Source organism: Pseudoalteromonas sp. S327, from assembly GCF_005886415.1.
In the GTDB taxonomy this organism is placed as follows: Bacteria; Pseudomonadota; Gammaproteobacteria; order Enterobacterales; family Alteromonadaceae; genus Pseudoalteromonas; species Pseudoalteromonas atlantica.
On record NZ_PNDP01000037.1, the window covers coordinates 1 to 57,671 of the forward strand.

Annotated in this window: 43 protein-coding genes, 1 pseudogene and 1 riboswitch (1 of these 45 running past the window's edge); of the genes and pseudogenes, 25 read left to right on the plus strand and 19 right to left on the minus strand. The window is 42.1% G+C overall.

Annotated elements, in window-relative coordinates:
* Nucleotides 1–153 precede the first annotated feature (153 nt).
* Nucleotides 154–987 carry an alpha/beta hydrolase gene (locus CWB60_RS12315; RefSeq protein ID WP_138577333.1) on the plus strand — a complete coding sequence of 278 codons (834 nt, stop codon included), beginning with the start codon at nucleotides 154–156 and terminating at the stop codon, nucleotides 985–987.
* A gap of 65 nt (nucleotides 988–1,052) precedes the next feature.
* Nucleotides 1,053–2,528, plus strand: a complete 1,476-nt coding sequence (locus tag CWB60_RS12320) for a KAP family P-loop NTPase fold protein (protein WP_138577335.1) — start codon at nucleotides 1,053–1,055, stop codon at nucleotides 2,526–2,528.
* Nucleotides 2,529–2,654: 126 nt separating this feature from the next.
* Here CWB60_RS12320 and CWB60_RS12325 read toward each other — a convergent pair whose 3' ends face one another.
* The 6 genes from CWB60_RS12325 to CWB60_RS12350 form a co-directional block, all read right to left on the minus strand.
* On the minus strand, nucleotides 2,655–3,557 hold the full coding sequence (locus CWB60_RS12325) for a homocysteine S-methyltransferase family protein (protein ID WP_138577337.1): 903 nt from the start codon (nucleotides 3,555–3,557) through the stop codon (nucleotides 2,655–2,657).
* Nucleotides 3,558–3,723: 166 nt separating this feature from the next.
* Nucleotides 3,724–3,969: a DUF3297 family protein gene (locus tag CWB60_RS12330; protein WP_004586033.1), complete on the minus strand. Its 246-nt coding sequence runs from the start codon at nucleotides 3,967–3,969 to the stop codon at nucleotides 3,724–3,726.
* 83 nt (nucleotides 3,970–4,052) lie between these two features.
* On the minus strand, nucleotides 4,053–5,057 hold the full coding sequence (locus tag CWB60_RS12335) for a YeiH family protein (RefSeq protein ID WP_024034013.1): 1,005 nt from the start codon (nucleotides 5,055–5,057) through the stop codon (nucleotides 4,053–4,055).
* The gene (locus CWB60_RS12340) at nucleotides 5,057–6,052 is read right to left on the minus strand and encodes a TauD/TfdA family dioxygenase (RefSeq protein WP_055255428.1); all 996 of its coding nucleotides are present in this window, start codon (nucleotides 6,050–6,052) and stop codon (nucleotides 5,057–5,059) included. Before CWB60_RS12340 ends, CWB60_RS12335 begins: the two co-directional genes overlap by 1 nt.
* Before the next feature lie 9 nt (nucleotides 6,053–6,061).
* Complete coding sequence (locus CWB60_RS12345; protein WP_029773103.1) at nucleotides 6,062–7,024, minus strand: aldo/keto reductase; 963 nt, start codon at nucleotides 7,022–7,024, stop codon at nucleotides 6,062–6,064.
* A gap of 216 nt (nucleotides 7,025–7,240) precedes the next feature.
* Nucleotides 7,241–7,990: a GntR family transcriptional regulator gene (locus CWB60_RS12350; protein WP_004586029.1), complete on the minus strand. Its 750-nt coding sequence runs from the start codon at nucleotides 7,988–7,990 to the stop codon at nucleotides 7,241–7,243.
* 170 nt (nucleotides 7,991–8,160) lie between these two features.
* On the opposite strand from CWB60_RS12350, the gene CWB60_RS12355 reads away from it, so the two are divergent.
* From CWB60_RS12355 to CWB60_RS12395, 9 genes and pseudogenes are all read left to right on the plus strand, one after another.
* Nucleotides 8,161–8,928, plus strand: a complete 768-nt coding sequence (locus tag CWB60_RS12355; RefSeq protein WP_004586028.1) for a sulfite exporter TauE/SafE family protein — start codon at nucleotides 8,161–8,163, stop codon at nucleotides 8,926–8,928.
* 107 nt (nucleotides 8,929–9,035) lie between these two features.
* A complete protein-coding gene (locus CWB60_RS12360) occupies nucleotides 9,036–11,096 on the plus strand; it encodes a glycoside hydrolase family 31 protein (protein WP_138577339.1) in 2,061 nt (686 codons plus the stop codon).
* 103 nt (nucleotides 11,097–11,199) lie between these two features.
* On the plus strand, nucleotides 11,200–12,954 hold the full coding sequence (locus tag CWB60_RS12365) for a solute:sodium symporter family transporter (RefSeq protein ID WP_171036146.1): 1,755 nt from the start codon (nucleotides 11,200–11,202) through the stop codon (nucleotides 12,952–12,954).
* Between the two features lie 361 nt (nucleotides 12,955–13,315).
* Nucleotides 13,316–15,743, plus strand: a pseudogene (locus CWB60_RS12370) (TonB-dependent receptor).
* A 211-nt stretch (nucleotides 15,744–15,954) separates the two neighbouring features.
* Complete coding sequence (locus CWB60_RS12375) at nucleotides 15,955–17,538, plus strand: alkaline phosphatase (protein WP_138577341.1); 1,584 nt, start codon at nucleotides 15,955–15,957, stop codon at nucleotides 17,536–17,538.
* A gap of 11 nt (nucleotides 17,539–17,549) precedes the next feature.
* Nucleotides 17,550–19,337 (plus strand): alkaline phosphatase, encoded by a 1,788-nt coding sequence (locus CWB60_RS12380; RefSeq protein WP_024034005.1) that lies wholly within the window; start codon nucleotides 17,550–17,552, stop codon nucleotides 19,335–19,337.
* Nucleotides 19,338–19,498: 161 nt separating this feature from the next.
* Nucleotides 19,499–20,212, plus strand: a complete 714-nt coding sequence (locus tag CWB60_RS12385; protein ID WP_138577343.1) for a hypothetical protein — start codon at nucleotides 19,499–19,501, stop codon at nucleotides 20,210–20,212.
* 245 nt (nucleotides 20,213–20,457) lie between these two features.
* A complete protein-coding gene (locus CWB60_RS12390; protein ID WP_004586021.1) occupies nucleotides 20,458–20,865 on the plus strand; it encodes a hypothetical protein in 408 nt (135 codons plus the stop codon).
* On the plus strand, nucleotides 20,865–21,095 hold the full coding sequence (locus tag CWB60_RS12395) for a hypothetical protein (RefSeq protein ID WP_004586020.1): 231 nt from the start codon (nucleotides 20,865–20,867) through the stop codon (nucleotides 21,093–21,095). Before CWB60_RS12390 ends, CWB60_RS12395 begins: the two co-directional genes overlap by 1 nt.
* Nucleotides 21,096–21,136: 41 nt before the next feature.
* Here the strand turns inward: CWB60_RS12395 and CWB60_RS12400 are convergent, their stop codons facing one another.
* The 9 genes from CWB60_RS12400 to CWB60_RS12440 all read right to left on the minus strand — a co-directional run bounded on the left by CWB60_RS12400 (nucleotide 21,137) and on the right by CWB60_RS12440 (nucleotide 31,606).
* Nucleotides 21,137–23,026 (minus strand): monovalent cation:proton antiporter-2 (CPA2) family protein, encoded by a 1,890-nt coding sequence (locus tag CWB60_RS12400; RefSeq protein ID WP_138577345.1) that lies wholly within the window; start codon nucleotides 23,024–23,026, stop codon nucleotides 21,137–21,139.
* A 95-nt stretch (nucleotides 23,027–23,121) separates the two neighbouring features.
* Nucleotides 23,122–24,015: a DUF4097 family beta strand repeat-containing protein gene (locus CWB60_RS12405; protein ID WP_138577347.1), complete on the minus strand. Its 894-nt coding sequence runs from the start codon at nucleotides 24,013–24,015 to the stop codon at nucleotides 23,122–23,124.
* A 206-nt stretch (nucleotides 24,016–24,221) separates the two neighbouring features.
* A complete protein-coding gene (locus tag CWB60_RS12410; protein ID WP_054983880.1) occupies nucleotides 24,222–26,750 on the minus strand; it encodes a TonB-dependent receptor plug domain-containing protein in 2,529 nt (842 codons plus the stop codon).
* Nucleotides 26,751–27,030: 280 nt separating this feature from the next.
* Complete coding sequence (locus tag CWB60_RS12415) at nucleotides 27,031–27,876, minus strand: DUF4198 domain-containing protein (RefSeq protein WP_138577349.1); 846 nt, start codon at nucleotides 27,874–27,876, stop codon at nucleotides 27,031–27,033.
* Nucleotides 27,877–27,910: 34 nt separating this feature from the next.
* Complete coding sequence (locus CWB60_RS12420) at nucleotides 27,911–28,420, minus strand: DUF2271 domain-containing protein (protein ID WP_054983579.1); 510 nt, start codon at nucleotides 28,418–28,420, stop codon at nucleotides 27,911–27,913.
* Nucleotides 28,420–29,052, minus strand: a complete 633-nt coding sequence (locus CWB60_RS12425; protein WP_004586014.1) for a PepSY-associated TM helix domain-containing protein — start codon at nucleotides 29,050–29,052, stop codon at nucleotides 28,420–28,422. The genes CWB60_RS12420 and CWB60_RS12425 overlap by 1 nt, the downstream gene beginning before the upstream one ends.
* A gap of 122 nt (nucleotides 29,053–29,174) precedes the next feature.
* The gene (locus CWB60_RS12430) at nucleotides 29,175–29,573 is read right to left on the minus strand and encodes a YbaN family protein (protein ID WP_024033997.1); all 399 of its coding nucleotides are present in this window, start codon (nucleotides 29,571–29,573) and stop codon (nucleotides 29,175–29,177) included.
* 128 nt (nucleotides 29,574–29,701) lie between these two features.
* A complete protein-coding gene (locus CWB60_RS12435; protein ID WP_024033996.1) occupies nucleotides 29,702–31,021 on the minus strand; it encodes a porin family protein in 1,320 nt (439 codons plus the stop codon).
* Between the two features lie 102 nt (nucleotides 31,022–31,123).
* Nucleotides 31,124–31,606: a MarR family winged helix-turn-helix transcriptional regulator gene (locus tag CWB60_RS12440; RefSeq protein ID WP_004586011.1), complete on the minus strand. Its 483-nt coding sequence runs from the start codon at nucleotides 31,604–31,606 to the stop codon at nucleotides 31,124–31,126.
* A 543-nt stretch (nucleotides 31,607–32,149) separates the two neighbouring features.
* Between CWB60_RS12440 and CWB60_RS12445 the strand changes: the two genes are divergently transcribed.
* The 4 genes from CWB60_RS12445 to CWB60_RS12460 all read left to right on the plus strand — a co-directional run bounded on the left by CWB60_RS12445 (nucleotide 32,150) and on the right by CWB60_RS12460 (nucleotide 38,128).
* Nucleotides 32,150–33,010 (plus strand): D-hexose-6-phosphate mutarotase, encoded by an 861-nt coding sequence (locus tag CWB60_RS12445; protein ID WP_138577351.1) that lies wholly within the window; start codon nucleotides 32,150–32,152, stop codon nucleotides 33,008–33,010.
* A 21-nt stretch (nucleotides 33,011–33,031) separates the two neighbouring features.
* On the plus strand, nucleotides 33,032–33,565 hold the full coding sequence (locus CWB60_RS12450) for a PH domain-containing protein (RefSeq protein ID WP_055255437.1): 534 nt from the start codon (nucleotides 33,032–33,034) through the stop codon (nucleotides 33,563–33,565).
* Nucleotides 33,558–35,102 (plus strand): PH domain-containing protein, encoded by a 1,545-nt coding sequence (locus CWB60_RS12455; protein WP_138577353.1) that lies wholly within the window; start codon nucleotides 33,558–33,560, stop codon nucleotides 35,100–35,102. The genes CWB60_RS12450 and CWB60_RS12455 overlap by 8 nt, the downstream gene beginning before the upstream one ends.
* Before the next feature lie 206 nt (nucleotides 35,103–35,308).
* Nucleotides 35,309–38,128, plus strand: a complete 2,820-nt coding sequence (locus CWB60_RS12460; protein WP_138577355.1) for a TolB family protein — start codon at nucleotides 35,309–35,311, stop codon at nucleotides 38,126–38,128.
* A gap of 84 nt (nucleotides 38,129–38,212) precedes the next feature.
* Here CWB60_RS12460 and CWB60_RS12465 read toward each other — a convergent pair whose 3' ends face one another.
* On the minus strand, nucleotides 38,213–39,358 hold the full coding sequence (locus CWB60_RS12465; RefSeq protein WP_138577357.1) for a tetratricopeptide repeat protein: 1,146 nt from the start codon (nucleotides 39,356–39,358) through the stop codon (nucleotides 38,213–38,215).
* Nucleotides 39,359–39,406: 48 nt separating this feature from the next.
* Complete coding sequence (locus CWB60_RS12470; protein WP_138577359.1) at nucleotides 39,407–40,540, minus strand: PepSY-associated TM helix domain-containing protein; 1,134 nt, start codon at nucleotides 40,538–40,540, stop codon at nucleotides 39,407–39,409.
* 364 nt (nucleotides 40,541–40,904) lie between these two features.
* Here CWB60_RS12470 and CWB60_RS12475 point away from each other — a divergent pair, with 364 nt between their 5' ends.
* The 4 genes from CWB60_RS12475 (at nucleotide 40,905) to CWB60_RS12490 (ending at nucleotide 43,693) form a co-directional block, all read left to right on the plus strand.
* Nucleotides 40,905–41,519, plus strand: coding sequence for a PQ-loop domain-containing transporter (locus tag CWB60_RS12475; RefSeq protein ID WP_138577361.1), 615 nt, complete (start codon nucleotides 40,905–40,907; stop codon nucleotides 41,517–41,519).
* Nucleotides 41,520–41,590: 71 nt separating this feature from the next.
* Entirely contained in the window at nucleotides 41,591–42,415 is an 825-nt protein-coding gene (locus CWB60_RS12480) for a hypothetical protein (RefSeq protein ID WP_138577363.1), read from the plus strand.
* A complete protein-coding gene (locus tag CWB60_RS12485; RefSeq protein ID WP_004586002.1) occupies nucleotides 42,412–42,885 on the plus strand; it encodes a pilin in 474 nt (157 codons plus the stop codon). The genes CWB60_RS12480 and CWB60_RS12485 overlap by 4 nt, the downstream gene beginning before the upstream one ends.
* A 19-nt stretch (nucleotides 42,886–42,904) precedes the next feature.
* Complete coding sequence (locus CWB60_RS12490; RefSeq protein WP_138577365.1) at nucleotides 42,905–43,693, plus strand: PhzF family phenazine biosynthesis protein; 789 nt, start codon at nucleotides 42,905–42,907, stop codon at nucleotides 43,691–43,693.
* 42 nt (nucleotides 43,694–43,735) lie between these two features.
* Here CWB60_RS12490 and CWB60_RS12495 read toward each other — a convergent pair whose 3' ends face one another.
* Entirely contained in the window at nucleotides 43,736–46,246 is a 2,511-nt protein-coding gene (locus tag CWB60_RS12495; protein ID WP_138577367.1) for a zinc-dependent metalloprotease, read from the minus strand.
* A 290-nt stretch (nucleotides 46,247–46,536) separates the two neighbouring features.
* Between CWB60_RS12495 and CWB60_RS12500 the strand changes: the two genes are divergently transcribed.
* From CWB60_RS12500 to CWB60_RS12520, 5 genes are all read left to right on the plus strand, one after another.
* Nucleotides 46,537–47,721 (plus strand): efflux RND transporter periplasmic adaptor subunit, encoded by a 1,185-nt coding sequence (locus tag CWB60_RS12500; protein WP_138577368.1) that lies wholly within the window; start codon nucleotides 46,537–46,539, stop codon nucleotides 47,719–47,721.
* A gap of 11 nt (nucleotides 47,722–47,732) precedes the next feature.
* Nucleotides 47,733–50,873 carry an efflux RND transporter permease subunit gene (locus tag CWB60_RS12505; protein WP_126008619.1) on the plus strand — a complete coding sequence of 1,047 codons (3,141 nt, stop codon included), beginning with the start codon at nucleotides 47,733–47,735 and terminating at the stop codon, nucleotides 50,871–50,873.
* Nucleotides 50,874–50,984: 111 nt separating this feature from the next.
* Nucleotides 50,985–51,067: riboswitch (cyclic di-GMP riboswitch) on the plus strand.
* A 95-nt stretch (nucleotides 51,068–51,162) separates the two neighbouring features.
* Nucleotides 51,163–51,729, plus strand: a complete 567-nt coding sequence (locus CWB60_RS12510) for a chitin-binding protein (RefSeq protein WP_138577423.1) — start codon at nucleotides 51,163–51,165, stop codon at nucleotides 51,727–51,729.
* Between the two features lie 119 nt (nucleotides 51,730–51,848).
* The gene (locus CWB60_RS12515) at nucleotides 51,849–53,966 is read left to right on the plus strand and encodes a S9 family peptidase (RefSeq protein ID WP_502704740.1); all 2,118 of its coding nucleotides are present in this window, start codon (nucleotides 51,849–51,851) and stop codon (nucleotides 53,964–53,966) included.
* A 60-nt stretch (nucleotides 53,967–54,026) separates the two neighbouring features.
* Nucleotides 54,027–54,425 (plus strand): hypothetical protein, encoded by a 399-nt coding sequence (locus CWB60_RS12520; protein ID WP_138577372.1) that lies wholly within the window; start codon nucleotides 54,027–54,029, stop codon nucleotides 54,423–54,425.
* Between the two features lie 16 nt (nucleotides 54,426–54,441).
* On the opposite strand, the gene CWB60_RS12525 is transcribed toward CWB60_RS12520, so the two are convergent.
* Nucleotides 54,442–55,197: a LytR/AlgR family response regulator transcription factor gene (locus tag CWB60_RS12525; protein WP_024033980.1), complete on the minus strand. Its 756-nt coding sequence runs from the start codon at nucleotides 55,195–55,197 to the stop codon at nucleotides 54,442–54,444.
* A gap of 241 nt (nucleotides 55,198–55,438) precedes the next feature.
* On the opposite strand from CWB60_RS12525, the gene CWB60_RS12530 reads away from it, so the two are divergent.
* Nucleotides 55,439–57,671, plus strand: the 5' portion of a protein-coding gene (locus tag CWB60_RS12530; RefSeq protein WP_138577373.1) for a TonB-dependent receptor domain-containing protein. The gene runs 710 nt beyond the window's last position; the window shows 2,233 of its 2,943 coding nt (coding positions 1–2,233); it begins with the start codon at nucleotides 55,439–55,441; the stop codon falls past the right edge of the window.

The following is a 57,671-nucleotide window of genomic DNA, read 5'->3' on the forward strand; positions in this document are numbered from 1 at the left end:
GCCTCTAGTCAGAACCAGAAGGGCAGCGCATGTTTGGCATTTATGCTGCGTTATCGCCTATTTATGGGGAGTAACCACACTTCATAGGCTCTGCTTTGCCTAAAAACCAAACATACTGCTGCAAATTCAACCATCAAGGATCAACACGCCCTAATGAATACTGCTTTAAAATCCCTGCTGTTACTTTGCGCTTTAATGTGTTTTAAATTAAGCGCAAATACTCCGTACCAAATCCCTAGAAGTAGTGTTATTGAACTCACTGAGCCTATGACCAATCGGGTATATCCTGTTTTTATTCAGCTCCCTAAGTCATATAAAAAGCACCCTGAAAAAATATATCCAGTTATTTATTTAACCGATGCACCGTATACGTTCCCTATTGTGGCAGGTGCTACACGGTTTCCTATGAATAGCGGTAAAATGCAACAGGCTATTATAGTGGCCATTAGCTACGAAAAAGGCTCTAAAGGGTCTAATAGTCGAATTAGAGACTACACCCCAAACAAGGCTAAAAGCTGGAAAAAACAAACCGGTAACGCGCAAAACCACGCGCTGTTTTTAAAAAATACTGTATTGCCGTTTATACAAAGTAACTACCGAGCAAGTAGCACTCAAAAAACTTATATAGGTAATTCTTTAGGCGGTTTATTTGGTGCCACTATTTTATTTACGATGCCCGATTTATTTAACAATTATATAATTGGCAGCCCATCAGTTTGGTTTAATAACAATGCGATTTTAGCGCTACAAGCAAATAAACCTAAAGTACCTACAAAGGTTTATATATCGGTAGGGGCACAGGAAACGCCACGCTTTGGTGAAGGGCAAAATATGGTGGCAGGGGCAAAGCTATTAACGCAAAAAATTAATGCACTTAGCAGTGACAATATTGAACTAAAAAGCGTTGTTGTTGAAGGGGCGAGCCATGCAACTGCTTTTCCTACTACAGCGATACAAGGGCTTGATTGGGTGTTGAGAGTAGAATAATGAAGTATTATTTTTATATCGGTTCATACCAATATGTTGTTTTAGATAGTTAATAAGGAAATTATATGTCGGATGAATTATGGTTAGATGATAGGTTGAATCGAAAACAAGAAGGACAATGGCTTGTTCAGTTTTTAACGAGCAAGTACGCAGTACCTGAAGCAGAGCATAGTAAAAACTATGTATTAAATGTCAATGCAGAGTGGGGATTTGGGAAGACTTATTTTCTCCGTAATCTTGCAGAAGAACTAAAAACGAAGCAGCATGTGGTTGTGTGTTTTGATGCATGGAAAAATGATTTTTCTGAAAATGCTTTACTCAGTTTTATTGCAGAAATAAACGAAGAGTTAACTAATCAAGGCTTACTTAGTGCTACAGATGGTAAATTAGCTGGTATTGCAAGATCAATGAAAAATGCAGCGCTCCCTTTGCTTGGTGGCTTTTTTACTAAACAGCTTTTTGGTATGTCTCTTGATGGCGTCGAAGCTTTATTTGATAAGGAGCAAGAAAGTGAGGCTGTATCTGCCAAAACGACTGAACAGTCTGATTTGTCAAAAGATATTACGACCTTAGCTTCTTCGATCTCTACAAAGGCTGCTGAATTAGCAATAAAAGAGTATCAAACAACAAAAAATGCTATAGGCCATTTTAGGAAAAATTTAAGGCTATTAGTGGAAGGGTTAGAGGGGGAAACTTCATTTAAAGCCCCTTTATTTATTTTGATTGATGAATTAGATCGATGTAAACCTTCTTATAGTATTCAACTATTAGAAACGATTAAGCATTTATTTAATGTTGAAGGCGTCTACTTTATTGTTGCTACTGCATCAGAACAGCTAAGTCACTCTATCAATGCTGTATACGGAGAAAAATTTGAATCTAAACGTTATTTAAATCGTTTTTTTGATCAAGAGTACTCGTTAAAAAGTCCTGACAAAGAAGAATATTGTAACTTTATTTGGTCAAAATATTTACCTAATGAAACAGTTTTCGTTCCGGTTTTCCAAGCAGGTAATAAATCAGAAGATATAATAAATATTGGCATACTCAGTAAGGTTGCTGAACATATGCGGGCTGGTTTAAGGGATATTGAACAAGCCGTTAAGCTTTTATATTCAATTCAATTAACGCAAGAAAAAACTGATTATCTATTTTCATTACCCTTGTTTTATATCATCACTTTAAAAATCAGGCACCCTCAAGTTTATTCTCACTTTAAAAATGTATGGAATAGGAATGCTAAATCGGCTTTAAGCGATGAGCAGCATGTTAGGTTTATAAGAGATGAATTTGAATATAACATGGCTTTTGCTGGGAACACAGCTTATAGAATTGAGGAGTCAATGCATATAATTTGTGATCCAAATACTGAGCTTACGAAGGTTTATCCGAGCCACAGTCTTCGAAGTGAGCCTAAAAAGGATCTTAAAGACTTTATCAAAGATGGAATGTTTGAAGCTAACCGCGTTCGCAACTTTAAAATGGAAAAGAACTTTTCAACTTATATACAAATAGTTGAGCAGGCTGGGCAACTATTATAATTATTGAAAGGCAGTCAGCTGAGCCACCTCGTTATTACTCTTTAGTGGCTCAACTTTTTACACGGTAATAGATTACTAATGCTGAGACATTATTTTAATAAGCAGTCTTCTGCTTTATTGGCAGCCTCAAGCGCTTTCAAGTTCCTGTTTCCAGTTTACTAATACTTCAATAAACTCAGGGCCTATACCACAGCAGCCACCAATAATACTTGCGCCCTGGCTGTACCACGTTTTTGCAAAATCTAGGTATTCTGCAGGTGCAATATCACGATACGCCTGCGAGCCTTCGTTGGCTTTGTAATCGCTTGCGATAGGTGTAAAGCCATTAGCAAACGCGCCTAAAACAACGCTTTTATTTTGTTTAGCTAATACAGCGTTGGTATCGCTAAAGGCTTGCTCTATAACCTCAGGGATTGAGCAGTTAAAGAAAATACCAGTAACATTTTGTTCAAGCAAAGCCGCTACTGCGTCACTTACCAGCTCACCAGAGCGAAGAGTCGCTTGCTCGCTTACCACATCATTTAAGGTAAATGCGTAATAACATGGCTTGTTTGAGCCTTTAAGTACGCTTGCCATAACGTGCGCTTCTTCAATGCTCGATATGGTTTCGCCAATCCATACATCTACGTGCTCGTCTTGCGCCTTGTATAGCGTATCTAAAATAGTAAAAGCGCGTTCGCTCTCAAATAGCTCTGGGCGATAAGAGCCAAATGCGGGTGGTAATGAGCCTGCTACTAATACATTTTGTTTTGCGTTTTGAGCTACGTCTTTTGCAATAACTGCTGCTTGCTGTGCAAGGGCTGCGCCTTGAGCTTGGTATAGCGCTTCACCTAAATGAAAGGGCACACAGGCATAACTATTAACGGTAATTATTTCAGCGCCTGCCTCTATAAAACCTTGGTGAGCCTGCGTTACAAAATGTGGGGCTTCTATTAGTGCTTGTGCACTCCACAGTGGCTGTGTGAATGGTGCGCCAATGCGTTTAAGCTCGCGTCCCATGCCGCCATCTAAAATAGTTACTTTATTCATAAAGGATTTCTATACAACTAAACAATATGGCGCTATTCAACCATAATTTTTTTAGATTCATAATGAAACTTCGTCACCTTTAACATGAAAAAAGCTCAATGCTTTTTTACAGGCATAAAAAAAGCGACATCTCGCAAGAGAGTCGCTTATTTAAGTAGGCTAAACCTTACTTATAAAATACTTCTACTGTACCTTTTACTTTCATAAGTAAAGGTTGGCCGCGGCGGTCTAGCGCTTTAGGCGCGGCAATTTTAATCCAACCTTCGCTAATGCAGTACTCTTCTACGTCAAAGCGTTCTTTGCCATTTAAGCTTACGCCAATTTCGTGTTCAAACACTTCTTCTACGTAATGCTTGCTACGTGGGTTAATAGAAAGCTGATCAGGTAATGCTGGTTTTGTTGAATCGGTCATGGTTTTAATCTTTATTAAAAAGTGATGCGCTATTGTAGGCAATCCACTCAATACGCTCAAGGTTTAATGCTTAGCTACTCAACTTAGCTACACAATACAAAGCCAAGTATTAACAGTGCTATCCAAATGGTTTCAGCAACAATCATAATTATTGGTTTTAAGCCCACCTCGGTGAGTTTGCCTAGATTTGTTTTCATACCAATGGCGGCTATAGCGGCAATTAAAAAGAACCGAGAAAGCTCATTTGTGGTTTCAAGCACAATAGCGGGTAGGTTAAAGGTGCTGTTTATAATCATTAAAATTACAAAGCCAATTAAAAACCCCGGTACTTTTGGCAGCTCGCCATGGTTACCTTTATTTGAGCGATTAATAACCACCATCATAATAAGTACTACAGGCAATAGCATAGCCACGCGTACTAGTTTGGTAAGCGTTGCTATATCGCCAGTTTCGGGCGATACCGAATAACCGGCACCCACTACTTGGGCTACATCGTGTATGGTGCCACCTAAAAACACCCCGGCGTTATGTGCATCAAATTCAAGGTAGTTAACCACAATAGGGTATAAAATCATTGCAATGGTCGACATGGCCGTTACGCCAATTACGGTAAGTAAGGTATCGCGCTCTTTATGCTCGCTGTTGGGCATAATAGATGAAATAGCCAGTGCTGCCGATGCGCCACAAATAGCAACTGAGCCACCGGTGAGTGCGCCAAAGCGTTTTTGTAACCCAAATACTCGGGCAAGTACAACCCCTAAAATAATGGTGGTAAATATAGCGCCAGCTAACATTAGCGCTGTTTGCCAGCCCAGTGTAATTAAATCGCCCAGTGCTATACGGGTGCCAAGTAATACAATGCCTACACGTAAAACCGTAGTACCGGTAAAGTCTATGCCTTTAGCGCACGGGCTGTCGCTTTGATATAAAAACGACACCGCCATCCCCAATAATAAAGCAAACAACATAGCGGGCGCGCCATAGTGTTCACTTAAAAATAAGGCTGCAAGGCCAGTCATTGCAGCAATACTGGCCCCTTGCCATAACGGGGAAACTTTTACCTTTAGTGCACCGGTTAAGCTTTGCATTAGGCGTTAGCTGCTGTCAGTGCAACAAGCACTTGGCGTTTACGCTCGCCAGTAAATGGGCGGCGGCCATGCATAGCCATTTCGTTATCAACTAAGGCTACATCGCCATCTTGCCATGCTAAATCAAAGGTAAATTCTTTTGATAGCTCAACAATTTTTTCAAGCCCTTGTTTAGGAATGGCGCTACCATCGCCAAAGGTAATAGCAACCGATGGGTTTTCGCGAACGCCTTTCCAGCCCATGTAAGCGGCAATAAGTTGGTTATAAAAAACCTGTACGCCGTTTTCAAGGGTAACTACCGCAGGTAAAACCGGAGTAATTGCTTTTAAAGAGCCATCTTCTAGCCACTCCCACTTGTAACCTAGCTCGGTAAGTTTGCTGTGTGCTTCTTCTTTGGTTTCAACACTTAGGGTGCTTTTCCAGCTGCGACCTTGACCCGATGTAGCATCGTCGGCTGCGGGCATGTAAGTGGTGTACTTTAAGCCTTTTTGTTCAAAGTCATCGGCTAATTGGCTATCAAATTGCTTTAAAGCGCTAAATAATTTATCTGAGCGACAAAGCGGTGTCGCGCCGCCTTCCTCAGCTGCAGATTTACAAAAAAAGAACAGCTTACTTGGCGAAATAGGTGTTTGTGCCATTTCGTGATGAAGGTAAATTTCTACATCTTTGGGGGCTTCGTTAGCGGTAAATACACGCTCGGTAAAATTAATACGTACCGCGTTAGATAGCGACTCTTGGTACGTAAAGTTGTCGTAATCAAACCCCGCTGAAAACGTATCAAAGGTTTCGGCGCTATCAACAGGAAAGCCTCTAAACAATACAGCGCCTGAGCTGCGTAGTTTTTTAGCCAACTCGCTTTTGTTAGCGCGAATAAAAGCTACCGCTTCTTCAACGGTGCTGGCGTTATTGTTATTAACTACAATGCACGGAAAAACCGAGTCATCAAACGTTAATTGAGTAGGCACTTGGGCATAGTTAAGTTCGGTAGCTGACATTTTATTATCCTAATCGTAAATAGGGTGAAAACGGTTAAAGGCAGCTTCACAAAAGTGCCCAGGGTCGTTAAAACGGCGGTTGCTATTAAGCGCAGAAATTTGCGCCATTTCTTGCTCTGTTAATTCAAAGTCGAACAGCGCGAGGTTTTCTTTCATGCGTTCAAATTTAGAGGTTTTAGGAATAATGGCGGTGCCGCGTTGCACACCCCAGCGCAGTACAACTTGTGCCGGTGTTTTGCCATGATTTTGCGCCGCAGCTTTTACCACGCTTTGCTCAAGCACCGACTCAGTTTGATCGGCCATTTCAAGCTCAAGGTACGAAAGCGCACCCAGTGGTGAAAACGCCGTAACCGGAATATCGTACTGTTTTGCAAGTCTTACTAAGCGCTCTTGCGTTAAATAAGGGTGCGACTCAATTTGCAGCATGGCGGGTTTAATTGTGGCGTAGGTCATTAAATCGTGAATAAGCGCGCTTGAGTAGTTACACACACCAATGCGTTTTGCTTTGTTGTTATGTACTTGCTCTTCCATTGCTTGCCACGTTAAATGCAGCGGCACTTTTGCCAGCTCCATTTGTGGGTTTTGTGCATCTGGGTCTACAAACCACTCTGGTGGGTAGCGCGTTTCTATTGGTACAAACGTTTGCGCAATCGGAAAGTGAATTAAGTATAAGTCGAGGTAGTCGAGCTTTAAATCGCTCAAGGTTTTATCAATGGCAAGCTCTACATGCTCTGGCGCATGAAAAGTATTCCATAGTTTTGATGTTACCCATAATTCTTCGCGGGTACATAGGCCGTCTTTTATTGCTTGGGCTATGCCATCGCCTACTTGTTCTTCGTTACCGTAGTCTGATGCGCAATCAAGATGGCGGTAACCTGCTTTAATAGCTTGGTACACCGTTTGCGCGCAATCTTCTTGTGCTACTTTCCATAAACCGAACCCGACTGGCGGGATGTTATTTAATGAACTCATTGGGAATTCCTGTTAAAATTGCATAATGACTTTGGTCTTGTATAAGACATAAGTTATTATACGAATCTAACAGTGTCAACACTGTGTTAACCACAAGCGAATAAATGAAAGGTGTTAAAAAACCTACAGGCAGCAAAAAGGCAGCGTTTGCTGCCTTTAAAAAATATTTAATAAGTATGCGCTAATATAACTTACTCGCGGTTAAAGCGCGGTTAATTAATCAAGTTCTATTTGGTAGTGGTAATGATCGCTACGGCATTTGCTTAAACGGTATTCAATGCGTTTACCTTCGATTGATTCGGTAATGCGCGATACCAACAATAAAGGGTCACCGGCTTTAATAGCGAGCATTTTAGCGTCGGTTTCATCTGCTAAAACGGCTTTAATGCTGTCTTGGGTTTTATGCACGGTTTGGTTAAATTTGGTTTGGTAGTAATGATACAATGTGTGCGGAATATCACTACTTTGATGTATATCAGGAAAGAAGCTTTGTGGTAGATATATAGTTTCGCTCATACAAAATTCGTTATCGAGAATGCGTCTGCGTACAAGCTTAGTGACTTTGTCTTTTTTATTAAGTTGCAGCGCATCAATAACATCTTGTGGTGCAGGGCAAAGCTCAACCGACAATAGCTCGGCTTTAGGTAGGTCGGCGCCTTTACCGTCGGCCTGTAGCGGAAAAAACCTAAACAGGGCATCTTGCGCGGTATGCTCAGATACAAACGTACCAACACCTTGGCGGCGAGTAACTATTTTATCGTCGGTTAATAAATTAAGCGCTTTACGCACAGTGCCTTGGCTTACGTTAAACTCTTCAGCAAGGCGAAACTCGCTCGGTAATACTTCGCCAGGTACCCAGCGTCTTTCAACAATGAGCTGTTTAATATAATCAGCCACTTGTAAGTAAAGTGGTTGAAAAGCCAAGCTTGGGCCACTTAATTTGTGATCAAACATAGAGTTACTCATTGTTATTTACCATTAAATTTAATCCACCTGTATTTATATCATAGGTGAAACTTTTTGCGCAGTTTTGCGCAAGCTCAATTAATTGTGAACTATTGCCGTGTAGTTTGTTTTTACATTATGCCTAAAAACAAATCGTTACACTACAATAGCGCACACGTAGGATATTTAAAGTGCTCAGTATTTCGTTAGAACTCATCTTGCTTATGGCGTTGTGCCTAAGCCTTGCCACCATAATGCAAACGCTTAGCGGGTTTGGCTTTGGGTTGCTGGTGGTTGCAAGCTTTACGTTGCTAGATGTTTTACCGCTCACTGCCACCACCTTTTTAGTGAGTTTATTGGGTTTAGTTAACTCAACCACTGTGGTGGTTAAAAATCGCAGTACAGTAAAAGTGCCCGAGCTTAAACTTATGTTGTATACCGGTATTCCGCTAATGCTGTTGGGTTTTATATTGCTTGAATATATGTCGGCGCACTTAACGCAGTTCTTAAACTTTATTTTAGGTATTAGTATTTTGCTATGTTGTGGCTTAATGCTAATTGGCCGTGATAGAGCAAATAAGCAAAGCGGGCGTGGCTCGTTTTTAATTGCCGGCGGCGTAAGTGGCTTGCTGGGTGGGCTGTTTTCAACTTCGGGGCCGCCGCTGGTGTTTCAGTGCTATAAACAAGCTTGGTCTATTGAGGCTATTCGTAGCACCTTACTTGCGGTATTTACCATTGGTGGCTTAGTCCGTGTTGGTATTGCCTTATTTGGCACCTTACCCGAGCTCGACATTATGTTTTTAATTGCAGCGGCCATACCGCTGGTATTATTAGTAACGCAATTTGCTCGTAAATTAACGCCTTACGTTGATGCAAAATGGATTCGTATAATAGCAATTGCATTGCTTGGCCTAAGCGGCGTTTCGCTGGTGGCAACATCGGCACCGGGCATATTTTAAAAGTAACGATGTAAATAATTCATCTTAGGGTTATTTACATTGACATGGGGATTACAATTATTTAACTTGTGTCTTATACAAGACTAATAATTGGTTAAGGAACTCCCATGAATGCATTTGAATTACGTGAGCCAGACTGGAACGCAATAGAGCCAGCACGCTTAACTGCAGAGCCTAAATTACAAGGCCATGTGCTAGTTTTACCAACTCAATTTGGTGAGGTCAGTGTTACCATAAGCCAGTTTGGTTTACGTTTAAATGCAGGCTCCACGCATGACGAGACGTTTAAAATATTAACCTCCACCCCTTCAAACTTACCGCTATCACTTAATAAATTAGACCAAGGCTTTGCAGCCACCGCCGGTGAGTACCGCTTAGAATTTTACAGCGACCCTTTTTACTTTAAGCTTTATAAAAACGATAAATTAGTACAGCAATCAGCAACCGATGGCCACTTTGTGCGCCAGCACCGTTTACCGCCACTGGCCAAAACTGATAACGGCTGGATTTTAAGCCTAGAGCTTAATTACGACGAAGCCGTTTACGGCCTTGGCGAAAAATGGGGCAAGCTTGATAAACGCGGCCAGCTTATTCGCTCATACAACCACGATGCACTGGGCGTAAACGCCGAAAAGTCTTATAAAAATACGCCATACGCGTGGAGTCCAGAGGGCTGGAATTTATTTGTACACACGCCGGCGCCCGTTACACATGGCGTAGGTTACGCACTTTGGTCGCAACGTGCTTATGTGTGTTTAGTAGAAGACGACGCATTAGATGTATTTTTATACCAAGAGCAAACGCCTGCACAAAGCATTAATCGCTACTGCGAGCTAACTGGTTTTGCACCGGTGCCACCGCAGTGGAGTTTTGGTGTTATTTTATCAAAAGCGTACTACAAAGATGCCGACGAGCTATTAAGTGTCGCCCGCGAAGTACGCGCTAAAAACATGCCGTGCGATGTAATTACCCTTGATGGCCGTGCATGGCAAGACACCAACACCCGCTTTGCCTTTGAATGGGACCCAACACGTTACGCCGACCCAAAACCTGTGCTTGATGAATTAAAAGCCATGGATTTTAAAATTTGCGTGTGGGAATACCCAATGATCTCGGTAAACAACCCATTATTTGCTAAAGCGGCCGAGAACGGCTGGCTAATAAAAGACAAGCGCACAGGTAAAGCGTATCAATACGAGTGGGATTTAAGCCCATTTGGCGAAGTACTAACGCCATTACCAGAGTCGGGTATTTTAGATTTTACTCATCCCGATGCCTACGAATACTGGCTGGAGTCGCACAAGCCATTGTTTGAGCTTGGCGTAGATATGATAAAAGCAGACTTTGGCGAACAGCTAGAAGACGAAAACATGGTATCGCACAGTGGCGACAGCGGCATTAGACTGCATAATGTTTATAGCATGCTGTACAACCGCTGCGTTTACGAAGCAGCCGAAAAGTACTGTAAAACAGGGCCGTTTTTATTTAGCCGCTCAGCGTGGACTGGCAGCCAACGCTTTCCAGCACAATGGGGCGGCGACCCACAAGCCGATTGGCAAGGCTTAGCGGCGAGTATTCGCGGCAGCTTAGCGTGGGGCATGTCGGGCGGGCCATTTTTTGCAACCGATATTGGTGGTTTTTATAAAGATACGCGCGATGCAGAGCTTTATGTACGTTGGGCGCAGGCATCGGTATTTAGTGCGCATATGCGTTTACATGGCATTGGCCCACGCGAACCGTGGTCATACACCGAGCAAGCAAGTGACGCGGTATTTGCAGCGCTTAAATTACGCTATCAGTTAATTCCGTACTTACAAGAATGTGCAGAGCAAGCGCAGCAAACTGGGCTGCCTGTTCAGCGTGCTATGGTATTGGCATTTCCAGATGACGTACTGGCACATAGTTTTGACCAGCAATTTATGTGCGGCGAAAAACTCCTTGTGGTGCCATGTGTTGTACCAAACGGTAAAGTTAAATTTTATTTACCACAAGGCGAGTGGGTGCGATTCCCTGATGGGCAGGCGTACCAAGGCGGCAAGTATTACGAAGAAACACTTGAGCTTACACAAATGGCGGTGTTTGTTCGTAAAGGCGATACGCTCAAGCTAGGTCCAGAGGTTCAACACACAGAGCAAGACATGAGCCAGCTAACAGCATGGCCAAAATAAAACTCGGTTAATAGCAAACACACACACAACACACGTAACACACACAATAATAAAGATATTAGCTTACTTTTTACCGAGTAAAGTAAGCTAAAAGGGGCGCAAGATGGAAGGTATGAACATTACCATGACACTGCTATCGTGCTTGGCGTTTATGGCGCTGGTAGGATATATCTCGTACCAAAAAACCAAAGGGGAAGTTAACACCCAAGACGGCTACTTTTTAGCGGGGCGTGGTTTAACAGGTACATTTATAGCGGGGTCGATGATCCTCACTAACTTATCGGCCGAGCAACTTATTGGCCTTAATGGCTCAGCGTATGGTTACAACCTAAGTTCTATGGCGTGGGAAGTAACGGCTGGGATATCAACCATTATAATGGCGCTGATCTTTTTACCGCGGTATTTAGCCGGCGCGTTTTCTACCTTGCCTGAATTTTTACGGGATCGTTTTGACGATACCGTACGCCGCATGACGGTGATCTTATTTATGGTAGGGTATTGTTTTATAACGATCCCTTCTGTTTTGTACTCAGGATCAATTGCCGTTCTTAGGCTGTTTGATGTGCCCACCTTATTAAACTTAAGCTATCAAGCAAGCTTAATTGTCACCATTATTATCGTGGGCTCCGTTGGCGCTATTTACGCGGTATTCGGCGGTTTAAAGGCGGTTGCAGTATCAGATACCATTAACGGTGTTGGGTTATTAATTATTGGTATTTTAGTGCCTACCCTTGGCCTTATTGCCCTTGGCGATGGCAACTTTGCCGATGGCCTAAGCACATTGGTAAACACCGATACCGAAAAGCTTAACGCTATTGGCAGCAGTGATGATCCCGTGCCATTTGGCACTATTTTTACCGGTATGATCCTCGCTAATTTATTTTATTGGGGCACCAATCAGTACGTGATCCAGCGTACACTGGGCGCTAAAAACTTAGTAGAAGGCCAAAAGGGCGTGTTGTTTTCAGGGTATTTTAAAGTGCTAGTACCCTTTATGATGATGATCCCAGGCGTAATTGCGTATCACCTTTATAAGCACGAAAGCTTACAAACCATAGATTTAGCTTACCCACATTTAGTTAAAGATGTACTGCCTCAGTACTTATCTGGGTTCTTTTTAGCGGTGCTATTAGGTGCGGTATTTAGCTCGTTTAATTCGCTGTTAAATAGTGCCGCCACGTTGTTTTGTTTAGATGTATACAAACCCATGAAAAAAGACAAAGTAAGCGACGAAAAGCTGATTAAAGTGGCCAAAATTACCAGTATTATAATTGCTGTTTTATCGTTTATTACCGCGCCATTACTGATGTTTGCGCCAGAAGGTTTATGGCACATAATTCGTGTATTTACCGGATTTTACAACATTCCGGTCATCACAATTGTGCTCGTGGGTTTATTTACTCGCAAAGTGCCTGCACTGGGCGCTAAAGTGGCTATTGTTTTTCATGTTATTGCCTACACTTTGCTTAAATTTGTGTGGGATGTAGATATTAACTTTATCCATATTTACGCCATATTATTCTTTATTGAGCTGGCCATTATGTTAGGTATTGGCTACTACAAACCTCTTGCCACACCATGGAACTTTACCCGTAAAGCCGAGGTAAACCTAAGCCCGTGGAAATACGCACTGCCTTGCGCCATTGTATTAGTGAGCTTAATTATAAGCTTGTACATACTGTTTTCTCCGCTTGGATTGGTGGGTGGCACCAGCGTGTACTTTGTACCAAGCTTAATTGCTGTTTGGACTAGCGCCTTTGTGCTTAGCTGGTGGAGCGTACGTCGATGGCATAAGCGTTACCAAAGCAGCTTGGCGCATATCGGCGTTGCTAAGGTACATAATACCAATTCGCAATAATACTTAATCATTTTGCGGGGCTAAACGTGTCGCTACCTGCGTTAAAAAATTCTCATTTAGAATAACTAAATAGCGAATTTTTTGCCTAGCTATCAACACGTTTTTCCAGCCTCAAAATAGATTACTTAATTAAGCGAGTTGGTATATAACGCGGCGTTATATTCTTTATACAAATTTTAAATCACATTTTATTCACATAATGTTTGCAATAGAACATAAGTTTGTTTAAGTTTATATCTCTTATATAAGACATAAGAGATATAAGGAAAATAACTACAACACTCTGGCACCGCTTTTTAGCAACCCACACACTTGCTAGCGCGGTAATTTAACAGCACACACGCACAATTTGGAGAATGACATGAGAGCTAAAAAGTCCGTCTTAAGCTTGGCAGTCACGTTAGCAATGACAACGGGTTTAGCACTAAGCACGCAAGCACATGCGCAGCAAGAGCAAACTGAACAACAAGCAGAGCAAAACAATAACGACCAGTTTGAAAAAATTGTTGTTACCTCACAAAAACGAACACAAAGCCTAAACGAAGTACCGCTTGCGGTGTCTGTGCTTAATAGCGACCAGATTGATTCGGCGTTTGCTAATAACATGGAAGGCCTGCAGTCACTTGTGCCTTCGGTGAGTTTTAGAAAAGGCACCACAACCCGTAACTCAGCGCTAACAGTGCGTGGTATTGGTACTATTTCGTTTAGTATTGCTGCTGAGCCAAGTGTAGCAACGGTGGTTGATGGCGTTGTGCTAGGCCGCTCTGGTCAAGCCTTTGCCGATTTATACGATGTATCTCGCATTGAAGTACTGCGCGGCCCACAAGGTACCTTATTTGGTAAAAATGCCTCGGCGGGTGTGGTAAACATTACAACCAAAGATCCTTCGTACGATACTACCGGCAGCGTAGAAACCTCGTTTTATCAAGACAACGAATACCGCTTTAAAGGCGTGGTAAGCGGCGGCTTAACCGACGACTTTAGCAGCAAGCTTAACCGTGTTTAAAGGTAAGTTTGATGGCTACATTGATAACGTTTACAACAACGAAAAAGTAAACGGTTACGACCGTGAAGGCGCACGTGCTGTATTTAAATACGAGCCAAGCGATGATTTAAACGTAAAATTTATTGCCGAATTTTATAACGCCGACGACGACTGTTGTGCCGATTTAGAAGCCCTGCCAAGTGGCCGTAACCCAGATTCAGACGCAGCCCCTAACAGCAACGGTATTGTTGATGGTGTTGCCGATATTGACCTAGACCAGCGCAAAGTTGATCACGACTATGAGTCGCGCACTATTGACGAACACAGCGCGTTTTCGGTACAGGTTGATAAAACCATTGGCGATTACACATACACCTCTATTACTGCGCAGCGCTCGTGGGATAACACCGAATACCGCGAAGGCGATTTTACCTCAATTGCTGGCGACAGTAACGAACCTGTATTTGGCGCGCCATTTCAATTACACGACTTAGGTGCCCAGCAGTGGGATCAGTTTTCGCAAGAATTTAGAGTCACTTCAAACCTAGCGGGTCCGTTTAACTATGTGGCTGGCTTATTTTACTGGAACATGGATTCACAACGTAACTTTACCCGTGACGCGAGTTGTCAAAATAACGGTGGCCAACTAGACGCTGCAATGGCGTATTACGCACAAAATAACTTAACCGGTGCAGAGCTTGATGCCGCATTGGCCGACTTAGACGCCTACACACAAAGCTTAGGTGTAAGCTGTAATGCTAACGATATTGTATCGGCAACCGCGTACATGAGCACCGAGTTTAACAACTGGGCAGCCTTTGCCGATGGTACTTACGATTTATCTGAAGACTTACGTGTACTGTTTGGTATTCGTTATACCGACGATGAAGTGTCGTACACACACCGCCGCGTAAGCAATGACGAATTTGGTCGCACCGGTGTAGGTGTACGCTCAGCAGCACTAAATACTGACGAATCAGGCAGTGCAGAAGAAACCAATGTGTCGGGTCGTTTAGGTATGCAATACGACCTAGGCGATGGCCAAATGGTTTACGGTACTTACTCGCAAGGCTATAAAGGCCCTGGTTTTAACGTGTACTACAACTTTAATCCAGATAACGATAGCCGCGAAATATCGCCAGAAGAGTCAGACGCATACGAGTTAGGCTACAAATACGCAAGCCGCGACTTTGTATTTAACTTTGCTGTATTTAGAACCGAAATTGAAGGCTTTCAAGCCAATAACTTTGACTGTTCAGACGGCACCTGTATTACCCGTTTAACCAATGCTGGTGATGTAAGTACACAAGGTGCTGAGGTTGACTTTATGTGGGCAGCTACCGACTCACTTACGTTAACTGGTGGTATTGCGTACATTCAGGCCGAAATTGACGAGTTTAATTGTCCGGCAGAAGTAGAAGCAGGCTCATGTACTAACCGCTCTGGCTTAGATGTCCCGTTTTCGCCAGATTTAAAGTACTCACTAAGTGCTGATTACTTTATTGAAACAGAGCACAACTTTAATATTCATATTAACGGCTCTTACATTTACACCGACGAGCAATACTCAGACCTACCAAACAATGTAGGCGAGTTTAACCCAGCAGCGTTACTGCCAGATTACGGTATTTTAAACGCAAGTGTGGGTTTATCGTTTAAAGATGATGCATTTAGAGTATCGCTTATTGCTAAAAACTTAACCGACGAAAGCTACGTAACCACCTACAGTGGCGACAACTTCCGTTACCAAATTCCGCGTGATGCAGAGCGCTACTTTGGCGTATCGTTTAAGGCACGTTTTTAATTTTATAAATATATCCCTGTGAAAATTGTGCTAAGCGCAGCGTTTAACCCGCTGCGCTTTTTTGTGTCTTAATTTTGTCATGGTTTAGTCATTGCTTTTTAATTAAAAGTACTCTTAGAGGTCACATCTATTTTCTATAGTGCAGCGGTTACTTATTTGAGGTTTACGCTTCAAGCAAAAAATAACCACTACACAATGGGAATAATAAAGGATGAAAATTAAAAAAGTTGCTGCGGCAGTTGGCTTAACGTTTATGTTAAGTGCTGCAAGTCATGCCGATGTATTACCACAAAGCCAAACAGACAATGACTGGTATACAAATGCCCAAACCACACTCGCCACAAAAACTGCGCTTGCACAAAGCCAGCAAACAACAAAAGCTAAAAACGTTATTTTGTTTGTAGGCGACGGCATGGGTGTATCTACCCTTACCGCAGCACGTATCTTAAAAGGACAAAGAGCGGGCGATTTAGGTGAAGAAGGTTATTTAAGCTTTGAAGAGTTCCCGTACTCAGCACAAGTAAAAACATACAACGTAGATGCACAAACACCGGATTCTGCAGGCACAATGACCGCGATGATCTCAGGGGTTAAAACCGATGTAGGCGTTATTGGTGTAGACGAAGACATAGAGCGCGGTGTGTGTTCAACTGTATCGGGTAATGAGCTTTTAACAGCAACAGAACTTGCTGAAATTAAAGGCCTAGCAACCGGCATTATTTCAACAGCGCGTATTACCCATGCAACGCCAGCGGCAACCTATGCTAAATCGGCAGACCGTAACTGGGAAGATATCTCAGACATGCCAGAAACCGAAACTGCATGTGAAGACATTGCTTCGCAATTAGTTAATTTTGAAAAAAACCTAGAAGCACGGTTTATAGGTACCGACGTAGACGGCCTTGATTTTGTAATGGGTGGCGGACGTCGTCACTTTCTACCAAAAGATGAAGCAGCTAATTCAGCAGATGCACTTAGCGCTGTAGAAGGCGATCGTACTGATGAGCGTAACTTAGTTACTGAGTGGCAAACACAATACCCACAAGGTACTTATGTTATGGACCAAGCAGGCTTTGATGCCATTGCTGATGATGCCACTAAAGTGTTTGGCTTATTTAACGAATCGCACATGCAATACGAAGCAGACCGCGCAAACGATATTGCCGGCGAGCCATCGCTGAGCGAAATGACCAGCAAAGCAATTGATGTATTAGGTAAAAACGAAAACGGCTTTTTCTTAACCGTTGAGTCGGGCCGTATTGACCACGCACACCACGCGGGTAATGCCTACAACGCACTTAACGACACCATTGAATTTGCTAAAGCCGTGCAAGCTGCGGTAGATAATACCAACCCAGAAGAAACCCTTATTTTAGTAACCGCCGATCACAGTCACGTATTTACTATTGCTGGCTACCCTAAACGCGGTAACCCAATTTTAGGCCAAGTAGTTGCGGTAGGTGAAACCACACCAAGCCTTGCTGCCGACGATATGCCTTACACCACAGTAGGTTATGCAAATGGTTTAGGGTTTAGAAATTTAGTTGATGAAACAGATGCCGATGCAGCATATACAACTGGCCCAGTTGCTGGACGTGTAGAGCTTAGTGGTGTTGATACTACCAATGTTGGCTTTCACCAAGAAACCACTGTCCCTCTTGGCTCAGAAACTCATGCCGGTGAAGATATTTCGCTGCATGCAAAAGGCCCTGGTGCACAGCTAGCTCAAGGCGTAATTGAGCAAAACGTAGTATTTCATTTAATTAATCAAGCTCTTGAACTAACTCAGCAATAATGGCGGCTAACATGAACAAATTAACAGTACTTTCTTTAGCAGTAATGGTCGCGCTAGCAGGTTGTAGTGACGACGACAAAGACGAAAATAATATTCTCGCGGTAGATAACACCATTGCAGTAGGCTCTGAGCAATGTGTTAATGGCGGCGTAGAAACCCAAACTGGCGTAGATACAAACGGCAACGGCGTGCTAGATAGCGACGAAGTTACCTCTTCTAACTTAGTGTGTAATGCACCTGCTACGTCACTTACCAGCGAGCAACTTGCCACCCTAACTACTAACGCATGGTATGGCGATGCACAAACAAAGCTTGCGGCAACACAGCAAGCTAATAGCGAAGTGGTTACTGAATCTGGCAAAGCGAAAAACGTTATATTATTTGTTGGCGACGGCATGGGTATTTCTACCGTAACAGCTGCACGTATTTTAGCAGGCCAGCTTGAAGGCGGTTTAGGTGAAGACTACCAGTTAAGCTTTGAGAAAATGCCGTACTCAGGTTTTGTAAAAACTTACAACGTAGATGCACAAACGCCCGATTCAGCAGGCACAATGACGGCAATGGTTTCAGGTGTTAAAACCGATGTGGGCGTAATTGGTGTAGATGAAGACATTGAACGCGGCGACTGTGCCACGGTAACAGGTAACGAACTGGTTACCTCATTAGAGCTTGCTGAAATAGCGGGTAAAGCAACCGGCCTTATTTCAACCGCACGTATTACCCATGCAACACCTGCAGCAACGTATGCTAAATCGGCTGACCGTAACTGGGAAGATAACTCTGATATGCCAGAGGGCACAGAAGCCTGTGAAGATATTGCATCGCAACTTGTTAACTTTGAAGCTAACCTAGAGTCGCGTTATGCGGGTATTGATGTTGATGGCATTGATGTTGTAATGGGCGGCGGACGTCGTCACTTTTTACCAAAAGATGAAGCAGCAAATTCAGCCGATGCAGTAAGCGCAGTAGAAGGCGACCGTACTGATGGCCGCAACCTAGTAACCGAGTGGCAAACAACTTATCCAAGCGGCACTTACGTTATGGACCAAACTGGTTTTGATGCAATTAGCGATGATGCCACTAAAGTATTTGGTTTATTTAACGAATCGCACATGCAATACGAAGCCGACCGTGCAAACGATGTAGCGGGCGAGCCTTCGCTTAGCGAAATGACCGAAAAAGCAATTAACGTACTCGATAACAACGACAATGGCTTTTTCTTATCGGTAGAAGCAGGGCGTATTGACCACGCGCACCATGCGGGTAATGCCTACAATGCCCTAAACGACACAGTAGAATTTGCAAAAGCTGTGCAAGTGGCAATGGAAAACACTAACCCAGAAGAAACGCTTATAGTAGTAACTGCCGATCACAGCCACGTATTTACTATTGCAGGCTACCCTAAACGTGGTAACCCAATATTAGGTAAAGTTGTTGCCGTAGGCGAAACCGAGCCAAGCCTAGCTGCCGACGATATGCCATATACCACAGTTGGCTACACCAACGGTGGCGGCTTTAGAGATTTAGGCGATGAAACCGATGCCGATGCAGGTTATGCATTTGCACCTGTTACAGGGCGTGTAGATTTAACCGATGTTGATACAACTTCAGCGGGCTTTCACCAAGAGGCACTTGTACCACTTGGCTCAGAAACTCACGCAGGTGAAGATGTTGGCGTATACGCAATGGGCCCAGGCGCTCACTTAGTTACAGGCACTAACGAGCAAAGCTTTTTATTCCATGTAATGGACTTTGCAGCAGACTTAGTAACTACCGCTGATGAAAAAGTAACGCCATAAGTAATTTAATACGTACGCTCAGCACATAAAGTACGTATTAAAAATGAGGTATATAAAACAACTCGTACGCTGTGCGAGTTGTTTTTTTATGTCATAAAAATGCCACTGTAAATGGGTATGGTAATGCCTATTACAGTGACGTTTAGATAAGAGATAATTTAATGAAACTAGCATTATTTTTAATGGCAACACTTGCCAGTACCAGCACCCTAGCGCAGCAATGTAATATTGATAGCGCGCATTTAAAAGCCGACTATAAAATTACCAATACTCATAAAAACGAGCAAAACAAGCAATCACTTACGCTTTGGCGAAACAACTCACAAGTTGCGCATCAGCGTGAGGTAATTACTGAGCTTTGGCAGCACTTAGCTAACAAACAAATTCGCCCAATTCGTTATTTTAATGCTCAGCAACGCGGTATTGAGTATCAGCCATCTGAGGTACGCGGTGTACAAAGTTGGAGCGCTAAAAATCAGCTGGTGGATACGCATTTAATCGAAAAAATGACCCTAGTTAACACTCAAGGCAACGGCTGCGATGAGGTAAAAAACTACACACTTACTGAGGGCGACAATCAATTTAAACTCGCTTTATTTACCAAATCAAACTTGGTTAAAAGCTTTAGCGTAACCAATAAAAAAAGCGATACCCATACTTTGCTAAGCCTTAACGAAGTAAACAGTAATAAAGCAGAAATAACCGCACAGTTTGCCAAGTGGGATCGCTTTCAAACCACCGACTACGCCGACATTGGCGATAACGAAAACGACCCGTTTTTAGCAAAAATGATCAACCTAGGCTTTATAGAACACGGCGCAACGGGGTTTTATAACCAGCAAGGTAAAGCGATTCAAGGTGGGCACCACCACTAAACTTTAGCGTTTTTAAATGTAGTAGCTCATAGCTGAAAGAATGATAGGCGGCTATGGGCTACAAGTAGGTATTAAAAAGTAGATTAATTTAAGCCATTCCCGCCGAAGCAATACTGTAAACACTTTCCCACTTTTATAAAACGCACACCGCCTGCCGCATAAGATTTATAGTTGGTAATAATTTATACTATTTGATACTAATAGAAGTTCACACAATAGGGACATTTAATTGCTAAGGGAAGTTTATGCCAGAATTCAAAATCTTAAACAACATCCTTGATTATATGGAATCTAAGGGGCTTACATATAAGAGTGTAGTAGTCACTATTAATGAGGAACTTGTTGAGGAAGTAAATACTATAAATAAAAGCTCCCACACTTTAGAAGAATTACAAAAGGCGGCAGATAAGTGTTTTGCTCATGAATGGCTCAAACGTAGAGGTGAGGGTGGGGATAAATATACTCACTTATATATAACACCAAAAGGCATTGGAGCTGCGAGGTCAAAACAAAGGTCTGAGGAATTAAAAAAATCTCGTTCTTTTCTGAAAAAAACTTCTGATTATATTGAAGAGCACAAAGGATTATTTATTGTCTTCGGTTTCTTATTAACACTCGCTACATTCGCACTGAAAATCTTCGGAGATAAGTAATGAATAATAAAAAATTTACGATCTCTTTGAAATGTTTGTTTTGTGACAGCGAGCTTCAGAATGATTCTGAAATAGAGTTCAGTTCTGGCGATATGCTTGAGTGCAAAGAATGTGGTGAGCTAAATGATTACGATGCATTGGTTGACGTTGCAATTGATGAAGGCAAAGAGCTCGCTGAAAAACATGCAAAAGAAGAAATTGAAAAAATGTTCAAAAAGACATTTAAGTAAACGTAATCTTATAAATAAAATACAAACACTATCGCCTGACACTACTCAATATGAGAATCATCAGGCTTTTTAGGTCTATCAGCTAGCTCTGTTAGGCCGTCTTCACAGTCGCCGCTATCGCAGGTATTTAAATCACTTTGTGCCTGCTTGTCTTGTTGCAGTACTTGTTTTAAATCTTCCATACGTTGGCGCACGGCTACGCCGTAGCTGGCGTCGTCGCCCCACAGTTCGGCGAGTTGCAATACAGCAGCGCGGTCGTGGTCTCTAAATAGTTTTCCGGCGCGCTGGGCATCTTCTTTATTGTTACCTAATAGCTCTAATGCATCTACCGCTAGGTTAATGGCGGAGTCGACCGTTTCGCGGTTAAAGGCATCTACTTTTAAATTAAGTAATTGATACGCGTGGCGGCGGTCGATAGCGCGGGCAACAATTTTAAGCTGCGGGTAGTTTTTATGCGCAAGCTTAATAATTTCGAGGGTTTTGTCTGCATCGTCTATTGCCACAATTAGCATTTGTGCTGTGTGCGCGCCTGCGGCTTCAAGGAGTTCTTGGCGGGCAGCATCACCATAAAATACGGTATTGCCAAAGCGGCGTAGGAGTTCTATTTGGCTTGGGCTGTGATCAAGTACAGTAATTTCGTAGCCTTGGGCGTGTAATAAGCGCCCCATAATTTGCCCAAAGCGACCATAGCCTGCAATTATAACGTGTTTAGCACTGCTAATTTGCTCGGGCTTATCAAACTCGGGCGCACTGTTACTGGTGCGTTTTTGTAGCTGCTCGTAAGCCATTAATAACAGTGGCGCAACCAACATTGAAACAGCCACCACTAACGTCACTAAGCTTGTTTGCTCTGACGTTAATATGCTTAATGTAGTGGTTACACTTAAAAGTACAAAGGCAAATTCACCGCCTTGTGCCAGCGCTAGTGCAAACAGTAAACGCTGCTTTTTACTAATATTAAAGGTGATGGCAAGGGCAAATAAAATGCAGGCTTTTACTACAATAAGCAGCGCAACGAGTGCAATAACGGTAGTAAACTCATCAGCCAATAATTCAAAGTTGATTGATGCACCAACAGTGATAAAAAACAGCCCTAACAGTAGGCCTTTAAAGGGCTCTATATCGGCTTCTAGCTCGTGTCTAAACTCGCTTTCGGCAAGGACTACACCGGCTAAAAATGTACCGAGTGCTGGTGATAAACCAATACTTTGCATTACAAGGGCAATAGCCACCACTAAAAACAGCGCAAAAATAGTAAATATTTCACGCATGTGGGTTTGCGCTATGTATCTAAATAATGGGGCCGACACATATTTTCCGCCGGCAATAATAGCGGCGATAACCGCTACCGATACGCCAACTTGTTGCCATACCGGCCAGCTTGCAATAATGGAGTCGCTAATTTCTTTGGAGCTACTTTGCGGTGCAAAAGCCAGTAGTGGCAGGAGCGCTAAAATAGGAATAATGGCGATGTCTTGAAACAGCAAAACCGAGAATGCGTTTTGCCCGGCTTCTTGCTTTAGCCAGCCTTTTTCTTCAAGGCTTTGCAGTACAATAGCGGTTGATGACAGCGCCAGCATTAGGCCAATGGCGAGGGCGGTTTGCCAATGCATGGTAAAAACCCAATAACAAAACGCAAAAATAGCCGCGGCGGTAAGTACGACCTGTAAGCCGCCAAGCCCTAATATTGAATGGCGAAGCTTCCATAAACGGGCTGGTTGTAGCTCAAGGCCAACCAAAAACAGCATCATCACTACGCCAAACTCGGCAAAGTGCATTACATCTGTTTGATCGCCCACAATACCCAGGGCGTAAGGGCCAATTAGTATGCCCGCAATTAAATAACCAAGTACCGAGCCAAGTCCCACTCGCTTGGCAATAGGTACAGCCACTATGGCCGCCGCTAAGTAAATTAAAGCTATTTCTAACACGCGTATATCCTAATAGTATCAAGGCTTTTAGCATGGCTTAGTGGCTTTAAAAATACAATGGGTCATGTGGCTGAAAATGGATCATTTAGTCATAATTAATCGGCTACTTTTACAGGGCCATTAATGTTATCAATACTTACATCGCCTGAGCCTGATTCGGTAATGGTAAGCCCCTTAGCGTGGTTTACACGAATATTGCCCGAGCCATCTTCAATGGTTACGCTTGCTTGCACGTGCTCAATGACTAAATCGCCAGAGTTATCGTCTACATCTACTGCGCCATTAATATTATTAATAGCAATGCTGCCTGAGCCGTCTTCAACAGTTAAGGTGCCGCGCACATTACTAATACGCATATCGCCCGAACCATCATCAACAACCGCATTGCCGCTAACATTATTAATATTTACGCTGCCAGAGCCATCGGTAAGCGCTAAGTTACCGGTGATGTTTTCAAGGGTTATATCCCCTGAGCCATCTTCAACAGTAAGGTTTTTAGCGCTGTTGATATATAAGCTACCTGAGCCGTCTTCTATATCTATATTATTTTGCATGGCGCTTATTGCAATGTCGCCAGAGCCATCATCAATATCGAGCATTAAATTACTTGGCACGGTAACCACTAAATCAATGTGTGGCGATTGGCCGCTGTAAAAACGGATACCGCTGGCAGTATTGTTGTTTGCAACTAAGGTAGCTTGTTTGCCATTTTGCTCAAGGGTGAGTGTGTATTCGTCTTCAATGTCGGCGGTAAAAATTGTGGCATCTACACTTATGCTGGTGGCATTGGGCGAGCCTTTAATTTCAAGAGAGCCTGCACCGCTTAATACGTTTAAGTATTCTAGGTTATTACTTGGCAGTGATAACTGCTGAGTTTGTTTTACTGAGGCAACGCTTGGCGATATATGAAACACACAGCCGCTTAATAATAAAATGCCGCCAATAAGTGAAAATGGTTTTGTAATGTTAGATACAGTTGATGAACTCATGTTTAGTCCTTTGTGTTTGTTATTTATGCATGTTTTGTATAAGCATAGTAGAGCAAAAACGAGACCAACTGTAAGTTGTTGATTTTATTGTGATGAGGTGCGTTTATGAAAAGTGGATTTACTAATAAGTGGTTAAATACACTAAGAAGTAATTAAAAAAGGATGCACATGGCATCCTTTTTAAGTGTTTGCTTTTAGGTTATTTATTAAAAGCTGTAAGTAATATTACCGTATAGGAAACGCCCGTCTAATCCGTACGGTGCATATGGCGTGTACGGGAATATTTGGCCAAAGTCAGAGTAACCAATGTTATCTACCGTTGCTTGCGGGTACTGATCGAACAAGTTGTTTGCACCTACTGCAAACTTCCAGTATTCGTCTGGGCGGTAGGCAACTTCTAGGTCGGTGATCCATTTAGGGTCAATGTACTCATCGCGATCGGCCGTGGTAGAAATATCAGCCACTTCACCGTAGCGCGTTGCACGAAGAGTGGTTTGCCATTCGTTAAAGTTCCACACTGCTGATAGGTTCCATTTGCTATCTGGCGTGCCTTCTTCAAAGCGGCCTACTTCGCGGCGTGCAAATACCACGTAGTCATCGCCTAGTGAGTTTAGCTCGCTTGGGTTGTCGTCTACGTGCGTTACTTCGGTATCGTTAAAGTTAGCCGCTACGTTTAAGCGTAAGTCACCTAAATCGCTTAAATCTAAGTTGTAGGTAGCAACAATATCAACACCTTGCGTGCGCGAGTCGATAGCGTTAGTAAAGTAACGTACGCTTTCAGTGTTTAGCTCGCCGGCATTTTGCAGTATTTCTACTACAGCATCGCCCTCTAGGTTTTCAGACAATACAATACGGTCATCAATATCAATGCGGTAGGCATCTACAGTTAGGCTAAAGCTGCCTTGTGTGTACATAAAGCCAGCCGTTACGTTGACTGATTCTTCGGCATCTAGTTGTTCAGCACCTAGCGCTTGCGCTGCCGCTGAATCAGTAGGGAATAAACCTACTTCAAACGGTTGGTTGTTCTCAAGTACGGTAGAGATTTGGCGGTATGAGCTTTGCGCAAGTGATGGTGCACGGAAACCTGTGCTAATTGCGCCACGCAATGATAGGTTTTCGTTAATGCTGTAACGCGACGCAAGCTTTGATGTAAACGTATCGCCAAAGTCGGTGTAATCTTCGTAGCGACCCGCTAAAACAAGGTTCCAGTCTTCTGTTAGGTAAGTATCAAACTCAACAAATACAGCTACGTTATGGCGGCTTTCGTCGGTTACGCTTTCTGGGCCAAAACCAGCTAATACTTGTGCGCCACCGGCAGCAATTGGATTGCCATCGCTATCTAAAGCGGTAATGTAAGAGGCTTCTTCGCCTTGCTCAATTTTGTAGCTTTCGTGGCGGTACTCTGCACCTACAGTAAAAAATACGTCATCTGGCAAGCCAAAATCTAGCACTGTATTTGCCGTAGCGTTTACTAAAAACTGATCGTAAACCAATGCACCGTTGTCAAATTCGGTTGGGCTGTCGGCACCTAGTGATGTATTTATACTATTTACAACCCCAAAGCCAAAGTCGTTACGGCCGTAGTTGGTACTTACATCCCAGGTCCATTCGCCAGTTTCGCCTTGCAGGCCTAGGGCAAATGAGTAATCTTGTACGTCGGTTTCAATTTGCGGTAAAAAGCCGTCTGGATACACTTCTAACACGTTGCGGCTGTCTTTTGCACGGCGGTAAAAACCACCTGAGTTACCTTCGCGTTTTGAGTAGCTACCAAACGAGTACAGGTTATAGCCGTTATCAAAGTCGTAACCCATGTTGTAAAACAGTGCGTAGTCTTCAAGCTCTGCTTTACCAAAGCGGTGGTTGTAACGGTCGATAGTAAATTCGCGTGGGTCTAGGCTGCCATCTTCTAGGCGGTCGTATTGCTCGCGCGGGTCAAAGCCTGAGCGCTGAGTAGAGTCGTTATCGCGATACTCAATTGATACGTTTACAAAGCCGTTATCTAAAAGCTCAAAACCAGAGTTTGCGCTAATTGTACGGCTTGCGCCGTCGTTTACTTCGCGGTCGGCACCGGTATTAAAGGCAAGGTTGCCATCGGCATCTGCGTAGGTGCTTTCTAGCTGAGGTACGCCAGCCATTTGGGTGTCGTACTCGCCGTAGGTTACGCTTACGCTGCCGCCTTCTGAGGCATCTTTAAGTACAATGTTAATTACACCGGCAATGGCGTCTGAGCCGTACTGCGCTGCTGCGCCATCACGTAGTACTTCTACGCGTTTAATGGCTGATGTTGGGATCATGTTTAAGTCAACAGCGGTAGAACCACGGCCAACAACACCCGCTAAGTTTAATAGCGCGCCAGCGTGGCGGCGTTTGCCATTAATAAGCACTAGGGTGTGATCGGGTGCTAAACCACGTAATACAGCAGGTTTAGCGTGGTCTGTACCATCACCCATGGTGGCGCTTGGGTAGTTAAAGCTAGGTACTTGGTTGGCCAGTATTTGGCTAATTTCTAGCTGACCCGTGCTTTGCATATCACCGCTGGTAATAATATCTACAGGTACGGTACTTTCGGCAATACTGCGTAGGCTTCTGCGGGTACCGGTAACCGAAATCACTTCAATACTTTCTTGTGCTTGAGTGTCTTGTTCTGCAGCAAATGCAGGAGAATAAGACGCGCCAAGCGCAGAGGTAACGGCCAGGCTAAGTGCTACTTTTTTGGCTGATAATTGCTTTAACATGATGTTGATTCCCTTAAGGGCTGCTGACTATTGATTTTTCAAAGGAGCGCATAATATAGAAGGCACTACCTGTGTGCAAAGATAAAAACTGTCTAAGTTATTCTAAGTTGTTAACAACTAAAATGACAGTTTACGCCCGCTATAGACGTTTAGATCGCTCGAGTTGCAATCTTGTGTCGAATGGTTGCGAATTCAAGGGGAGTGTGAGTAAAAGTTATTAAAAAGTAAAAAGGCCACGCGAGTGCTTGGCCTTTATTTATTTTATAAATTACGCAAAAAATTATTCAGGTGCTACTTCTAACGTCGTGAATAGAGCATAACGACCGGCATCTACGCCTTCTTCGTTTACTTTAACTTTGTTAGAGGTTTCGATTAGGTATAGGCCTGGCTCTTTCCAGGTTGTGCTAAACATGCCGTTTTTATCGGTTGTTACTTTTATTTCCCCACGTTCGTTACGGTAGCGTGTATCGCCTTTTAAAATGCTTACTTCAATGCCTTCGCCCGCTGGCTTGCCATCTTGTAGTAACCGAAAACGCGCTTGCTCGCCAACAAATAAATCGTTTGGATGCGTTGGGCCGCTAAGCTCAAGGCCTAAGCCAAGTTGTGCAGGCTTAGAAGTACCGTTACGGCTTACAAATGTATCTACTGTAGATATAACTTTAGTTGTGGTTACATCTTTTGCATTGCTTGGTAATTTAGCTTCTGATTTTTTACCAAATACGCGCTTGCGCTTACCTTCTTCGTTTTTGTAGAAGGTCATGTACATTGGCTTTTGCGTCATGGCAATGTGGTAAGTACCTTCTTCTTTTAGGCTTACCGCCGCTGAGCTTTTACGCTTTAGGTAATAAGCACGAATGGTCTCAGATACTTCTTCGCCGTTTGGTGCAAGGGCCATAAGTAGTGTGTCGTCGTACTCTGCGCCTTTTTCTTTTGGCTTAAAGGCTTTGTCGGGTGCAAATATTTCGTTAGAAATACTCGCATCAATCATTACGTAGTGCGCTTTGTCGCCAGATAATGACGTGTGCGAAGGTAATAACCAGCGCCCATGTGCACTTGCCGATGTAGATACCAGCGCCGATAAGCTAAGTGCGCCAATTAAAGCCGTTTTTAATAAATTAATTTTCATTGTATTTCCTTAAATTCAAATGATTAAGTAGCAGCTACTTAGTGCTTACGGTTACAAAACTTGTCGAAAATTCTTTTTTACCTTCAATGGTCACTTTGCCAGCTTGCGATAAATCAAGCTCTACGCGGCTGTAATCACGGCCGCCTTCTTCGCGCACAACCTCAATGTTTAAAAGGTATTTGCCAGGCTTTACGGCATTGCCGTCTAAATCTTTACCTTGCCAGTTAATGGTGTAAGTACCTGCACGCTTAGTGGCGCCGCTTATGCCGTCAAAGTTAATGTCGGTTTTACCTGCTTTACGCCACCATTGGCGCAGATCTTTAAACCATTCTGCTTTTTGAACCCATAGCGCAAGCGTCGTTACGTGTTTACGCTTTGGCGTTTCTAGCCAAACAGCTACGTATGGGCGGTGGTAAGGTTGTACATCAAGATCGGGTAGGGTTAATTCAATCTCTAGCTGTGGCGTTTGTGCCTGCGCAGTTGTTTGAAATAATGCGGCAACCATTAATAGTGCTGCACTTAGTACCGTACTTACTTTTAACATTAAGACACTCCTTTAATTTGTGGCACCCAACATAAATAAATAACCAAAGGCGTTGCTATGCCTAAAACGGTTATCCATATTCCTGCTAAGCGTTTTTTTCTGTTTTGAAATAAAATAATCATCCCGGTGATTGAAAAAATAATCATCAATACCGCTGAAATATCAATAACCCAGCTCCACACGGCGCCACTGTGGCGGCCTTTGTGTAAATCGCCAATCAGGCTTAAAAAGCCACCGGTTTGGTAATCTAGGTTTAGCTCACCGGTTGTAAAATCAAGCTCTGCGTAAGCAAAACCTGCCGGTAGTGGGTAGTCGAGCATAACCAGCGCGTCTTCTTTTTCCCACTCAATGCTTTTAACTTTAGTGAGCGCGTATTGCTCGGCAAAAAACGCTTCTATGTCTGGGTAGAGGGTGGGTAATGTATCTAGTTGAGTATTTGCTTTAGCCATTAACGCTTGAGGAATAGCGGTACTTACTTGGCCGTTGCTTTTGTCGTTTTTAAGCCAATCAACATGGTTAAGTACAATGCCGCTAACGCAAAATAAAATAAGCAAAAAAAACAAAGCTGTAGAAATATAAATATGGAGCGCACGGCTTGTGCTGTACAAAGCCCGCTTATTAATAAACGCCATAAAAACAGTAATTAAATTAAATTTAGAACATGATAATCATTTGCATTAACTATTACAAATTTACTTACTTAACTTTACATTAAATTTTTGGCTAAACGGTGTGTGCATGCAAAAAAGGGCGGTTATTTAGCACTTGGTGGGTGCGAGGGCCTTAAAATTAGGTAAATCATAACGGCTATTTCAATTACGCCAACAAGGTAAATAACCCAAACAGGGGCGTTTGAGTAAAGCAAAAATACAAAACCAATAAGCATACCAATCGCGGCGTAGCATTTTGCTTTTACAGGCACTACTTTATGCGCTTGCCATTGTTGTAAGGTAACGCCGTAGCGAGGGTGGTTAAGTAGCCAGTGTTCAAGCGCCGGTGATGAGCGAGTAAAGCAGGTAAGCGCAAGAATAAAAAAAATGGTGGTAGGCATAACCGGCAGCACAATACCAATAATGCCAAGAGCCACTAACAATAACCCAAGTGCTTTAAGCCATAAGTTTTTATAACAAATAAATACTGCTTTTATATTCACTTAGGCTCTTTTAAGTAATGGCTGTTAGTTAGGATTGTAGGCCAAATAGTTATAAAATCGAACCCTATAAACGCAAAAAAGGGCAAACTAAGTCTGCCCTTTTAAAATACTAAATATGTTTTACTTATTTAGAAGTAGTAACCTACGTTGATGTTAAAGCGACGTTCTGTGTCGCCATCACCTGCAACAGAGCCACCAATAAATGGCTGGTTACGTGCTTGAATAAAGTCAAAGTAAGTAAATAATGCACCGGCCGATACGCTCATGCCTGTAACGTTCATCCACGTATCTGGGCTGTCGTCAGACTTGTCGTAAATAATGCCGTAATCGTTGTAAAATTGAACGCCTGTTACTGGGCCCCAATCAAGCGATAGGTCGTAAGCTACGTTAAAGTTGGTCATGGTTGCTTCGCTTGATACGGTATCGTAGTAATCAAACGCGCCAACTACAAAGCGGTTGCTGTTGTCGTCTAGGTCGTAGTCGTACTCGCCGTGCTGAAATTGAATATTCCAGTTATTAATTTGGCTATTTACATGAAACGCCCACGCGCCGTAGTTACCTGCACGGTCGTTACCGTCGTGTAAACCACCGCTTAGTAGTGATACGCCAATATCGGTTTTAGCGTTTTCACTGTGCTCAATTTGATACACTGTACGACCAGCAAAAGTATTGTACTCACCAAGGCGTGAACCTGGTGCGTCGTAGGTGCCTTCGGTTGTTGCACGGCTACCAACAATATCGTAAGAGTAACGTTCGTTAACTTCTGAGCTGCCATCAACGCCGCCTACTTCATCATTTTTGAAAAAGCCGAGGTCTAGTTTCCAGTTGTCTTTAAGTTTACGGTTTACTGTTACACCTAAATCAAAGTCATCTTCTAGGCCAACGTAGTAGTTGGTGCTAAAAAAGTAGCTGTGTGAGTTGTATGGGCCGTTACCAAACGGTACAGGTGCAATACCGGCTTGCGCTTCCCAGCCATCTGTAAATTCGTAACCTAAGTATGCATACTTAACAATGGTCATGTAATCGTAAAAACGAAAATCACCATTTACAGAAATATCGCTAATTTCACCCGATAAGTTAAGGCGAAATACTTCAAAGTCTAAATCGCCGCCACGGTCTTGCGTGTCTTCATCGTAGGTGTTTGTGCTGTAGTTAAAACGTACGGCACCGCCAATTTTAATGCCTTCATCTTCTTGTTCAGGCGCAGCGGCGGCAACAACAACTTCTTTGTTGTCGGCCTTTTTACTGATCTCGGCAACTTGTTGTTCGTGTTGCTTGTTGATTTGGCTTTGCTTTGATTTTTCATCAGCAAGCTGCTGTTCAAGCAACTGCATTTGTTGCTTAAGCTGCTTTAATTGGCTTTGCAGTGTGTCGAGATCGGCTGCATGAGCAGTGCTTGCTGCACCGCCAAGCATTAGTGCTAGCGTTAATTTTGAGAGTTTAGTCATTGTTGATGCTCAGGTTTTGATTAAAAAATAAAAAAATTCAAGGTGCCCAAAAGCCCCTTACGAATGATGTAAGAACTAATTTAAATTTATTTTTTATTTTTTTTATTTATTTGGTGTTTGAGTTAACGCGCCTACCTCTAACAGAGGTGATGCGTCTAACTTATCAGCATCCATCATTGCTGCAACGCGTTGCATAGATGAAAGCAATAAACTTTGCTCCCACTCTGCAAGTGCAGAAAACTTTTCAATAAAGTGTTCTTGCAGTGGCTGAGGTGCTTTTTCTAGTAACTCTTTCCCTTGCTCGGTGAGGTATAAGCTCACTCGGCGTTTATCCATTTGACTACGAACGCGTGTTACAAGGTTTCTGCTTTCTATTCTATCAAGAATATTAGTTACAGTAGCCGGGCTTAAGTTAACATTCTGAGCGATACGGCTTGCTGTTATTCCATCGGTGTGCGCTACTTCTTGCATTATAAGCAATTGTGGGCCTGTTAAACCTGATGTTTTATTTAGCTGCTTAGAATGTAAGTCAATCGCGCGGATTACTTTACGTAAAGAAACTAATAATTCGTCATATTTTTGCATTTGCTTATCTCGTCGATGGGCCAAAGGTGTGCCGTAATCGCGAAATGTTACACATCAAATAAATTGAATTCAAATAATAAATTAAGCTTGAGCCCATGTTTATTGGTTTTTATTAGTTTGAGCAGAAACTAAAATAGTATAATTTTGTTTAAAACTTATTAAATGTTATTAGCATATTGTTTGCATTGTGGTGCGCACACTACGTATGTTGTGAATAATTGGCAAGTCTTATGGTTTAGACTTTAGTATTATACCCACCTGCATTAATACCTTAATAAATTTAACATGCGTTTGCCTAAGCTTAGCCGCGGTTTTACTGCCCTAAAGCATGGCCATTATTTATACGCATTAGTGTTATTTATAACAGCTGTTATTAATTGGTAATTGTTTGTAAGTTAGCTGTGTATGTATTAATCGCCAATGAACAAATTTCAATCTACAAAGGTCAACACGCCCTAGTGAGTATAGCGTATACTTTGCACATGCATTATTGTTTATATGCACATGTTAAAAATCTTTAATATCAGCATTGTAGGGAAAAACATGAAATTATCGCCATCAGTTAGCATTGAACAAAGCGAAACCGGCCTAGAGTTTATAAAAGTTGCGAGCTCAAAGTGTGATGCAAAAATATTTTTGCAAGGCGGGCAAATTACCGAGTTCATCCCAAAAAATAACAAGCCACTTATTTGGATCTCTAAAAACGAGTCGTTTCAAGAAGGGGTGAGCATTCGCGGTGGTATTCCTATTTGTTGGCCTTGGTTTGGTAATCATGAAAACCAAGATTGGCCAGCACACGGCTTTGCACGTACCAGTTTATGGCAAGCTGATGCTGTGCATGAAGATGATGAGCACATTACAATTAGCTTAAACTTACCCATGAAGTTAGTTAACCCAACGTATTGGCCGCACCAATCGGCGTTAAAGGTTGAGTTTGTTTTGAGCGAGCAATTACAGGTGCGTTTAACAACCACTAATTTAAGTAATAGCCCTTTTAGCTATACGCAGGCTTTGCACAGCTATTTTCCTACCTCAGATATAAATCACACCCATGTAGAAGGTTTACAAGGCGCGCAATATATTGAGTTTGGTGAAGGGCCGTTTGCGCAAAATGCGCCAGTGGAGTTTACCCGCGAAACCGATATGGTTTATACCCAGGCCGCTAAGCAGCAACACATTCACACCCCAGATGGGATTATTAATGTAAGCCGCGAGAACTCAAGCTCGTGTGTGCTGTGGAACCCATGGATAGAAAAATCTAAGCGTTTATCTAATTTTGCTGACGATGAATACCTGAGCATGGTGTGTTTAGAAGCCGCTAATGTGTTAGAAGATAACGTGACACTTGAGCCTAAACAAAGCCATACGTTAGTTACTACAATCAGCTGGGCTAACAGTCAGTAAATAGGAAAGGTACTTAAAATCGTGTTTGATAATCAGCAAGTAATGGATTTACCAAAGCATAGCGAAATACAGCTCAACCCCTTGGCCGATAAAGCGTTACTGCACGTGCAACTTAATTGGCTGGCGTTTTACATTCCTTTTTGCGCGGTACTGTTTGCTGTTTGTTACTTTAACGAAGCGTTTGCTAACAAAGCACAAACCTACTTGCTGATAGGCGTGCCTATTTTAATATTGATTTCAATGCTTTATAACGCCCTGAGTATTAAGCTGCAGGGCTTTGCGCTGCGCAATCACGATATTGCGTTTAAAAAAGGGGTTATTTGGCAGCAAATAACTATTTTGCCCCTCGCGCGCGTACAGCATATGGAAATTCACCAAGGCCCCATTGAGCGAAAACTAAAGTTAGCCAGTTTAAAGTTATTTAGTGCCGGCGGGGTCAGTGCTGATTTACAAATAAGTGGCTTAACCCACGAGCAGTGCAAAAACATACGCCAATTTGTACAAAATTATCGCCAAGACGGCACACCCGCGCAGGTTGAATTAGCAAATGAGTAATACCATTAGCGAGGAGCAAAGTAGCTCACTACATTGGCAAAAAGTATCGCCTTGGGCGGTGTTGTATTTTGTGGTGTATTTTAGTGTGCGCTTTGTAAAAGACGGGCTTTTAAACCTGCTGCCTATGCTTGTGGTGTTTGTAACACAAGTAGAAAACAAGCTGTTTTGGGCGCAAGTTGCAGGTGCTATTGCGATAGTGACACTGCTAATATATTCAATTTTATATTACATAAATTTTAAGTTTTGCATTAGCGACGATCACGAAATTTTGCTTAACAAAGGGGTGTTTAAAAAAGAGCGCCTAACGCTAAAATTTTCGCGCGTGCAAAACGTTAATATTGCTGAGCCCTTTTATTTTACGCCCGTTAATTTGGTTAATTGTATTTTTGATGCCGCAGGCAGCGTAACCCAAGAGGCGGTATTGCCAGGTGTTACTAAAGCCTATGCACAGCAAATGCGTAAACAAATTTTTGCCTTTAAGGCGCAGCAGCAACCCGACGAGCAAACACCCTCAAGCGAGCATTTTGAAGCAGAAAATAGCTTACGTATCAGTAATAAAGAAATCGCTAAATTTGGCTTAATGTCTAATATGGCTATATTAGCAATGGCCGCTATTGCGCCTTTTATAAATGTGTTGGTAGATTTTTTAGAGCAGCAAATTATTGCTAAGGTAGAGGGGTTTTATCAGCAAGAGCTTGGTTTACTGGCAAGTGCTGCAACCTTTGCCCTGATAACGCTTATTGCTTTGCTTGTTTTAACGGCTGTGATGTTGTCGGTAGGTATGTCGCTTATTCGTTTTTATAACTTTGAGCTTTACTTTAAAGGCCAAAAATTTAAACGTATTGCCGGCTTATTAGAGCGCCATCAGTTGTCTATGAGCATGGATAAAGTGCAATCTATAGTTATAAAACAAAACCTAATGGGGCGGTTACTAAAGCGTTTTACCGTTGAGTGCTTACAGGCAAGTAGCGGCGGTATAGCGGCGGGTGTGGCTGCTAAAAAAAATAAACAAACCTTAGTGTTACCCGTTTTAAATAGCGAGCAAGTAGATAGCGTTTGCCAATGGATTTACCCGTGGTTTAATAGCAAAAAATTGCAGTTTAACGGCGCAGAACGTGCCTTACTTTATAAAAACTTGAGCTTTTATGCCTTAATTCCAAGCGCTATTGTGCTGTTAGGTTGTTATTTAGGCGACTTTAATGCCTGGCTTAGCTTGGGAGTATTACTTATTTTAGCGGGATTAGTAACGCTTACTTATCAGCGTTATGGCTATTATTTGCATGAAGACAACGGCCGTTTTTACATGGTGGTACGCAAAGGTATGATAGGTGTGCATTACCGTGTGTTTGAACTGTATAAAGCACAAAGTGCACGCAGTATTAGTACCTACTTTATGCGCCGCGCAGGGCTTAAAAGCCTGTATATACAACTTGCATCAGGGTTTGCCTTTATGCCCTATATAAAGCAGCAAGATGCTGATTATATAATTGATTTTACTCTTTATCAGGCGGAGTCAACGCAGCGTAATTGGATGTAATTATACCAATCGACTTACATATTTAGCCTTTTTAGGTTGCCAAATAAAGCGTTAACGGCGTTATTAATCTTTCATGTAAAACAAGGCATTGCTTAATTTAAAAGCTTATAAATTATACACTTTCATAAGCTTTGTTACATTTTTTTACTGCAACATTAGTTGGTTTAATAATACTCTAAGTGGTATCAATCATTTAAAGGATTATTATGAAAAAATCACTCATCGCTGCCTCTTTGTTATTAGCCACACCTACCTTAGCTGCTGATTGGCAAACTATTCATACCGAGCACTTTAATGTGCATTACAGCACCGAAAACGCCGATTATGCTAAATCGACAGCGGTCGAACTTGAAATAGTACGCAGTAAAGTGCTTGAGCAGCAAAACCGAGCGCTCGATAAAGTAGTTGATGTGGTGGTGTTTGATCCCCTAAATGCGCCCAACGGCTTTGCTTTACCTACTTCTAATAATCCTTTAATGGCCCTTTTTACCACGCCCCCACAATCAGATACGGTGGTTTCTAACATTAGTGGCTGGCAGCAATTACTGATATTGCACGAATATATTCACTTAGTGCATTTAGCGCAGCCAACACGCAACACGTGGCAGCAAAAAATACGGGGTGTGTGGGATATTTACGACTTAACTTACAGTGATATGCCGCGCTGGGTAGCCGAAGGTTATGCAACCTTACTTGAGTCAAAAATGACGGGCCGAGGGCGACTATTTGATAACTACACTGAGTCAATGCTAATTGAGTTTGCCCAGCAGGGGGCATTGCCTAGCTATAGCCAGCTAAGCGATACAGAGGGCGGTTTTATGGCTGGCTCTATGGCGTATTTAATGGGCAGCCGGTTTTTAAATTGGCTAGAGCAAACTTATTCAGCGCAAATGCTCGATGCCGTTTGGACACGTATGCAGGCAGTTAAAAAGCGCGATTTTAACGAGGCCTTTACTGGGATATTTGGCCAAAGTGCGGCTAAGTTATATGGCCGCTTTATTGCACAATATACCTATAAAGCGATGGCAAAAGAGCAGTCAGAGCCTGCGCTTAACAGCGAGCTGTGGTTAAAGCTTAACTTATATGCAAGCAACCCTGCGCTTTCAAAAGATGGCAGTAAACTTGCGATTGTTGAGCGCGATAAAGATAAAAAAACCAAGCTTATTATTTATAGCACGCAGGATAATACTAAAGCTGAAGATGAATTTACAAAAGCACAAAAAGCGCTATTAGAAAACGATGCATTGGATATACCCGATAACGCCCCGAGTGTATTTAAACGTGAGAAAAAGCACGTATTAAATCAAATAAACAGAGCGGGAATTGCTAATCCACAATGGGTAAATAACAGTACACTTTACTTTAATGCTTATACACGTGAAGAGACGGGTGTTTATAACAAAGTGTCTGATATTTTTAGTTATAACATCGAAACCGGAAAAGTTGAGCAGTTAACTAAACTTGCTGGCTTACGCCGCTTTAGTGTTACAAACAATGGAGAAACCCTTTACGCCGAGCAAGTACGTGGTGGCTACTCAGAATTAGTAAAAGTAGACTTAACAACGCAAACCATTACCTCTTTATTTACTAAAAGCTTAAAAACAGCTTACGACTACCCAACTTTTAGCCCTGATGGAACCCAGCTAGCTTATGTATCAGCCAATTTGAATGAGAATTGGCAATTGTATATACAAGATATTGCCAATAATACTCGCCAAGCCGTGCCTATGCCAAACGGGTATCAATACTTAAGCCAACCCAGCTTTAGTAAAAACGGAGAAAAAATTTACTTTGTAGCCGGATTAAAAGGCTCAACTGATATTTATAGCTACCATATTGTAAATAGCACATTAACTAAACTTACCCAGGGCCAAGAAGCCGTTGCCCACCCGCTAGAAACAAACGAAGGGGCATTACTTTATTTATCTATTACTGCTGATGGGCCTAATGTAAAGCAACTACCGAGTACGCTAGAGGGTGAAGTAATCACTGATTTAGCACTTGATAATAGCGCGCCACTGCTTTTGGTTGATCAATACACTTTGCCTAAAGCAAAAATATATAGCGAAAATGTAGGTAAACAAAGCAGCTACGATGTGCTTGATCAGCATGCGAGCCTAGCGCTAGGCGCACAGTATTACTCGGCCGCTTCAAGTACTTTAAATATAAATATTAAAAGTAGTGACTTACTTAAACAGTTAGACCTTCAAGCGGGCTATAGTGTTGATTTAAATGATGATGCTTTGCACGGTGGATACGCTCAGGCAAAATATAATGCACTGCCAGTTAAGCTTAAATTGAGTGTATTTAATTATGATTTAAATACCGCAAAACAATACCAAGCGAGCGAAAATGCAGAAGTATCTGCACGAGGTGGTTTTGCAGTCTTAAGTTACCCGATTAAATACGCGGCGTTTAGCATAACGCCAGAGCTGGCTTATAACTATACCGATTATAAACAAGACTATAATAAATGGGCACGCATAGGCATTACACAAAGCTGGCAGTACGACCGCCAAGCATTTGCTATAGGGCAAAGTGTTAATGCCCAGTATTACGATGGCAGCAGTAAAAACAATAATTGGGATGGCTATGATTTAGCGGCCAAATTATTTGGTAAAGCGTTTGATGTGCCGCTTTATATTAATTTTACTCAAAAGCAGCGCGATGATAGCAGCTTAGCGCTAGGCGGATTTAGCTCAAACCTAATTAGCGAGCATCAAAATAGTGAGTTTGTGCTTTCATCAGAGCTGCCATTTTATAGCACAACTGCTGAGCGCTACATGGGTTATGGCGGTGGTTTTAGCTTTAAAGAAGGCATGCCGTGGCTTTATTACAAACAGCATCAGGTAGATGATGCGGTATACGCACAAAGTTATGGTTTAAAGTATCAAGGCAATTTTAGCTTTGGATTAGGCCCAGTCGGTGTGAACGATTTAACCTTTAATATGGGATTATCCCGCGTAGAAGGCGATAGCTTTGAGGATGAAATGCGCGGCTGGTTTAGCTTTTACTACTCGCTTTAAGTAAATTGCTATAACACGCTAATGCACTTGTGTAATAAGTGCATTAGCAAAAGCCGCGTTTAAACTAATTTAAAATACCTATGGTTAATTGTGCTTGTTTAGCGACGCAAGCTTAGCTTGATATACGTTTAGCCTTTCTTTATTGCGCTCATACTGGATGGCTTTTTCAAGCAAGCTTTGTGTTTGCGCTGTATTACCTTGTTGGTAGCGAATTTTAGCCAGCTCTAAATAGAGCTCCGATATATAAGGGGCTTTTGCAATGGCGAGTTCAAGTTGTTTTTTAGCTTGAGTGACCTTGCCCTGATGTAAGTTATTTTTAGCAATAACGAGTAGCTCGTAGGGATCTTTTTCTTTATCAACAAGCTGGCTTGTTAGGCGTTTTTCTAGTGTTTTATCTCCCAACTCTTTTGCTAATATTCGATAGTTATTAATTAAATTTATACTTATATCGTTTCTATCAAGCGCGGTTTGGTAAATCATGTGAGCGCTTTTTAAATCGCCTGCACGGCGGTGCAGCACGCCGGCTATATTAAACAGCTCTGCATCGTTTGGCGTAAAGCGGTTGGCTTGCATAATTAAAGAGTAAGCCTTATTAAGGTTGTTTTCGGCTAGTGCCGTGGCCGCTAAGTTGCTATAAAAATTAGAGAGTAAATCGTTATACGTAGCGCTGCCTGAATAAAAGCTGCCGCGGGTGGGGAAGTAATCAATTAACGTGCCTGCGCGAATTATTACAATAATATCTTCATCTGTTTCTTTTTTTGGGGCGTAAATTTTCGTTCTAAAGTGGTTAGCAACATAAATTACATTGCCTTCTTTGGCATACACAGGTTCGCTCGTCATTTCTTGAAAGCTGGTTTCGAGATTTAAAAGCTGCGCATAGCTTTGCGTAAGTATGGCTAAACTAATGCAGTTACCTTCTGAGCGTTCAATCGCTTGTTGGGCTGTGAGGGTGGCGCCGTCATACTTAAAGTTGGTGAGCTGGTTTTGCAGGTAATTAAAAATAATTTCATCAGCGCGTACATTGTTTAGACGCGAGTGTGCGTAGGTTAAAAACGCGCTTTTTTCAGGCTCCGACAGCTCAAAAATACTGTGCTCGCTAGGTGTTTTAACCTGCTCGAAAAGCGAGTGATTTATTATATGGGTAAGTTGTACTTTTTTAATTGGCGCTTCAGGCGGGGTACTACTGCAAGCAGCTAGCAATAAACTAAGTGTAAAAACTAAATATTTCATATATCACCTCACTGTGATTTTTAACATTACAGTGAGGTGATTTTTTAATCAAGCACTTACAGTGCGGTGTTTACTTAAGCGGTTTTTTTGAGACTGTTTTTTACGCTTACGGCGAGTAAACCATAAATAAAAGCCAGTACCGCCAAGCCAAACAGGGCTTAAACCAATAACACACCAAATTATTTTACTAATGAGCCCTGCAAAATAGCCAAAGTGTAGTTTTCTAAAGCTATCAATTACTTGCCAACCTACACCCACTTCGCGAATGTCCCAGTTAGCCATATGCTCGCCCGTTAGCTTATTGTAAGTCACGGTATTGGCATATTCACTGGCAAGCGGGTTGCTGGTATCAACCTCACCAAATAACGTTATGTTTTCGTCTGGCTCAAGCGGCATTACTAAAAACGTACCATTAAAGGTGGGTATTTGCTTTTGGCTGTCATCAAGTACGTGCTGAAAAGAAATCTCTTCATTGTATAAATTTTTAGTTAATACAAAGTGCTCTTCTTCTGCGTGTTCAATTACTTCGTGATACCACACCGCGCCGTTAAAGTAGCCGCCGGTGATGGCTAAAATTATAATAATTGGCGAGCCAATTACGCCGGTCATTTTATGAATGTCGCTAAGCACTATTTGCAGTGTGGCGCGCCAGCGTACGCTAAATAAACGCTGCCAAAACTTACGATAAATAATAAGACCTGTAATACTCAGTACTAAAAAAAACACCGCAAAAAAGAACCCTAAAACAGTGCCAGTTTGCCCTGGTAAGCTTTTTAAATCGTTAAGTAAAAAGGTGTAATGTAAGTCTAAAAACCAGTCGGTAAAGTAATGGCTAGTGCCTACTGGCTCCGATAAAATATTGCCCGTGTATTGATCTAAATGAAATTTATACCAGTCCTCTGTACCGCGTTTAATTAAATAAACCCGATCAGCAGTATCATCGTTAAATATTTCCCAGCTACCAACAACATACTCAGGGTAGGTTTTTTGAGTTTTTGTTATAAGTGTATCAATAGGTAAGCGGTTGGCTTGTTGTTGTACAACAAAGTGACTGTCTGGCATTAGTAAGCCGTCAATCTCGCTTTTAAATACCAAAACGCTACCAGTTATACTGATAACAAGCAGCGGAATAAGCGCTATAAGGGCTACCCAGCTGTGAATTTTAAAAAGTGTTTTTCTCATAGTTTATTTTTTGTGTAATTGCCACGGACCTGCGTATGATAACAATTATCAGTTCTATTTCATAGTTGTGCGATGAATGCACAATAATTGTTTTAGAGCGAGCCGATCTCTAGAGTAAAATGTGTTTAAGCTGTGGTGTAAGGTTGGTAACTTTTAAATGCAAAGAGGCTCTGGTGTTCACTTAAAGTAACGCTTTTTGTACAGCTATCTTGCCAGTGCCTAATATAGGTTTACGCTAATTTGTTGAGTAAAATGTATTCATCATTACAATGCGCGCTCACTTTAAAACCCTTTTAAAAACATATGTTTATTTATTGTTTCAGGCGGGTTTTATATTAACATTTAAGTAACGAGCGAGGTTGTTTTGGCGCACTATCTACCTATTTTGTCGGCTTTTATTTTAGTTTTTAGCTTTTTACCGCTATTGAGCAAAATTAGAAAGAATCGCAGTGTGTCGGGGTTATCACTATTAATGATGACCTTTGGTTTAGCACAAAGCCTCTACTTTATTACTTACAATATTTATTTTGAACGCTACTTTATTGCTTTACCATTTTTTGTAACTGGAGCGCTAAGTGGTTTAATTTTATATTACTTTGCACGCTATAACGCCGCAAAAGCTGAACGTATACAGCTTTTGGCTATGCTTGGCTTTTCGTTATTACCTTTTTTATTGCTGTTAAATAAAAGCCTAGAAACATCATCGGTGCTCAACGCCCTTACATACGTAGGGCTGGTAATGAGCTCAGTGCGGGTTATGCCGCAAACGTATAAAACCTTACGCAGTGGCAATATTAGCAATTTAAGCGCCCGCTACTTTAGCTTGCAGTTTGTAGCAGGTACCTGTGGCTTATTTGTAGAGCTAAGCAGTGCTATGCCCAGCACCTCGCATATTTTAATGTTTGTTATGCTACTACTTACAAATGCCGTGCAATTTGCATGTATGCAATATTATAAAATGCGCCCCGCAATGGCTTAAAAAACAATCGTCTTCTATTTATATTGTGCTAAATATGTGGCAAGTTACTTTATCAAATAAAAGGATAAAGTATGAATTGGAATCAGTTTGGCTACATTTGCCGTGTCTATAGTTCTAAAACATTAAGTGCCGCACAAAAAGAAGAGCTAACCACACAATCGTATTTAGCCGTTTATGCTAATAAATACGCAGACAGTAAATTAGCCAATTGCCTTGCAGCAAAATTTGCCCTGCAAGATGCAGGTATTTTGCAAAAACAAGCCCTGCATTATCAATGTGTACCGCAGCTAGTTAGCGGGTATAAATTTGAGCACAAAGGCATTTTTAGCTATTTAACTGCTGTTTTTTTTATTTATGTTTTTTCTTCGCTTTTATATCAGTCTTTTGTTGTTCCTACATTTGTAGAGATATATAGCAATCATATGGCTTCTTCCGCGCACACCTTAGGTGATTACTTTTCTTATTGGTATGTGCCAATTATTCTATTGGTTTTACTGCAAAGCATTATTTTTATAGTAATTTTTAAAATTAAAAATGCATGCGCTTTAACCGACTCGCAGCCTTTTATTGGTTTATCAAAAGCTTTACTTCCCCGCAGTTTAATTAAGAAATACGATCGCCTAATGACAACGCTTAACTTTGCGGTAAATTTCAAAGAGGATGAAAACGCCGCAATAGTCGAAACTAAACATTTGGCTAAGTGTGATTCGTTAGGCTACGAAACTCATGAAGAGTTTAAAGTGTTACTTGAGCAGCTGCTGGAACAATTTAATTTGCAGGCTAAAGGCTTTATAAATAAGCTAGTTATTCTGTATGGATTAGTCATTGTTGTGTCAATTTACTTATTTGTGAAAGCGGCTTATCAACCAATTTTTATGCTAGGAGAAGTGTTATGAAGTCAAAAGGATTTACGCTAATTGAATTGATGGTCGTAATTTCTATTATTGGTATTTTGGCGGCCGTTGCTTTACCTCAATACAGTAAATATATGCAAAAAGCTGAACTTGTTGATCCGCTTGCTATGGCCGCAGTAATTAGAGAAGACGTAACTACGTATTACATTGAAAACAGAGAGTTTCCTAAAAATAATAAACAAGCAAACGTGCCTGAAAGTAAATATTTAATAGGAAATCGAGTGACAGGTATTTCCATAGAAAACGGTGCAATTAACATTAGCTTGGGGAATAAAGCCTCGCAGCCTTTGCAAAATACAGTTTTAACTTTTAGACCCGCAGTCGTTACTAATAGCCCCACAAGTCCTATTGCATGGTTATGTGGTTTTGATGAACCTGTTGTAGGGATGCAAGCTGTGGGTGAAAATAAAACGACAGTACCTAAAGATGTATTACCTTCGGCTTGTTTATAACTAATTTAGGGGGGAGCCTATGCAACTCACCATCCATCAAATTGATGCGTTTACCAGCGAGTTATTTAAAGGCAATTACGCGGCTGTGATCCCGCTTGAGTCGTGGCTTAGTGATGAGTTAATGCTTAATATTGGCGCTGAAAATAATGTTTCTGAAACTGCGTTTAGTTGCCCTTTGGCAGATGGCAGTTTTGCAATACGGTGGTTTTCGCCATTAATGGAAATAGATTTTTGCGGCCACGCTACGCTCGCTGCCGCGTATGTTTTATGCGAGCAGCACAACCTTAGCCAAGTGCGCTTTAACGCCGCGGCTGTAGGGGAGCTTATTGTTAATAAAAATAGCGATGGTAGTTTTGCTATGACCTTTCCTAAACAAGCGCCAGATGAAGTGCAAACTATACCCGATGCGTTGTTGAAAGGGTTGTCTATACAACCTATTAAGGTGCTTAAAAACCGCCAAGCATATTTTGCTATATACGAAAATGCTCAACACATTCATGATTTAACCACTGAGTCTGATTTGTTAAAAACCTTATATCCACTTGATGTGGTCGCCACTGCGAGTTCTGCTGAGTACGATATTGTGTCTCGTTATTTTTGGCCAGCAAGTGGTGGCGAAGAAGACTTTGCTACGGGCTCTATTCATACCGGCCTTGCCCCCTACTGGGCGCAGCAATTAGGTAAAAATAAATTAAACGCGTATCAGGCTTCAAGCCGAGGTGGTTTTATACAATGCGAAGTAGGCGAAAATACAGTGACCTTAACCGGTAACGCCGTGCGGTATTTAAAAGGCACAATTTATTTATAAATAAACAGGCCACGTATTACGTGGCCTGTTTGATTTAGTTAATTAAGCTTCTAACGCTTTAGCAATTAAGTGATCAATATACTTTTTATGCGCTTTAGTTGCTGTATCGGCTCCCCATCCTACGCTGGTATCAGCTATTTGCGTTAGCTGATAGAGCGCGGCTGTTTTTGCCAAATTGTCGTGTTTACTGGCTTTGCCTAGGCCTGCAATAGCAATAAGCTGATTTACATACTCAATTTGTAGATTGCGGCTAATAGACGTGCTCTCTTTGCTATCAACAAAAATACTGGCAGTTAGGTCGTCCATAAATTGCGTTAGGCTATATTCGTTACCGTACAGCGCGGTGTCTGAAATACGCAGCATAACAGCAGGGTGCAGCAATTGCGCAAGTACTGTTTTTTGCATGCCTAAAATCATTTTGTGCGCTTTAGGGTCTTCATTTTTACCATAATGGCTAAAGCCGCGACGCTGTTGCTGTAAATAGTTATACAGTGGTTGCATGCTAGTGAGTACATCTGGCGCAAATACATATTTAGCAAGTATGTTCATTGCTTGTGTTTGGCGCTCAAGCGGTACGGGGGTAAAGGGTTTATCAGCATGCTGGTCGCCCACAACGGCACGTTCAACATATACGCCACCTATTTGGCGAGAAACAATGCCCGCTTGCGAGCGGTATTGGCCAAATAAACTATTAGCTGAGGTAACCAGTTGTTGGTAAGACTCACCTTTTACTGTGGCTTTATCTTTTAGCTCAGTAAATAACTTATTAATTAGCGCCATACGGTCGGCGCCATAGGCTGCAGGGTTTGATGAAAGGTCGCCTATCATTACCCGTGGGTCTATATGGCGACCCGGTGCGCGCATGTCGTCGGCATCGTTACCAAAGGCAAGCGCATGCTCGCTAGAGCGCGCTAATATAGTATTTAGGCGTGCGCGCTCTGCGGTTTCATCTTCAAGGGCTGTGCTGTAGCCATAGTTTATAGCCCAGTCGTCATAAGGGCCTGGTTTGGTTTGAAAAATATCGCCTTGCTGCACACCAATGGGGGCTATGTTGGCCGGCGCATAATCCATCACTGAGCCTGTAACTATGCCTTGGGTTTTGGTTTTATCATGAATCTCTTTTTCATCCCACAAAATAGACGATTTCATATTGTGGTTTAAGCCTAGTGTATGGCCTACTTCATGAAGAATTAACTGAGTTAAACCTTGGCGAATCATTTCATTGTCATCAATGGAGGCACCTGTTGCTAAGCCTTTAGCAAGTAATAGGTTTTGTTGAATTTCATGGCCTAGTGAGCAATTTAAATCGCCACTTGTGTGCAGGTTTTCGCCGTGGCTCATTGTGCCTTGTGTGTAAAGCGTGTCGTAAATCCAGCGGTTTTTCATAAACACAAACTCAAGCATAATGTCTGAGCCAAGTATTTCACCGGTTAGCGGGTTGGCCAGAGCCGGCCCGTAGCCACCAAATGGCGGTTTAGGTGATGAAGTCCAACGTAATACGTTGTAGTTAATATCACCAGCATCCCAGGTTGCGTCATCGGGTTGTACTTTAACTTCTAGTGCGTTTTTAAAACCGGCTTTTTCAAAAGCGCTATTCCAGGTAAGTACGGCATCGCGTATTGTGTCGCGCCACTCTACTGGGGTGGTATTTTCTATCCACCAGGTAATTGGCTTTACTGGCTCAGAAAGCTCAGCACTAGGGTTTTTCTTTTGTAGGTCCCAGCGTTTAATTACATCTTCATATGGCGCCCAATCGGTCGAGGTCATTAGATCAAATTGATTGGTGAAATAGCCTATGCGCGCGTCATCTTTACGTGGTTTATAGTCGTTTTTTGGTAATGCAACAAAAGAGTGCTGCACCTTTACAGAGACATTGCGCGGGTCGCTTACTGCGCTTGTACCACGCACGGTGGGGCTGGCATTACTAAATACGTAATCTACAACCACATCTAAGTTATTTGGGTAAGGACGCTGCTTAACAATACGCGACTTTTTGCTGTTTAATTTACCCACTTTAAAGCGTTTTTTAGCTTTTTTATCGGCAGGGTTTGGCGTTGGCGATACCTTGTGTAGCGCCTCACTTAAAAATAACTTGTTGACCTTAAAGGCTATTTTTCCTTGCTCTTCTTTTTCTATTTTAATGCTGGCTAAAACGGCTTCGCTAATATTGGCATTGCTTGCTTTGGCAATGGCACTGTTTTGATCAAATTTATAGCGAGGGGTTTTGCTAACTATATCTATGCGGTCAAAGTATTTTCTAAACTCAATAAGCTTGGTTTCTCTATAGGCACCGCGATAATGCCCAGCATCAGTGACACCGTCGACTGTATGAGCAAAGTATACAAAAGGGGTATTAAGCTGCGATTCGGTGATCACCATTAAGTGCTCACCGGTTTTTGGGTCTTGGTATAAATTAAAAATACCTGAAAATTCGGTTTGTCCTTCGACCATTTCGCTTAGGGTTTGTGGTTTTTTGTCTTCTTTTTTATCGCTAGCCAGTGCGTGGCCGCTAAGCGCTACACTAAGTGTTAGCGCAAGGGTTGTTAATTTCATTGTAATAATCTTTTTCGCTGTTATTTATTTAGTGTGACTGTACGTAAATTAAAATTTGTTCGCACATCTTCTCGATGAAATAATAGCCTAAACCTGTAATTCATTGATTTTAAATAGTAAAATTTTGTAACAAAATATAATAAATGCGATGAATAGCAGGTGTTTGTTAACGGGTACAGAGCTATATTTAGTTCCCAATTTTATTTGTAACAGTTGCTTACAAATGTCAGGTTAATGTTTTATTGCGCTCTGTTATTATAGTGTTAGTAGAAATATGAGGTAATTAGGATATGCAATCAAATTCACTGAGATGGGTGTTCCCATTTGTAGCATTAGCCATTGGTGTAGTGGGCTTTATGGGAATAAACGCTATTGCACAAGAAGATCAAAGTAAAACAGCAGTAGATACACGCCCCACCGTGCAAGTTGAGCCTGTAGAAGCTAATAATCATCAAGTAATAATAAACAGCTATGGCGAAATAAAACCATTAGAAAATACGCAGTTGGCGGCGCAGGTGTCGGGCGAAGTAATTAGCTGGCACCCTAACTTTGTAGCGGGTGGCGTGGTTTCTCGTGGCGATACACTTATTAGCATTGAAAAAGACAACTACGAAGCAGCCGTATTGGTAGCCGAAGCCGATTTAGCGCGTGCAAAAGCGGCCTTAATTGAAGAGCAAGCGCAGGCAAAAGTAGCCGAAGACGAAGCAAAGCGTTTTCCGAGTAAGGCACGTACCGACTTGTTTTTACGTAAACCGCAGGTGCTAAGCGCCCAAGCAGCGGTTAAATCGGCGCAAGCCGCATTAAAAAGAGCGCAACGCGATTTAGAAAACTGCGATATAAAAGCACCTTACGATGCGCTTGTTATAAGCCGCAATGTGGGGGTAGGCCAGTTTGTGGCTATGGGCGCACAAGTGGCCGATTTAAATAATATAGAAACAGCAGAGGTTATTATTCCTATTGCTGGTTTTGATAGCGTATTTTTACCGGAGCGAATTAAGGGCATTAAGGCCACTATTATTCAAAAAGGTTTAAACAGTTTTACACGTGAAGGCGTGATTGACCGCGACTTAGGTATTGTAGATAACGCGACGCGCATGAGCAGCTTAGTGGTACGTATTGAAGACCCATACGGCTTAAAAACACAGCAACCGGCTATTAAATTTGGCAGCTACGTGCAGGTTAATTTTGCAGGCGCCATGCTTAAAAATATTTACCGTTTGCCGCAATCATTAGTGAATAACCAAACGGTGTGGATAGTTAACGAAAACCAAGAGCTTGAACCGCGCAAAGTAACCGTAGTGAGAGAAGAAGGCGAGTACTTTTATATTAGCAGCGGACTTAACGCCGATGATAAGTTGGTTACCACGTTACCTGAGTACCCACAAAAAGGCATGCAGGTTAAAGTGGCTGGCATGGGCGAGCCAAGTAACGCTAATACAAACACCGAAAGTAGCGCTGATGCGCAACAGTTGTAAGGTGTAAATTAATGAGCGAATCAATTGAAAAAAAACAAACAGGGTTAATAGCTTATTTTGCTAAAAACTCTGTTGCAGCCAACCTAATGATGGTTTTTATCATCATTATGGGGATTATTAGCTACTTAACCATTCAGCGCCAAATGTTTCCTAATGTAGAAATTAACTACATTAATGTTGAGGCAAATTACCCCGGTGCCTCACCACAAGAAATTGAAGAAAGCATTCTTATAAAAATTGAAGAATCACTAAAGGATGTGACCGAAATTAAAAAGGGCGTGTACCGCGCCTTTAGAAATGGCGGTAGAGCAAGCCTTGAAATTAACACCGATGCAGAGCTTACCGATGTACTTGATAAGGTAAAGCTGCGTGTTGATGGTATTGCAACCTTTCCTGCAGGTATGGAACCGGTCACCATAAGTCAGATTGAGTTTAGGCAAGATGTTATAGGGATGACCTTAGTTGCCGATTTGCCGCTGACAGAACTCAAACCAATTGCCAATCAAATTGAAGATGAGCTATTACAGCTATCTAACGTGTCGTTGGTAGAAAACGATGTGCCGCTTGATGAAATAGCCATTGAAATCGACCCAGACACTTTACGCCAATACAATTTAACCCTAAGCGATGTAATGACCGCTGTGCGTAATTACTCTGCTAATTTTTCGGCGGGGCAACTAACAACAGATGCGGGGATTATTTCTGTTCGGGTTGAAAACCAGTATTACTCTGGCGATGAGTTTAGACAAATTCCGGTAAAAATAGGCGAATACGGCGCTAAAGTATTGTTGCAAGACATTGCTGTTATTAAAGACCAATTTACCGAAGGCGAGCGCTACTTTAAATTTAATGGCGAAAACGCGGTGTATATGTCTGTAAAGGCAACGCAAGATCAAAACATGATCCCCGTTGCCGATTCGGTTAAAGCATTTATTGAGCAAAAAAATACCCAGCTGCCACCGGGCGTTAGGTTAGAGCCATTAATGGACATGACGTACTACCTAAATGCGCGCCTTGATATGATGAAAGCTAACTTGTTTCAAGGGGCAATATTAGTCGCTATTATGCTTTCGTTATTCTTGCGCTTTAAATTAGCGCTCTGGGTAATGATTGGCTTACCAGTGTGCTTTTTAGGCGCCATGATGCTAATGCCTTTATTTGGTATAAGCATTAATATTATTTCGTTGTTTGCTTTTATTATGGTGCTCGGGATTGTGGTAGATGACGCCATAGTAATAGGTGAGGCCGCCTATACTGAGGTTGAAAAAAGCGGAGGCGGAGTTGAAAACGTCGTCCGTGGTGCTAACCGTGTAGCAACCCCTGCTACATTTGGCGTACTAACAACCATTGCGGTGTTTGCCCCGTTTACACTTTCGAGCGGGCCAGAAAGCGCCTTCTTTTACGGTATTGCTGTAGTAGTTATGCTGTGTTTAGTATTTAGCTTAGTTGAATCAAAACTTATTTTACCGGCGCACATTGCCCACACGCACTTTTCACCTATTAAAAAAGGGGGCTGGCGCGATAGGTTTAATACCCGCTTTTTTGGCTTTGTAAATGGCCCTTATAAGCGTTTTATATCGCGTTGTGTAGATTGGCGTTGGACAGTATTGTTTGGCTTTATTGCTATGTTTTTTATAAGCATTGCGCTGATCACATCAAATAAAGTACGCACTGTACCTACTCCTAAAGTGCCGCATGATTTTCCGCAAATTCAAATAGAAATGAATGACAATGTGTCTGACTTACAAACTATTGCAGCTATTCGTGAAGTAGAAGCCATGGTGTTAAGAGTTGATGAAGAAACAGAGCGTGAATTTGGCCAAAAAATAATTCGTGATGTACTGGTATTTAACCAAGGCAGAACGGAGTCTCAGTTACTTGCGCCGTTGGTTGATGAAGATTTACGCCCTTATAACGCGTTTGAACTTTCGCGCCGCTGGCGAGAAGCCATGCCAACCATTGCCGGTATTAAATCACTCACTATTGAAGATGATGTTGGCGGCGGTGGCGGCACCGGCGAAGGCGAATTTGGTTATTTACTGTTTGGCTCAGATATAGAAACGCTTAATGCGGCAGGCCGTCGTTTTATTCAGCTATTACAGCAACAAAAAGGCTTGTTTGATATAAGCTCAACCATTGACCCTGCTAGCAAAGAAGTGCAAATGAGCTTAAAACCTGTAGCTTACGATTTAGGGCTCGACCTTGCTAACATTGCAAACCAAGTAGGCGCTAGTTTTTATGGTGGCGAAGCGCAGCGTGTAATACGTAACGGCGAAGAAGTAAGAGTAATGGTACGTTACCCTAAACTGACTCGCGAAGCGTTTTCATCGCTAAAACACACTGTAGTTACTACACCGCAAGGGCGTGAAGTACTTTTAGGCGATGTGGTCGAATTAACCGAAACGCCGGGTATTAGCTATATTCGCCGTGAGGGCGGTTATCGTACTGTTTATGTGTACGGCAGTATTGATGAAGAAGTTATAGAGCCAGGCGAAGTGGTTTCGCAAGTAAAAGAAAACTTACTGCCGCAACTTAAAGAAGAATACCCAAGTGTAAAATCAGAGCTAGGTGGCGCAATAGAAGAGCAACAAGCGCAAGCTAATGAGCAGCTGCTGTTTTTTGTAGGCGGCATGATTTTAGTTTATATATTGCTTGCTGTACCACTTAAAAGTTATGCCCAGCCGCTTATTGTTATGTCGGTTATTCCGTTTAGTTTAACGGGGGCTATTTGGGGACACTTTTGGTTTGATTTAGACATTAGCTTAATGTCGGGCTTTGGTTTAATAGCCGCGGCCGGCGTAGTAATAAACGACTCGCTGGTAATGACCGACTACGTAAACCAAGTACGCCGAGAGGGTGTAAGTGTTAAAAACGCGGTAATAGAAGCCGGTTGTGCACGCTTTAGGGCAATATTATTAACCTCTATTACAACCTTTGCAGGGGTTCTGCCCATAATGTTTGAAACCAGTTTACAAGCTAAATTTGTAATCCCTATGGCAGTAGCGCTAGGCTTTGCGGTAATGTTTGCAACACTAATCACCCTTATATTGGTGCCGTGCTTGTACATTATTTTAGGCGATATTGGCGGCGTGTTTAAAATGGCTTTTCGAAAAGTATTTAGGCGAAAAGCCCCTATAAACCAAACCTCTTAAACTATTAAAAGCCAACTTTAACAAGTTGGCTTTTTAGTTATTTAGGGTTATATAAAAATTTCGGTTACATTCTTTTGTTTGAATAAGCTTTGCGCACGTTTTATAATCACTTTTTTCTGTTGGCAAATTAGTCGAAAGGCTAAGACGCAAAGTTTCCGGTCTAAGGTGTAAACTACGATAGCGGGGCTGCTGCATAATTTTTATACGGTATTGCTTGCCCTCAGTGTCGTTTTTGTGTATCCATATTATATGGATAAAATTTTGTGACTCTTAAGGTGTTACTGTGTTTATGCATACGTCGTTGGCCTGTGGAAAATGGTCAACTATAGGTTGTTTAAACCATCATACTCAATTGTTCATTGGGGATGTGGTTAGTGTAACCTTTTCAGACATGCAAGGAGTGCTTGTTGATTTATCGTTTGATTATAAAATTACCTCTTTAGAACAAGGTGAGCCTCATGCTTGGCCACGCTTAGTTGCTGAGTATATAAACGTGCATGTGCCCCTGGTAAGTGCAGGTAGAATGACCAAGCAAGGGTTGGTTGTTGGCTATCGAGATAACGAAATATTTGCCCTAGAAAGTAGCGGTATTAATAAGGCAAAGGTTGATTTTCATTGCATTGCAAAGTGCGATACCCCCGCTAAGTGCACCAACCAAGCATATGATTTTGTATACCCTAGTGGGGGCGAACAATACAATGCGGGGACTCGCGTACTGCAGCCTAAAACAGGTTATATATACCAATGTAAGGCATGGCCATTTAGCCAATTTTGCAGAACCAATAATGATAAAGACCCAAGCTTTGAACCTGGTATCGGAAAAAGCTGGGCAATGGCCTGGACTAAGGTCACTTAGCGCTTTTAAAATAAAAACCATCTTCCCATGGGTGTAATGACAAGAATAAAATTGCAGTAATTTTAAAATTTGGACTTATACCTCAAGCCCACTCTCTATGAGTGGGCTTTTTTATTTTTATGATAAACTGCCTGCATTGTTATTTTTTATACGGTTTTGTTGTGTCTTTAAGTGAATTTTCTTCTCAATCATTAGCTCGTTTTCCTGTTGCTAAAAAGCAACCTCATCAATTAACTATGCACAATAAAACGCGCACCGATAACTACTACTGGATGCGCGATGATGAGCGCGAAAACCCAGAAATACTCGCCCATTTAGCGGCCGAAAATACATACTGCGATGAGCAACTAGCCGCAATAAAGCCACTTCAAAACAGTATTTTTGAAGAACTAAAAGGGCGCATCGTAAAAGATGACAACACGGTGCCGGTTAAAGATGGCAAGTACTGGTATCACTCAGAGGTACGTGGTGACGATGAGTATTCGCGTCATTACAGAAGCACAAGTATTAACACCGATAACAAGCAGTTACTACTTGATGTAAATGCTTTAGCTCAAAACCATGAATTTTACGAACTAGGTGAAGTCGCGCTAAGCCCATGCGAGCAATTAATGGCATACAGCGAAGATACCGAAGGGCGCAGAATTTACAGCGTATATTTTAAAAACCTGCAAACAGGTGAAATGCTCAGCGATGTTTTAGAAAACACCGAAGGGCAAATTGTTTGGGCTAACGACAATAAAACCGTATTTTACGTTAAAAAAGACTTACAAACGTTACTGGGTTTTCAGGTGTTTAGGCATGAACTAGGCACAGCGCAAAGCCAAGATGTCATGGTGTATGAAGAGCACGATAAAAGCTTTTTTATGGGCTTGGGTAAAAGCCGTGACGAGAGCCTTATTATTATAGATTTGGCCACCACCGAAACAAACGATACCTGGGTGCTTGATGCCAATAACCCGCAAGGAGAATTTAACGCATTACTACCGCGCGAAGAAGGGCATGAGTTTGATATAGATAAACACGGTGATACTTATTACATAGTAACCAACTGGCAAGCTAAAAACTTCAGACTGATGACGGCAACAAGCGAAACGATTGCAGATAAAACGCAGTGGCAAGAGCACACCGCGCACCGTGAGCATGTGTTGCTTGAAGGCGTAGAGATATTTGACGACTTTTTAGTATTAACTGAGCGCGAGCAAGGTCAAGCTCGCTTTGTTGTTATTAACCATGCTCAAGAGCGCATGGCGCTTGAATTTAGCGACCCATGTTACTATGCCGCTGTGGCGATGAACCCCGAGCCACAGGCACGCTCGGTACGTATTTATTATTCAAGCCTAACCACGGCTGGAACGTTGTACGATGTTGATTTAGCCACAGGCAAAAAAACATTGTTAAAACAGCAGCAAGTACTGGGCGGGTTTGATAGTGCACTTTATGCCTCTGAGCGCTTATTCGTGACAGCACGCGATGGCGTGCAAGTACCTGTTTCATTAGTTTATAGAAAAGACACCTTTACCAAAGATGGCACTAACCCGCTGTTTCAATATGGCTATGGTGCATATGGTTACACGATAGATCCGAGCTTTTCGAGTACCTCATTGAGTTTGCTAGATCGCGGTTTTGTGTATGCGATTGCACATGTTAGAGGCTCCGAAATGCTAGGACGCCATTGGTACGAGCAAGGTAAAAAAGAGCATAAACAAAATAGCTTTAGCGACTTTATTGATATTACAAAGGCTCTTGTAGAGCAAGGCTACGGTGATAAAAATAAAGTATTTGCTTCTGGCGGCAGTGCAGGTGGTTTGTTAATGGGCACTGTATTAAACCAAGCGCCAGAGCTTTACTTAGGTGTAGGGTGTCATGTGCCATTTTTAGATGTGTTAACCACCATGCTAGATGAAAGTATTCCACTTACCACTAACGAGTATGATGAATGGGGCAACCCAAACGATGAACACTTTTATGATGTAATAGCCGCGTACTCACCGTACGATAATATTAGCGCCCAAGACTACCCGCATATTTTAGTCACCACAGGCCTGCACGACTCTCAAGTACAATATTGGGAGCCTATGAAGTGGGTAGCAAAAATGCGAGAACTCAAAACCGATAACAATATACTGGTATTTAAAACCGATATGGATGCTGGGCATGGCGGCGCATCTGGGCGTTTTAAAAGCCTTGAAGAAAAAGCCCTCGAAATGGCCTTTTTTATCGCGCTTATAAATTAACTGCAAAATACGCAAAATGTATTAAGCTTTAATGAAGCACTGATATATAAAAGGTTATTTATGTTTGGAGCACATGGAGAGTTTTATATTTGCTCTCAGCCACCCACCATGTATTTAAAGCTAATGGGTAGTTTTAATAATGAAGGAATTACTTTACTAACGAATGGCGTGGTGAACGAACTAAGTATGCACCCCAAAGGCGCGGTAAAGTGTGTTGTGGTTAATTTAGAAGAATTTGGGTTAATAACTGTAGATAGCATGGACTCGTTAGAGGCGTACTTTGCCAGCGTAAAAGAGCGTGGCTACGAACGCGTAGATTACTTATATGCAAACATTATTGCTAAAAATATGTTCGAGAAGGTCTGGAGCAACAGCGATATTGAAGTTAACTTTTATAAAGACTCAGAAAGCTACCTACATCATCACCCAGACGATGAATACATTAAAACCTACTGGTAAATAGAATTACAAGCCCCTATGCTACGGGGCTTATAATGCTTTCTAAGCAGTTTTTGTACCTTCTTGATAAATTTAACGAGATATTGTTTTTAAGCTTCACTTTATAGTCGCCGCTGTCTGTTGGCATAAGCTCTTTTATGGCATGTTTTCTAACAAGCGTGGAGCGGTGAATACGTATAAAACCTTCAGGCTCTAGCTGTTGCTCAATGTTTTTCATGGTTTCACGGTGTAAAACGGGGGCGCTGTTACCATTAAAGTGCAGCTCTACATAATTACCCGCACCGTTTATCCATACAATATCGTTAATATCTATTAAACGTACCTTACCTACATCTTTAACAACAATATGTGCAGCAATGGGTTGCTCGTTTTCAGATGCGGCTTTAAACAAGCGCTCGGCTTGTGTGGCTAATGGGCATAAATGAATAAGCTTATCGAAGCATTTTTCAAGCCTTGAAGCGGTTGCATCGACGGTTAAAAAATCGACTGCGCCGACTTCAAACGCAAAATTAGCAAATTCAGCCGACCTAGCAATCACCACCACTTTCATTGTTTTAGCCAATTCAGTTAGGTGCACTATTTGAGTAGGATCATTTAAATTAGATAATTCGTAAAAAAGCACATTAAAACGAGAGGTATCTATTTGATCTAAACGCTGCTCGGGCAGTTGTGTTTGCGAATCAAAGTGACGGTGAGCTTGCACCTGCTGAGTTAAGAATGTTGCAAATTTGCTCGTGCTAACTCTAATTAGTGCATGAAAGTAAGTAATCATAAAAAAATCCATCTCTAGAGTGTGTAGTTATAAAGACCGTGTATTTAATAAAAAATGTTAAAAAAATTTAATCTAATTTATAACAATCTGGGATAAGTACCTTCATCCCATATATCCTGCTGTTTGTACCTGACTAAATGCCTATTAAATAATGCGCATAGTGTCTTAAAATTATTCCACTTAATGTTGAAATGTTTGTAACCAACCAGTTACAAAAATAACATTTCAGGGACATTATAGTATGAAAAAAATAAATAACTTAGATAGTCGTACATTTAAAAAATCTTCATTGTCTTTAGCACTTAGTGCGACAGTGCTTGCTGGCTTTTCTTTTCAAGGTATAGCCGCAGAAGAAGACGAACTAGAAAAAATAGAACGCGTGCAAGTAACGGGTTCTCGTATTCGTTCAGCCGAGGCGATGTCGTCTGCACCTATACAGGTTGTAAGTGGCGAGGCAATTGATGCATCGGGTTCTTTAAACATCCAAAACCTACTGCTAGAAAACCCAGCATTTGGCTCTCCAGCTATTAGCCGTACTAACTCTAACTTTTCAACGGCAAGCGCGGGTGTAGCTACTGTTGATTTGCGTAACTTAGGTTCAAACCGTACTTTAGTACTTGTGAATGGGCGCCGTTATGTATCGGGTGTACCTGGTAGCTCGGCAGTTGATTTAAATACCATTCCTAGCCAATTTATTGAGCGCGTGGAAATTATGACCGGTGGCGCATCATCAGTATATGGCTCTGATGCGGTTGCAGGTGTAGTTAACTTTGTACTAAAAGATGACTTTGAAGGCGTAGAGTTTGAAGGCCAATACGGCGAATCAAGCGAAGGCGATGATGAATCGCGCCAGTTTTCTTTTACCTCGGGTTTAACTACGGGTGATGGCAAAGGTCAAGCCATGTTCCACTTAGGCTACTCAGACCAAGGTGCTGTGTTTTCGCGCGATCGTGAGCGCTCTGCAGTAGACCAATTTTCAGGTATTTATTTTGAAGACGATCCGGCGGCAAATCCGGGCTCTATTTTTGAAGCCGTTAACCCGTTTTTCTCATCATTTCCGCCACAAGGGCGTTTTGATGCAGGCGATACACGCTTTACTTACGATCCAAACAACAACTTACAAGACTCGTTTAGCACCAATGGCGGTGACGGTATAGATGCCAACGGCTTTAACCGAAGCGGTGTACGTACCATTGCTATACCAACAGAGCGCTACTTATTCGCCTCAAATGGTAGTTACGAGTTAACAGATAAACACAGCTTCTTTTTTGAAGGGACGTACGCATCTAGTACCACTATTTCAGAGTTAGAGCCTTTTCCGTTTGCCTCAGATGACATTTATGCCAATGGCCGCGTGCCAATTGAGTTTGACGTAAATGGCGAAATGCTCAGAAATGCCTTTGTGCCAGATGATATTTACAATGCAGCAACAGACACCGACGGTGATGGTGCTAGAGATATCTTTTTTGCAAAACGTTTAAGTGACGTAGGTAACCGTGGTGCCCGTGCAGAGCGTGATACATTCCGCTTAGCTGTGGGCTTTCAGGGTGAGATTAACGACAGCTGGTTTTACGATACCTACTATGTGTACGGTAAAACGAAAGAGTCGCAAGTATCAGGTGGCTTAGTAAATGTACAAAGCTTTCGCCAAGGTTTAGAGGCGGTAATTGATAGCCAAGATTTAGATGCGGATGGCATTACCGATGAAGCGATTTGTATTGATGCAACAGCGCGTGGCTTTAATTGTGCGCCAGTAAACATTTACGGATTTAATTCACTATCGCAAGGTGCAATTGATTTTGTAAGTGCGCCAAGTACGCTTTCTACGTCGGTAGAGCAAGAAATTATTGGCGGTAATGTCTCAGGTGATTTATTTGAGCTGCCTGCGGGTATGGTAGGTATTGCGGCTGGTTTTGAATACCGCGAAGAGTTTTCTCGCAGTGAATTTGATGCCCTACAGCAAGCAGGCTTAAATGCCGGTAATGCAATTCCTGCAACCGAAGGTTCTTTTGATGTAACTGAATACTATGTTGAGGCTAACATTCCAGTGCTGGATGCGGTAACAATGAACGCCGCAGTCCGTTTATCTGACTACTCAACAGTAGGTAATACAGAAAGCTGGAACGTAGGTGTTGATTGGGAAGTGATGGATAGCTTACGCCTTCGTGCTACTCGTGCTCGTTCTACACGTGCGCCTAATATTGATGAGTTATTTTCACCGCCTTCGCAAACATTCCCAAGTGGTTTAAATGATCCATGTATAGGTGTTACAAACAGTGGCGGTGGCGCTGTTGGTGATGCATGTCGTGCCGATGTGGGTGTTGCAAATAATATTGCATCAAACGGGGAGTTTACCCTTAATCAATCTGATTTACAGGGCATTAGTGGTTTTAACCGTGGTAACCCAGACTTAAAAGAAGAAGTGGGCGACTCTGTGACTGTGGGTGTGGTATTTACCCCAGAGGAGTTAATCT

Coding starts and splice junctions, on each gene's coding strand:
- CWB60_RS12470 (WP_138577359.1), bottom strand. CDS start 40,540: ATGAGAAAAACACTTTTTAAAATTCACAGCTGGGTAGCCCTTATAGCG.
- CWB60_RS12365 (WP_171036146.1), top strand. CDS start 11,200: ATGGAAGGTATGAACATTACCATGACACTGCTATCGTGCTTGGCGTTT.
- CWB60_RS12375 (WP_138577341.1), top strand. CDS start 15,955: ATGAAAATTAAAAAAGTTGCTGCGGCAGTTGGCTTAACGTTTATGTTA.
- CWB60_RS12315 (WP_138577333.1), top strand. CDS start 154: ATGAATACTGCTTTAAAATCCCTGCTGTTACTTTGCGCTTTAATGTGT.
- CWB60_RS12495 (WP_138577367.1), bottom strand. CDS start 46,246: ATGAAATTAACAACCCTTGCGCTAACACTTAGTGTAGCGCTTAGCGGC.
- CWB60_RS12490 (WP_138577365.1), top strand. CDS start 42,905: ATGCAACTCACCATCCATCAAATTGATGCGTTTACCAGCGAGTTATTT.
- CWB60_RS12345 (WP_029773103.1), bottom strand. CDS start 7,024: ATGAGTTCATTAAATAACATCCCGCCAGTCGGGTTCGGTTTATGGAAA.
- CWB60_RS12465 (WP_138577357.1), bottom strand. CDS start 39,358: ATGAAATATTTAGTTTTTACACTTAGTTTATTGCTAGCTGCTTGCAGT.
- CWB60_RS12340 (WP_055255428.1), bottom strand. CDS start 6,052: ATGTCAGCTACCGAACTTAACTATGCCCAAGTGCCTACTCAATTAACG.
- CWB60_RS12380 (WP_024034005.1), top strand. CDS start 17,550: ATGAACAAATTAACAGTACTTTCTTTAGCAGTAATGGTCGCGCTAGCA.
- CWB60_RS12435 (WP_024033996.1), bottom strand. CDS start 31,021: ATGACTAAACTCTCAAAATTAACGCTAGCACTAATGCTTGGCGGTGCA.
- CWB60_RS12360 (WP_138577339.1), top strand. CDS start 9,036: ATGAATGCATTTGAATTACGTGAGCCAGACTGGAACGCAATAGAGCCA.
- CWB60_RS12325 (WP_138577337.1), bottom strand. CDS start 3,557: ATGAATAAAGTAACTATTTTAGATGGCGGCATGGGACGCGAGCTTAAA.
- CWB60_RS12515 (WP_502704740.1), top strand. CDS start 51,849: ATGATAAACTGCCTGCATTGTTATTTTTTATACGGTTTTGTTGTGTCT.
- CWB60_RS12425 (WP_004586014.1), bottom strand. CDS start 29,052: ATGGCGTTTATTAATAAGCGGGCTTTGTACAGCACAAGCCGTGCGCTC.
- CWB60_RS12335 (WP_024034013.1), bottom strand. CDS start 5,057: ATGCAAAGCTTAACCGGTGCACTAAAGGTAAAAGTTTCCCCGTTATGG.
- CWB60_RS12410 (WP_054983880.1), bottom strand. CDS start 26,750: ATGTTAAAGCAATTATCAGCCAAAAAAGTAGCACTTAGCCTGGCCGTT.
- CWB60_RS12395 (WP_004586020.1), top strand. CDS start 20,865: ATGAATAATAAAAAATTTACGATCTCTTTGAAATGTTTGTTTTGTGAC.
- CWB60_RS12385 (WP_138577343.1), top strand. CDS start 19,499: ATGAAACTAGCATTATTTTTAATGGCAACACTTGCCAGTACCAGCACC.
- CWB60_RS12420 (WP_054983579.1), bottom strand. CDS start 28,420: ATGTTAAAAGTAAGTACGGTACTAAGTGCAGCACTATTAATGGTTGCC.
- CWB60_RS12485 (WP_004586002.1), top strand. CDS start 42,412: ATGAAGTCAAAAGGATTTACGCTAATTGAATTGATGGTCGTAATTTCT.
- CWB60_RS12445 (WP_138577351.1), top strand. CDS start 32,150: ATGAAATTATCGCCATCAGTTAGCATTGAACAAAGCGAAACCGGCCTA.
- CWB60_RS12330 (WP_004586033.1), bottom strand. CDS start 3,969: ATGACCGATTCAACAAAACCAGCATTACCTGATCAGCTTTCTATTAAC.
- CWB60_RS12455 (WP_138577353.1), top strand. CDS start 33,558: ATGAGTAATACCATTAGCGAGGAGCAAAGTAGCTCACTACATTGGCAA.
- CWB60_RS12520 (WP_138577372.1), top strand. CDS start 54,027: ATGTTTGGAGCACATGGAGAGTTTTATATTTGCTCTCAGCCACCCACC.
- CWB60_RS12440 (WP_004586011.1), bottom strand. CDS start 31,606: ATGCAAAAATATGACGAATTATTAGTTTCTTTACGTAAAGTAATCCGC.
- CWB60_RS12525 (WP_024033980.1), bottom strand. CDS start 55,197: ATGATTACTTACTTTCATGCACTAATTAGAGTTAGCACGAGCAAATTT.
- CWB60_RS12320 (WP_138577335.1), top strand. CDS start 1,053: ATGTCGGATGAATTATGGTTAGATGATAGGTTGAATCGAAAACAAGAA.
- CWB60_RS12415 (WP_138577349.1), bottom strand. CDS start 27,876: ATGAAAATTAATTTATTAAAAACGGCTTTAATTGGCGCACTTAGCTTA.
- CWB60_RS12505 (WP_126008619.1), top strand. CDS start 47,733: ATGAGCGAATCAATTGAAAAAAAACAAACAGGGTTAATAGCTTATTTT.
- CWB60_RS12405 (WP_138577347.1), bottom strand. CDS start 24,015: ATGAGTTCATCAACTGTATCTAACATTACAAAACCATTTTCACTTATT.
- CWB60_RS12480 (WP_138577363.1), top strand. CDS start 41,591: ATGAATTGGAATCAGTTTGGCTACATTTGCCGTGTCTATAGTTCTAAA.
- CWB60_RS12460 (WP_138577355.1), top strand. CDS start 35,309: ATGAAAAAATCACTCATCGCTGCCTCTTTGTTATTAGCCACACCTACC.
- CWB60_RS12510 (WP_138577423.1), top strand. CDS start 51,163: ATGCATACGTCGTTGGCCTGTGGAAAATGGTCAACTATAGGTTGTTTA.
- CWB60_RS12390 (WP_004586021.1), top strand. CDS start 20,458: ATGCCAGAATTCAAAATCTTAAACAACATCCTTGATTATATGGAATCT.
- CWB60_RS12500 (WP_138577368.1), top strand. CDS start 46,537: ATGCAATCAAATTCACTGAGATGGGTGTTCCCATTTGTAGCATTAGCC.
- CWB60_RS12350 (WP_004586029.1), bottom strand. CDS start 7,990: ATGAGTAACTCTATGTTTGATCACAAATTAAGTGGCCCAAGCTTGGCT.